Source organism: Burkholderia sp. AU16482, assembly GCF_002223285.1.
GTDB classification, from domain to species: Bacteria; Pseudomonadota; Gammaproteobacteria; order Burkholderiales; family Burkholderiaceae; genus Burkholderia; species Burkholderia semiarida.
In genome coordinates this window covers 1-57,349 of the sequence record NZ_NKEY01000007.1, presented here as the reverse complement: position 1 = coordinate 57,349, position 57,349 = coordinate 1, and the positions used below count along the sequence as shown (strand labels likewise).

General features: G+C 67.5%; 49 protein-coding genes (1 of these 49 cut by a window edge). 33 read left to right on the top strand and 16 right to left on the bottom strand.

Annotated features, from left to right (window positions below):
• Positions 1-249 carry the 5' end (the start) of a putative multidrug efflux transcriptional regulator CeoR gene (gene ceoR / locus CFB35_RS27160; protein ID WP_059582046.1) on the bottom strand. Its footprint begins 756 nt before the window's first position, so 249 of the gene's 1,005 nt are visible here — the first part of the coding sequence; its start codon is at positions 247-249; its stop codon lies beyond the left edge, outside the window.
• 173 nt (positions 250-422) lie between these two features.
• Between ceoR and CFB35_RS27155 the strand changes: the two genes are divergently transcribed.
• The 5 genes from CFB35_RS27155 (at position 423) to CFB35_RS27135 (ending at position 8,851) form a co-directional block, all read left to right on the top strand.
• Positions 423-1,283, top strand: coding sequence for an alpha/beta hydrolase (locus CFB35_RS27155; protein WP_059582049.1), 861 nt, complete (start codon positions 423-425; stop codon positions 1,281-1,283).
• A gap of 31 nt (positions 1,284-1,314) precedes the next feature.
• On the top strand, positions 1,315-2,532 hold the full coding sequence (gene ceoA / locus CFB35_RS27150) for a multidrug efflux RND transporter periplasmic adaptor subunit CeoA (RefSeq protein ID WP_059582051.1): 1,218 nt from the start codon (positions 1,315-1,317) through the stop codon (positions 2,530-2,532).
• Positions 2,533-2,577: 45 nt separating this feature from the next.
• On the top strand, positions 2,578-5,763 hold the full coding sequence (gene ceoB / locus CFB35_RS27145) for a multidrug efflux RND transporter permease subunit CeoB (protein WP_059582054.1): 3,186 nt from the start codon (positions 2,578-2,580) through the stop codon (positions 5,761-5,763).
• A 10-nt stretch (positions 5,764-5,773) separates the two neighbouring features.
• Entirely contained in the window at positions 5,774-7,309 is a 1,536-nt protein-coding gene (opcM, locus tag CFB35_RS27140; protein ID WP_059582216.1) for a multidrug efflux transporter outer membrane subunit OpcM, read from the top strand.
• Positions 7,310-7,876: 567 nt separating this feature from the next.
• Positions 7,877-8,851 carry a LysR family transcriptional regulator gene (locus tag CFB35_RS27135; RefSeq protein WP_059582060.1) on the top strand — a complete coding sequence of 325 codons (975 nt, stop codon included), beginning with the start codon at positions 7,877-7,879 and terminating at the stop codon, positions 8,849-8,851.
• Positions 8,852-9,076: 225 nt separating this feature from the next.
• On the opposite strand, the gene CFB35_RS27130 is transcribed toward CFB35_RS27135, so the two are convergent.
• On the bottom strand, positions 9,077-9,967 hold the full coding sequence (locus CFB35_RS27130; protein WP_059582061.1) for a LysR family transcriptional regulator: 891 nt from the start codon (positions 9,965-9,967) through the stop codon (positions 9,077-9,079).
• 101 nt (positions 9,968-10,068) lie between these two features.
• Here CFB35_RS27130 and CFB35_RS27125 point away from each other — a divergent pair, with 101 nt between their 5' ends.
• Positions 10,069-10,509: a PACE efflux transporter gene (locus CFB35_RS27125; RefSeq protein WP_059582064.1), complete on the top strand. Its 441-nt coding sequence runs from the start codon at positions 10,069-10,071 to the stop codon at positions 10,507-10,509.
• A 100-nt stretch (positions 10,510-10,609) separates the two neighbouring features.
• On the opposite strand, the gene CFB35_RS27120 is transcribed toward CFB35_RS27125, so the two are convergent.
• The 5 genes from CFB35_RS27120 to CFB35_RS27100 form a co-directional block, all read right to left on the bottom strand.
• On the bottom strand, positions 10,610-11,461 hold the full coding sequence (locus CFB35_RS27120) for an alpha/beta fold hydrolase (protein ID WP_059582067.1): 852 nt from the start codon (positions 11,459-11,461) through the stop codon (positions 10,610-10,612).
• Between the two features lie 465 nt (positions 11,462-11,926).
• A complete protein-coding gene (locus tag CFB35_RS27115; protein ID WP_089465819.1) occupies positions 11,927-12,256 on the bottom strand; it encodes a DUF3579 domain-containing protein in 330 nt (109 codons plus the stop codon).
• Between the two features lie 25 nt (positions 12,257-12,281).
• Positions 12,282-13,643, bottom strand: a complete 1,362-nt coding sequence (locus CFB35_RS27110) for a sigma-54 dependent transcriptional regulator (protein WP_059641602.1) — start codon at positions 13,641-13,643, stop codon at positions 12,282-12,284.
• Complete coding sequence (locus CFB35_RS27105) at positions 13,633-15,528, bottom strand: ATP-binding protein (protein ID WP_089465818.1); 1,896 nt, start codon at positions 15,526-15,528, stop codon at positions 13,633-13,635. The genes CFB35_RS27110 and CFB35_RS27105 overlap by 11 nt, the downstream gene beginning before the upstream one ends.
• A 160-nt stretch (positions 15,529-15,688) precedes the next feature.
• Positions 15,689-17,053: a 2-hydroxycarboxylate transporter family protein gene (locus tag CFB35_RS27100; RefSeq protein WP_059641609.1), complete on the bottom strand. Its 1,365-nt coding sequence runs from the start codon at positions 17,051-17,053 to the stop codon at positions 15,689-15,691.
• Positions 17,054-17,487: 434 nt separating this feature from the next.
• Between CFB35_RS27100 and CFB35_RS27095 the strand changes: the two genes are divergently transcribed.
• From CFB35_RS27095 to CFB35_RS27070, 6 genes are read left to right on the top strand one after another with little or no spacing between them, the layout of a single operon-like run.
• A complete protein-coding gene (locus CFB35_RS27095) occupies positions 17,488-18,327 on the top strand; it encodes a MetQ/NlpA family ABC transporter substrate-binding protein (RefSeq protein ID WP_059641611.1) in 840 nt (279 codons plus the stop codon).
• 10 nt (positions 18,328-18,337) lie between these two features.
• Positions 18,338-19,750, top strand: a complete 1,413-nt coding sequence (locus CFB35_RS27090) for an LLM class flavin-dependent oxidoreductase (RefSeq protein WP_089465817.1) — start codon at positions 18,338-18,340, stop codon at positions 19,748-19,750.
• Positions 19,751-19,768: 18 nt separating this feature from the next.
• Entirely contained in the window at positions 19,769-20,953 is a 1,185-nt protein-coding gene (locus tag CFB35_RS27085) for a methionine ABC transporter ATP-binding protein (RefSeq protein WP_059582087.1), read from the top strand.
• On the top strand, positions 20,946-21,602 hold the full coding sequence (locus CFB35_RS27080) for a methionine ABC transporter permease (RefSeq protein WP_027781522.1): 657 nt from the start codon (positions 20,946-20,948) through the stop codon (positions 21,600-21,602). Before CFB35_RS27085 ends, CFB35_RS27080 begins: the two co-directional genes overlap by 8 nt.
• A 51-nt stretch (positions 21,603-21,653) precedes the next feature.
• Entirely contained in the window at positions 21,654-22,493 is an 840-nt protein-coding gene (locus CFB35_RS27075) for a hypothetical protein (RefSeq protein WP_059582089.1), read from the top strand.
• Complete coding sequence (locus CFB35_RS27070) at positions 22,490-23,701, top strand: acyl-CoA dehydrogenase family protein (RefSeq protein WP_059582091.1); 1,212 nt, start codon at positions 22,490-22,492, stop codon at positions 23,699-23,701. Before CFB35_RS27075 ends, CFB35_RS27070 begins: the two co-directional genes overlap by 4 nt.
• 87 nt (positions 23,702-23,788) lie before the next feature.
• Here CFB35_RS27070 and CFB35_RS27065 read toward each other — a convergent pair whose 3' ends face one another.
• Both CFB35_RS27065 and CFB35_RS27060 read right to left on the bottom strand, forming a co-directional pair.
• Positions 23,789-25,516 (bottom strand): YadA family autotransporter adhesin, encoded by a 1,728-nt coding sequence (locus CFB35_RS27065; RefSeq protein ID WP_060011283.1) that lies wholly within the window; start codon positions 25,514-25,516, stop codon positions 23,789-23,791.
• 531 nt (positions 25,517-26,047) lie between these two features.
• On the bottom strand, positions 26,048-26,896 hold the full coding sequence (locus CFB35_RS27060) for a helix-turn-helix domain-containing protein (RefSeq protein ID WP_059582096.1): 849 nt from the start codon (positions 26,894-26,896) through the stop codon (positions 26,048-26,050).
• Between the two features lie 264 nt (positions 26,897-27,160).
• Here CFB35_RS27060 and CFB35_RS27055 point away from each other — a divergent pair, with 264 nt between their 5' ends.
• Both CFB35_RS27055 and CFB35_RS27050 read left to right on the top strand, forming a co-directional pair.
• Positions 27,161-28,114, top strand: coding sequence for a DUF2167 domain-containing protein (locus CFB35_RS27055; protein WP_059582099.1), 954 nt, complete (start codon positions 27,161-27,163; stop codon positions 28,112-28,114).
• The gene (locus CFB35_RS27050) at positions 28,111-28,836 is read left to right on the top strand and encodes a site-2 protease family protein (RefSeq protein WP_059582102.1); all 726 of its coding nucleotides are present in this window, start codon (positions 28,111-28,113) and stop codon (positions 28,834-28,836) included. The genes CFB35_RS27055 and CFB35_RS27050 overlap by 4 nt, the downstream gene beginning before the upstream one ends.
• Positions 28,837-28,899: 63 nt before the next feature.
• On the opposite strand, the gene CFB35_RS27045 is transcribed toward CFB35_RS27050, so the two are convergent.
• A complete protein-coding gene (locus tag CFB35_RS27045; protein ID WP_059582106.1) occupies positions 28,900-30,291 on the bottom strand; it encodes an MFS transporter in 1,392 nt (463 codons plus the stop codon).
• Positions 30,292-30,539: 248 nt separating this feature from the next.
• On the opposite strand from CFB35_RS27045, the gene CFB35_RS27040 reads away from it, so the two are divergent.
• On the top strand, positions 30,540-32,117 hold the full coding sequence (locus tag CFB35_RS27040; protein WP_059582107.1) for an aldehyde dehydrogenase (NADP(+)): 1,578 nt from the start codon (positions 30,540-30,542) through the stop codon (positions 32,115-32,117).
• Between the two features lie 191 nt (positions 32,118-32,308).
• On the top strand, positions 32,309-32,863 hold the full coding sequence (locus CFB35_RS27035) for a hypothetical protein (protein ID WP_089465816.1): 555 nt from the start codon (positions 32,309-32,311) through the stop codon (positions 32,861-32,863).
• Between the two features lie 114 nt (positions 32,864-32,977).
• Here the strand turns inward: CFB35_RS27035 and kdgD are convergent, their stop codons facing one another.
• Positions 32,978-33,892 (bottom strand): 5-dehydro-4-deoxyglucarate dehydratase, encoded by a 915-nt coding sequence (gene kdgD, locus CFB35_RS27030; RefSeq protein WP_059582111.1) that lies wholly within the window; start codon positions 33,890-33,892, stop codon positions 32,978-32,980.
• A gap of 228 nt (positions 33,893-34,120) precedes the next feature.
• Here kdgD and garD point away from each other — a divergent pair, with 228 nt between their 5' ends.
• The 4 genes from garD (at position 34,121) to CFB35_RS27010 (ending at position 37,408) form a co-directional block, all read left to right on the top strand.
• A complete protein-coding gene (gene garD / locus CFB35_RS27025; RefSeq protein WP_089465815.1) occupies positions 34,121-35,674 on the top strand; it encodes a galactarate dehydratase in 1,554 nt (517 codons plus the stop codon).
• Between the two features lie 181 nt (positions 35,675-35,855).
• The gene (locus CFB35_RS27020) at positions 35,856-36,248 is read left to right on the top strand and encodes a nuclear transport factor 2 family protein (protein WP_059582116.1); all 393 of its coding nucleotides are present in this window, start codon (positions 35,856-35,858) and stop codon (positions 36,246-36,248) included.
• A 78-nt stretch (positions 36,249-36,326) separates the two neighbouring features.
• A complete protein-coding gene (locus CFB35_RS27015; RefSeq protein ID WP_059582119.1) occupies positions 36,327-36,782 on the top strand; it encodes an RbsD/FucU family protein in 456 nt (151 codons plus the stop codon).
• Positions 36,783-36,970: 188 nt separating this feature from the next.
• Positions 36,971-37,408, top strand: a complete 438-nt coding sequence (locus tag CFB35_RS27010) for a DoxX family protein (RefSeq protein WP_059582218.1) — start codon at positions 36,971-36,973, stop codon at positions 37,406-37,408.
• Positions 37,409-37,521: 113 nt separating this feature from the next.
• Here the strand turns inward: CFB35_RS27010 and CFB35_RS27005 are convergent, their stop codons facing one another.
• Positions 37,522-38,832, bottom strand: coding sequence for an MFS transporter (locus CFB35_RS27005; protein ID WP_059582122.1), 1,311 nt, complete (start codon positions 38,830-38,832; stop codon positions 37,522-37,524).
• Positions 38,833-39,149: 317 nt separating this feature from the next.
• Entirely contained in the window at positions 39,150-40,328 is a 1,179-nt protein-coding gene (locus tag CFB35_RS27000; RefSeq protein ID WP_059582124.1) for a branched-chain amino acid ABC transporter substrate-binding protein, read from the bottom strand.
• A gap of 576 nt (positions 40,329-40,904) precedes the next feature.
• Between CFB35_RS27000 and CFB35_RS26990 the strand changes: the two genes are divergently transcribed.
• Positions 40,905-41,699 carry an AraC family transcriptional regulator gene (locus tag CFB35_RS26990; RefSeq protein WP_059582127.1) on the top strand — a complete coding sequence of 265 codons (795 nt, stop codon included), beginning with the start codon at positions 40,905-40,907 and terminating at the stop codon, positions 41,697-41,699.
• A gap of 84 nt (positions 41,700-41,783) precedes the next feature.
• Here CFB35_RS26990 and CFB35_RS26985 read toward each other — a convergent pair whose 3' ends face one another.
• Positions 41,784-42,047, bottom strand: a complete 264-nt coding sequence (locus CFB35_RS26985; RefSeq protein ID WP_006489463.1) for a hypothetical protein — start codon at positions 42,045-42,047, stop codon at positions 41,784-41,786.
• Between the two features lie 280 nt (positions 42,048-42,327).
• Between CFB35_RS26985 and CFB35_RS26980 the strand changes: the two genes are divergently transcribed.
• Both CFB35_RS26980 and CFB35_RS26975 read left to right on the top strand, forming a co-directional pair.
• Positions 42,328-42,510, top strand: a complete 183-nt coding sequence (locus CFB35_RS26980; RefSeq protein WP_081059224.1) for a type II toxin-antitoxin system HicA family toxin — start codon at positions 42,328-42,330, stop codon at positions 42,508-42,510.
• A gap of 159 nt (positions 42,511-42,669) precedes the next feature.
• Positions 42,670-43,086, top strand: a complete 417-nt coding sequence (locus CFB35_RS26975; protein ID WP_081066415.1) for a type II toxin-antitoxin system HicB family antitoxin — start codon at positions 42,670-42,672, stop codon at positions 43,084-43,086.
• A gap of 190 nt (positions 43,087-43,276) precedes the next feature.
• Here CFB35_RS26975 and CFB35_RS26970 read toward each other — a convergent pair whose 3' ends face one another.
• Positions 43,277-45,169, bottom strand: a complete 1,893-nt coding sequence (locus tag CFB35_RS26970) for a bifunctional sugar phosphate isomerase/epimerase/4-hydroxyphenylpyruvate dioxygenase family protein (protein WP_059582128.1) — start codon at positions 45,167-45,169, stop codon at positions 43,277-43,279.
• Between the two features lie 257 nt (positions 45,170-45,426).
• Here CFB35_RS26970 and aroQ point away from each other — a divergent pair, with 257 nt between their 5' ends.
• Genes aroQ through CFB35_RS26955 form a run of 3 tightly spaced genes read left to right on the top strand, consistent with a single transcriptional unit; the run spans position 45,427 to position 48,128 of the window.
• Positions 45,427-45,882, top strand: a complete 456-nt coding sequence (gene aroQ / locus CFB35_RS26965; protein WP_059898124.1) for a type II 3-dehydroquinate dehydratase — start codon at positions 45,427-45,429, stop codon at positions 45,880-45,882.
• Positions 45,879-46,748: a shikimate dehydrogenase gene (locus CFB35_RS26960; RefSeq protein WP_059582134.1), complete on the top strand. Its 870-nt coding sequence runs from the start codon at positions 45,879-45,881 to the stop codon at positions 46,746-46,748. Before aroQ ends, CFB35_RS26960 begins: the two co-directional genes overlap by 4 nt.
• Positions 46,749-46,784: 36 nt before the next feature.
• Positions 46,785-48,128 (top strand): MFS transporter, encoded by a 1,344-nt coding sequence (locus tag CFB35_RS26955; RefSeq protein WP_059582138.1) that lies wholly within the window; start codon positions 46,785-46,787, stop codon positions 48,126-48,128.
• A gap of 102 nt (positions 48,129-48,230) precedes the next feature.
• Here CFB35_RS26955 and CFB35_RS26950 read toward each other — a convergent pair whose 3' ends face one another.
• Positions 48,231-49,340: a 2-aminoethylphosphonate--pyruvate transaminase gene (locus CFB35_RS26950; RefSeq protein ID WP_059582140.1), complete on the bottom strand. Its 1,110-nt coding sequence runs from the start codon at positions 49,338-49,340 to the stop codon at positions 48,231-48,233.
• Between the two features lie 261 nt (positions 49,341-49,601).
• Between CFB35_RS26950 and phnS the strand changes: the two genes are divergently transcribed.
• Genes phnS through CFB35_RS26915 form a run of 7 tightly spaced genes read left to right on the top strand, consistent with a single transcriptional unit; the run spans position 49,602 to position 56,896 of the window.
• The gene (phnS, locus tag CFB35_RS26945) at positions 49,602-50,693 is read left to right on the top strand and encodes a 2-aminoethylphosphonate ABC transporter substrate-binding protein (protein WP_059582143.1); all 1,092 of its coding nucleotides are present in this window, start codon (positions 49,602-49,604) and stop codon (positions 50,691-50,693) included.
• 34 nt (positions 50,694-50,727) lie between these two features.
• Complete coding sequence (gene phnT / locus CFB35_RS26940; RefSeq protein WP_059582145.1) at positions 50,728-51,831, top strand: 2-aminoethylphosphonate ABC transport system ATP-binding subunit PhnT; 1,104 nt, start codon at positions 50,728-50,730, stop codon at positions 51,829-51,831.
• The gene (gene phnU, locus CFB35_RS26935; RefSeq protein ID WP_059582148.1) at positions 51,809-52,729 is read left to right on the top strand and encodes a 2-aminoethylphosphonate ABC transporter permease subunit; all 921 of its coding nucleotides are present in this window, start codon (positions 51,809-51,811) and stop codon (positions 52,727-52,729) included. Before phnT ends, phnU begins: the two co-directional genes overlap by 23 nt.
• Positions 52,719-53,579: a 2-aminoethylphosphonate ABC transport system, membrane component PhnV gene (phnV, locus tag CFB35_RS26930; RefSeq protein ID WP_059582149.1), complete on the top strand. Its 861-nt coding sequence runs from the start codon at positions 52,719-52,721 to the stop codon at positions 53,577-53,579. Before phnU ends, phnV begins: the two co-directional genes overlap by 11 nt.
• Positions 53,576-54,886, top strand: coding sequence for a phosphonoacetate hydrolase (gene phnA / locus CFB35_RS26925; RefSeq protein ID WP_059582152.1), 1,311 nt, complete (start codon positions 53,576-53,578; stop codon positions 54,884-54,886). The genes phnV and phnA overlap by 4 nt, the downstream gene beginning before the upstream one ends.
• Positions 54,883-56,337, top strand: coding sequence for a phosphonoacetaldehyde dehydrogenase (gene phnY, locus CFB35_RS26920; RefSeq protein ID WP_059582153.1), 1,455 nt, complete (start codon positions 54,883-54,885; stop codon positions 56,335-56,337). Before phnA ends, phnY begins: the two co-directional genes overlap by 4 nt.
• 4 nt (positions 56,338-56,341) lie before the next feature.
• Entirely contained in the window at positions 56,342-56,896 is a 555-nt protein-coding gene (locus CFB35_RS26915; protein ID WP_059582157.1) for a phosphonate degradation HD-domain oxygenase, read from the top strand.
• The last annotated feature ends 453 nt before the right edge of the window (positions 56,897-57,349 follow it).

The following is a 57,349-nucleotide window of genomic DNA, read 5'->3' as shown; positions in this document are numbered from 1 at the left end:
GAAGCTCGCTTCGGTTTCCTCGACGTCCGCGAGGATCCGCACGCACCGTTCGTAGTACGCGGCGCCGTCCGGCGTGAGCGACAGCCGGCGCGTGGTCCGGTGCATCAGCCGCACGCCGAGGAAGGCTTCGAGATTCTGGATGATCGTCGTGACGGACGCTCGCGGCAGGCCGAGCGTTTCTGCTGCCTTGGTGAAGCTGCTTGTATCGACGACGCGAGTAAACACCTGCATGGCCTGAAGCCGGTCCATCACAACCTCCGCAATCTAATGAGCCCGCGAACAACAAGGCTGCGCTACCTCATGGGTAAACGCAGCCTCGGATTGTTCGGGGGCGTTGAATTGTGTTGCCGGATTATAGGCATTTATCCCAATGTCTGCCGGACTCAGAATTCGTTCCATCTCGAAATGGATGCCGCATCGTCATGGACGCTTCTGAATTCAGCAAATTCCTGAAAGCCGCGCTGCCCGCGCAAGCCACAGCGGGCGGGGCGCTGACGGTTGCCGAAGTCGAAATTCCCGGCTACGCACAGGACATCGTGCTGCGCCTCTACCGCCGTCCGGACAAGACCGGGTTGCCAGTAGTGCTTTATTTCCACGGCGGCGGCTTCGTTCGCGGTTCGCTCGAAGACGCGGATTTCGCCGCGCGTTTTTTAGCAGAACGCTTACCAGCTCTCGTAGTGTCGGTCGACTATTCGCTCGCGCCGGCCTTTCCTTTTCCGGCCGCGCCGGAGGATGCGTATCGCGCCGCCGTGTGGGCCGCGACGCGCGCCCGCGCGTTCGGCGGCAACCCGAAGAAGATCGGGGTCGCGGGGCACGATGCGGGCGGCCAGCTCGCGAACTGCCTCGCCTTCATCGCCCGCGACCGCGGCGAGGTGTCGATCGCCGCGCAGGCGCTGTTCGGGCCGATGCTCGACCCGAGCATGACGCGCATCGGCGACGCCGAGCGCCTCGCGTCCGACATCACCGCGCGCGAATGCGCGGCCTGCTATCGCGCATACCTGCCGCAGGCGGCGCAGCGCATGCACCCGTACGCGGCGCCGATCGAATCGGTGCGCCTCGCGGGGCTGCCGCCGACGCTCGTCGTCACCGCGCAGAACGACGTGCTGCACGTCGAGGCGGAGAAATATGCGGGCTGCCTGATTTCGTCGGGCGTGCTCACGCAGGTGATCCGCTATCCGGACATCACGCACGCCGCGCTCGCCACGCACGAAGCCGCGTTCGAGGAAGCCGTGCGCTTCTTCCAGTGCCGTTTCCAGGCGCGCCAGCCGAACCGTTCCGAATAACCAGACCAATCCACGCTTACCGGAGATCCACATGGCCATCCTACGCACCACCCGTTCCCGAATCGCGACCGCGGCGATCGTCACGCTCGCCGTCGTCGGCCTCGGCACGTTCGGCGCGATGCGCGTGAACGCGAACGCGCCCGAGAAAGCGGCGGCGCCGCTGCCCGAAGTCGACGTCGCGACCGTCGTGCCGCAGACCGTCACCGACTGGCAAAGCTATTCGGGCCGCCTCGAGGCGGTCGAGAAAGTCGACGTGCGCCCGCAGGTGTCGGGCACGATCGTCGCGGTGAATTTCAAGGACGGCGCGCTCGTGAAAAAGGGCGACGTGCTGTTCGTGATCGACCCGCGCCCGTACCAGGCGGAAGTCGATCGCGCCGCCGCGCAGCTCGCGGCCGCGCAGGCGCGCAACGGCTACGCGCAGACCGACTGGCAGCGCGCGCAGCGGCTGATCGGCGACAACGCGATCGCGAAGCGCGACTACGACGAGAAGCAGAACGCGGCGCGCGAAGCGAGCGCGAACCTGAAGGCCGCCGAAGCCGCGCTGGAAACGGCGCGCATCAACCTCGGCTACACGCGCATCACGGCGCCGGTATCGGGCCGCGTGTCGCGTGCGGAAATCACGCTCGGCAACGTCGTGTCGGCCGGTGCGTCGGCCGCGCCGCTGACGACGCTGGTGTCGGTGTCGCCGATCTACGCGTCGTTCGACGCGGACGAGCAGACCTACCTGCAATACATCAACGGCGCGCGCAACGGCCGCAAGGTGCCGGTCGAGCTCGGCCTCGCGAACGAAACCGGCTACTCGCGCAGCGGCGAGATCGACTCGGTCGACAACCGGCTCGACACGTCGTCGGGCACGATCCGCGTGCGTGCACGCTTCGACAACGCGGACGGCACGCTCGTCCCGGGCCTCTACGCGCGCGTGAAGGTCGGCGGCAGCGCGCCGCACGAGGCGCTGCTCGTCGACGATGCCGCGATCAACACCGATCAGGACAAGAAGTTCGTCTTCGTCGTCGATCAGCAAGGCCGCGTGTCGTACCGCGAAGTGCAACCGGGAATGCAGCACGGCAACCGGCGCGTGATCGTGAGCGGGCTCGCGGCCGGCGATCGCGTGATCGTGAACGGCACGCAGCGCGTGCGCCCCGGCGAGCAGGTGAAGCCGCACATGGTCCCGATGACGGGCGGCGACGAGCCGTCCGCGCCGCTCGCGGGTACCGCGAAGCCGGCCGCACCGGCGAAGGCGGATTCGTAAGCGGCACGCCGCTTCGCATCCGCGTTCAACCAGACAGAGCAACCCATGAACATTTCCAAATTCTTTATCGACCGGCCGATCTTCGCAGGAGTCCTATCGGTGATCATCCTGCTCGGCGGGGTGATCGCGATGTTCCTGCTGCCGATTTCGGAATATCCGGAGGTCGTGCCGCCTTCCGTGATCGTGAAGGCGCAGTACCCGGGCGCGAACCCGAAGGTGATCGCCGAGACGGTCGCGTCGCCGCTTGAAGAGCAGATCAACGGCGTCGAGGACATGCTCTACATGCAGTCGCAGGCGAACAGCGACGGCAACATGACGATCACCGTCACGTTCAAGCTCGGCACCGATCCGGACAAGGCCACGCAGCTCGTGCAGAACCGCGTGAACCAGGCGCTGCCGCGCTTGCCGGAAGACGTGCAGCGGCTCGGCATCACCACGGTGAAGAGCTCGCCGACGCTGACGATGGTGGTCCACCTGATCTCGCCGGACAACCGCTACGACATGACCTACCTGCGCAACTACGCGCTGATCAACGTGAAGGATCGCCTGTCGCGGATCCAGGGCGTCGGTCAGGTGCAGCTGTGGGGTTCGGGCGACTACGCGATGCGCGTGTGGCTCGATCCGCAGAAGGTCGCGCAGCGCGGGCTGTCGGCCGAGGACGTCGTGCAGGCGATCCGCGAGCAGAACGTGCAGGTCGCGGCCGGCGTGATCGGCGCGTCGCCGTCGCTGCCCGGCACGCCGTTGCAACTGTCGGTGAACGCGCGCGGCCGTCTGCAGACGGAAGACGAGTTCGGCGACATCGTCGTGAAGACGACGCCGGACGGCGGCGTCACGCACCTGCGCGACATCGCGCGAATCCAGCTCGACGCGTCCGAATACGGGCTGCGCTCGCTGCTCGACAACAAGCCGGCCGTCGCGATGGCGATCAACCAGTCGCCGGGCGCGAACTCGCTGCAGATCTCGGACGAGGTGCGCAAGACGATGGCCGAGCTGAAGCAGGACATGCCGGCCGGCGTCGACTACAAGATCGTCTATGACCCGACGCAGTTCGTGCGTTCGTCGATCAAGGCCGTCGTGCACACGCTGCTCGAAGCGATCGCGCTGGTCGTGATCGTCGTGATCGTGTTCCTGCAGACCTGGCGCGCGTCGCTGATTCCGCTGATCGCGGTGCCGGTGTCGATCATCGGCACGTTCTCGCTGCTGCTGGCGTTCGGGTATTCGATCAACGCGTTGTCGCTGTTCGGGATGGTGCTCGCGATCGGGATCGTGGTCGACGATGCGATCGTCGTCGTCGAGAACGTCGAGCGCAACATCGAGGGCGGGATGAACGCGCGGCAGGCGACCTACAAGGCGATGCAGGAAGTGAGCGGGCCGATCATCGCGATCGCGCTGACGCTCGTCGCCGTGTTCGTGCCGCTCGCGTTCATGTCGGGCCTGACCGGCCAGTTCTACAAGCAGTTCGCGATGACCATCGCGATCTCGACGGTGATCTCGGCGTTCAACTCGCTGACGCTGTCGCCGGCGCTGTCCGCGATCCTGCTGAAGGGGCACGGCGACAAGGAAGACTGGCTCACGCGCGTGATGAACCGCGTGCTCGGCGGCTTCTTCCGCCGCTTCAACAAGGTGTTCCATCGCGGCGCGGAGAACTACGGCCGCGGCGTGCGCGGCGTGCTGTCGCGCAAGACGCTGATGCTCGGCGTGTACCTCGTGCTGGTGGGCGCGACCGTGCTCGTGTCGAAGGTCGTGCCGGGCGGCTTCGTGCCCGCGCAGGACAAGGAATACCTGATCGCGTTCGCGCAGTTGCCGAACGGTGCATCGCTCGACCGCACCGAGAAGGTGATCCGCGACATGGGTTCGATCGCGCTGAAGCAGCCGGGCGTCGAGAGCGCGGTCGCGTTCCCGGGGCTGTCGGTGAACGGCTTCACGAACAGCTCGAGTGCGGGCATCGTGTTCGTCACGCTCAAGCCGTTCTCGGAGCGGCACGGCAAGGCGTTGTCGGCCGGCGCGATCGCGGGTGCGCTGAACCAGCAGTACAGCGCGATGAAGGACTCGTTCGTCGCGGTGTTCCCGCCGCCGCCGGTGCTCGGCCTCGGCACGCTCGGCGGGTTCAAGATGCAGATCGAGGATCGCGGCGCGGTGGGCTACGCGAAGCTGTCGGATGCGACCAACGACTTCATCAAGCGCGCGCAGCAGGCGCCTGAACTCGGCCCGCTGTTCACGAGCTACCAGATCAACGTGCCGCAGCTCAACGTCGATCTCGACCGCGTGAAGGCGAAGCAGCTCGGCGTGCCGGTGACCGACGTGTTCAACACGATGCAGGTGTATCTCGGTTCGCTGTACGTGAACGACTTCAACCGCTTCGGGCGCGTGTACCAGGTGCGCGTGCAGGCCGATGCGCCGTTCCGCCAGCGCGCGGACGACATCCTGCAGTTGAAGACGCGCAACGACAAGGGCGAAATGGTGCCGCTGTCGTCGCTCGTGACGGTGACGCCGACCTTCGGCCCGGAAATGGTCGTGCGTTACAACGGCTACACGGCGGCCGACATCAACGGCGGCCCGGCGCCGGGCTTCTCGTCGGGCCAGGCGCAGGCCGCGGTCGAGCGCATCGCGCACGAGACGCTGCCGCGCGGCGTGCGCTTCGAGTGGACCGACCTCACGTATCAGCAGATCCTTGCGGGCGATTCGGCGATGTATGTGTTCCCGATCAGCGTGCTGCTCGTGTTCCTCGTGCTCGCCGCGCTGTATGAAAGCCTGACGCTGCCGCTCGCGGTGATCCTGATCGTGCCGATGAGCATTCTGTCGGCGCTGACGGGCGTGTGGCTCACGCAGGGCGACAACAACATCTTCACGCAGATCGGCCTGATGGTGCTGGTGGGGCTGTCGGCGAAGAACGCGATCCTGATCGTCGAATTCGCGCGCGAGCTCGAACACGACGGCAGGACGCCGCTCGAGGCCGCGATCGAGGCGAGCCGGCTGCGGCTGCGCCCGATCCTGATGACGTCGATCGCCTTCATCATGGGTGTGGTGCCGCTCGTCACGTCGACCGGCGCCGGTTCGGAAATGCGCCATGCGATGGGTGTCGCGGTGTTCTTCGGGATGCTCGGCGTGACGCTGTTCGGGCTGATGCTGACGCCGGTGTTCTACGTCGTGCTGCGTACGCTCGCGGGCGGCAAGATCCACGTCGCCGGCAAGGATTCGGCGGGGTACGGCGTGCCGGCGCCCGATGCTTGAGGACCAGAAAATGAATAACTTGCACAACACGAACGGCCTGATGCGCTTCGCGAAGGTGGCGGCCGCGAGCACCCTGCTCGCGACGCTGCTCGCCGCGTGCGCGGTGGGCCCCGACTACAAGCGTCCGGACGCGGCGGCGCCCGCCGCGTTCAAGGAAGCGCCGACCCTCGCCGCCGGCGAGCAGGCCGGCACGTGGAAGACGGCCGAACCGTCGGATGGCGAACATCGCGGCGAATGGTGGAAGGTGTTCGGCGACCCGGTGCTCGATTCGCTCGAGGCGCAGGCGCTCGCCGCGAACCAGAACCTGAAGGCCGCGGCGGCGCGAGTCGAGGAAGCGCGTGCGGCGACGCGTTCGGCGCGCTCGCAATGGTTCCCGCAGGTCGGCGCCGGGTTCGGGCCGACGCGTGAGGGGCTGTCGTCGGCGTCGCAGTTCCAGCCGCAAGGTACGGGCCCGACCAACGCGACGCTGTGGCGCGCGCAGGGCACGGTGTCGTACGAAGCCGATCTGTTCGGCCGCGTCGGCCGCAACGTCGAGGCGTCGCGTGCCGACCAGGCGCAGAGCGAGGCGCTGTTCCGCTCGGTGCAGCTCGCGCTGCAGGCCGACGTCGCGCAGAACTACTTCGAACTGCGCCAGCTCGATTCGGATCAGGACCTGTACCGCCGCACGGTCGAGCTGCGCGAGCAGGCGCTGAAGCTGGTGCAGCGCCGCTTCAACGAAGGCGACATCAGCGAACTCGACGTGTCGCGCGCGAAGAACGAGCTGGCCAGCGCGCAGGCCGATGCGGTCGGCGTCGCGCGCCGGCGCGCGGCGTCCGAGCATGCGTTGGCCATTCTGCTCGGCAAGGCGCCGGCGGATTTCGCGTTCAAGGAAACGCCGATCGTGCCGGTCGCGGTGAAGATTCCGCCGGGCCTGCCGTCCGCGCTGCTCGAACGCCGCCCGGACGTGGCGGCGGCCGAGCGCGCGATGGCGGCCGCGAATGCGCGGATCGGGCTGGCGAAGTCGGCGTACTTCCCGAAGCTCGACATCACCGGGTCGTTCGGGTATGAAGCATCGACGCTCGGCAACCTGTTCCTGTGGTCGAGCCGCACGTTCCTGCTCGGGCCGTTCGCCGGCACCGCGCTGACGCTGCCGCTGTTCGACGGCGGGCGCCGTGCGGCCGGCGTGCAGCAGGCGCGCGCGCAGTACGACGAACAGGTCGCGAACTACCGGCAGCAGGTGCTCGTCGCGTTCCGCGAGGTCGAGGACAATCTCGCCGATCTGCGCCTGCTCGACGACCAGATTCGCGCGCAGAATGCGGCCGTCAATGCTTCGCGCCGTGCGGCGACGCTGTCGCGGACGCAGTATCAGGAAGGGGAGGTCGCGTATCTCGACGTGATCGACAGCGAGCGGTCGGTGTTGCAGTCTCAGTTGCAGGCGAACCAGTTGACGGGGGCGCAGGCGGTGTCGACCGTCAATCTCATTCGTGCGCTCGGCGGCGGGTGGGGCGCGGCACCGACGGCGATCGGCGATGCGGGGGCCGGCAAGGCGGAAGTGGCTGGGCGCTGACGCTGCGGCCCTTGACGGGCGGGCTGCTCAAGCAAGTGGCTGATCGACGAACCCCGGTCCGTGGCAACGCGGACCGGGTTTTTTATGGGTCATCCAAATTTCCGCGGAGGAACGTCGGCGATCGGCCAGGAAGGGACACTCGCCGCGGCAAGCTGAATGGCCGTTGTCGTCGCCATGCCGAACGCCGCATCCAGCAAACGCGTATGCCACGTCTGTTGACCTTCGCGCCGGCTGACGCTCGAAGATGGGGGCACGATGCGTCTCCTTTCGTTCGCGCGAAACTAAATTGACGCGAGCAAAATCATGCGCTAACTGTGCGTCACGCCACGAGCAGACAAACAGCAGCGTGTCCCTTAGACTCTTGCCGCAATGACCATTGCGTGGCCGGAGGCTTCGTCAACGAGAGCATGCGGGAGATGTATCCGGTTCAGGGACGACATCGCCTTTGTCCATCTGATCAGCATCCGAGCGAGGCCCGAAAGGTTGGGCAACCGCATGGATGCGTTGCTGCGGCAAAGCCGCTCGGCCGTCGCGGTGAATCCTGTGAACAATAGAAGTATCTGCTGTATGACGACCAAGCTGTCATTCGAAATTCTCGAAGTGTTGGATGCAATTGACCGGACCGGTACATTCGCCGAGGCGGCCGAGTTGTTGCATAGAGTTCCGTCGACGCTCACTTACCTTGTGCAAAAGCTGGAAAGTGACCTGGAGGTCGAGCTGTTCGATCGCGGCGGCAGACGGGCGAGACTCACGGAAGCGGGTCGTGCTGTTGTGGAAGATGGGCGTCGTCTTTTGGACGCCGCTCGACACCTGGAGGCCAAAGCAAAAGGCATTCGAGACAGTTGGGAATCGGAGCTTCGACTATGCGTCGATGCAATCTTGCCAATCCAGTCCTTATGGCCGTATGTCCATGCCTTCTACGGCCTGGAGATGAATACCCAGCTAAGTCTTTCCACCGAGGTGCTTGGGGGCGTGTGGGATGCCCTGGTTACGCGGCGTGCCGATCTCGCGATAGGGGCGTTCGGCGAGCCGCCGCATGCGGCCAACATCGCGGCCCGGCCAATCGGAACCCTCCGGCACGTTTTTGTCGTGGCACCGGACCATCCACTCGCCCGCATGCCCGAGCCGTTGGAGAGCGAAACGATCGCAAGATATCGAGGTGTTGTCATCAGTGACACTTCTCGCGAACTGCAACCGCAATCCGTGGCCACCCGTGACGGACAGCCGCTGATCATCGTGCCGACGCTCGCAGCCAAACTGCAAGCACTGTGCGAAGGTATCGCTGTCGGGATGCTGCCCGATTTCGTGGCGAAAGAACCGATACACGAAGGCAGGCTGGTCGCGCGTCGCATTGTGGGTGTGCGCGAGTTCACGAATGGCTACCTCGCTTGGCGCGAGGACAAGGTAGGGAACGCTTTGAACTGGTGGATTGCGCAACTAGACAGCCCCGATCTGCTTGAACGGCTCCTGACGCCGCGTCAAGAGAGTAAAGGGCAGCCCCGGGCGCCCGCTTGCGCAGTCCGTTACCCAAGCGCGGAGTAACGGCCCGTCAGTGCTACTGTCTGAGGACCTTCGCCGGTGCATGCAGTTGGACATTCGAAGGTCAGCCTGGCATTGAACCTTGCCGTCGAGTTGCCGGGGCATCCGATGGCTGCAGCGGGTCGGAAGGCGACGTCCACGGAAATTTCCGAAGAACCTTTTTACCGCACCGCGTGCCGCAACTAACGGTCAATCTCACTCGGCACCTTCCGACGGGTGCGGCGGCGCTCACATCTCCGCGCGTTCGGCCCGCAGTGCCCGCACCAGCGCGCTTGCCGCCTTGCCGAGCCCCATATGTTTCGGTCGCCGCAAATACACAGGCAACGGCAGCCCGTTGCGAATGTTCGCGAACACGAGCGACGCGAGTTCGCCGTCGGCCACATACCGGCCGATGACCGACTCCGGCAAATTCGCCCAGCCATGGCCGGCCTTCACGAGCGCGATCGCGGTCGCCATGTCGGTCACCTTCCACGTGCGGTTGCCGATCAGCGGCCGCACGTCGGTGAGCGGCCGCTCCGGATCGGCGATCACGATCTGCCGGAACCCGGACAATCGCTCGATCGCCTCCGGATGCGCGGCTTCGGCAATCGCCGGATGGCCGGGCGCGGCGACCGCGATCAGCGTCTCGGTCCACAGCGCGTGAATCTGTTCCTGCGGATGCAGATCGAGTCCGCCGTACGCGACGCAAAGATCGACGGCGCCACGATGCAGCGCGTCGACGATCGCGTCCTGCGGCGCCGTGACGACGCTGACCGCGAGCGCCGGATATTTCACCGCGACGGCCGTCAGCGCGCGCGCAATCGGCGCGCCGTCGATTTCGGCGGCGAGCCCGAGCCGCAGCGAATCCTCGACGCCTTCCGACAAGTGCTGCGCATGCGCACGCAGCGCATGCAGCCGTTCGGCGATCGCGCGCGCGTCGGGCAGCAGCGCGGCCATCGCGGCGGTCGGCGTCGGCTCGCGCGAGCCGCGGTCGAACAGCACGAGATCGAGCTCGGCCTCGAGGTTCGCGATCGCCATGCTGACCGCCGACGGCGTGCGGCCGAGCGCACGCGCGGCCGCCGAGAACGAGCCTTTGTCGATGACGGTCAGCAGCATGTCGATGTGATCGCTGGTCAGCATGGTCTGCCCGCTCCTGTCAGAAAAATTGAAACGACCTGACTTTTGCGGACGAAGTGCCCGCTGTAGTCTCGCCACCTGGTTCGAAACGAAGGTGGTCGGTCATGCAAGGATGGAAGAGACGCATAGTCTACGTCGTGATGTTCGAGGTGCTCGGCATCCTCGTCGCGTCGTCGGTGCTCGGTATGCTGAGCGGCGCGAGCGCGGCGACGAGCGGCGTGCTCGGCGTGATGATCTCGACGACGGGCGTCACCGTCAATTTTCTGTACAACCTCGGCTTCGAGGCATGGGAGCGGCGGCGTGCGGAAACGACGCGCACCGTCGGGCGGCGTGTCGTGCATGCGATCGGGTTCCAGGTCGCGCTCGTGACGTTCCTGATTCCGCTGATCGCGTGGTGGCTCGACGTGTCGTTATGGCAGGCGTTCCTGTATGACGCGGTGCTGATCGTGTTCTTCCCGATCTTCACGTTCGCGTACAACTGGGCGTTTGACAGCGTGTTCGGTTTGCCGGACGCGGTGACGCGCAAGGCGGCGCCGGCGGCGTAATGTAGACGGATGCAGAGGGATGCGAAACGATGCGGACACCCGCGCCGTTTCGCTGCTGCAAGAGAGAGGAAGACGGGCGGCGCGCATGCCGCCCGCGCCATTACGCGGCGACGAACTCGTGCACGTAACGGTTGAACACCGCAGGGCTCGCGGCGTTCATCCCGTGCGATGCGCCGGCGACGGTCTGCCGTTGCGCATGGCCGATCCACTGCGACAGCGTGTCGACGTTGTGGCGGAACATCTTCGGGCTGCGCTGGCCGTCGATCAGCAGCGTGCGGCATGCGATGTCGCCGGCCGTGTGCTGCGAATACGCGGGCAGCGGGTCGCGCAACTGCTTCGGCAGCGTGCTTGCGTTGTCGATCGCCATCGTGCGAAAGCGCGACGTGCTCTTCTTCCATGCGCCGGGCAGGCTTACCGAATCGACGAACATCTCGAGGCCGGCTTCGACTTCGCCCTGCTCGATCAGGTTCACGGCCTTCGTGCGCAGCGCGATCGCGGCGGCCGGCAGCGCGGCTTCGCGCACGCCCGGCTGCTGGAGCGGGCCGCCCGGATCGGCGAGCGTCAGTGATTCGACGAGGTGCGGATGCTGGCGCGCGACGTTGAACGCGACGCTGCCGCCGCGCGAATGGCCGACCAGATGCACGGGGCCGAGATCGAGCGCGTCGATGAATTCGGCGAGCTCGTCGACGTGGTTCTGCCAGCTGAACTCGTCCTGGATGCCCGCTTCGACGGCCGGCCAGTAGTGGCTCAGGCTCGGCGCGATGCAGCGGTAGTGGGCCGATAGCGCCGCGAGTTGCGGATCCCAGTAGCGGTAGTCGCACAGCGAGCCATGCACGAACACCATCGGCGCACCGCCGCCCCGCTCGACATACGGCAGGCTGATGCCTGACGAAAGCGTCGCAAATTGCAGGTCGGGGTTCGCGAGCACGGACGGCTCGATTCGCATGTTCATGGCTGAAAGACTCAAAGGTGCGTCAACACGACGCAACTATGCATCACGGCGACCTGCAAGGAAAACGCATAATTTTCATCGTGACGATCAATTTTATTGATGGCTCGGCGGGAAACCCTTGTCGGGCAGGTCCTGCGATCACGGCTGCGGCCGACCTTTAATCAGTCCCTATATGCATACGGTTCGAGTGGGCGTCTATCGACGGCGAACCGCATGACGTCACGGCGCCTTGAAGCGGCATGGGATTTGGGGCGCATGGGGCATGCGTAAGGGAGCCCTAACGTGGCCGAGTGATTTCACATGGCCACGTTAGGATGTATCGAACCCGCGCATCCGTGACTTGGCGGTTCGGACGCTGCAAATTTATGACGAAAGAATTGCGCTCAAGCATGCATCAGTTGTGCCAAAACGCGTTCGAAGCACTTTTCGACGCAGAGGAGTAGGCCACCAAACGCGACCCGCGCGTCACCGCACCGCCAGCGCCGGCGCGGTTTGAAGCTCGACCGGCAAATCATTGTCGGCCGCGAACTGCATCGCGAACGCGAACGCATCGGCGCACACGGCGCGCAATTCGTCGGACACGAACAGGCATTTGACGCCGCCGTCGACGACGGGCATCGCGAGCCGCGACAGCGCGCACGGATAGCCGGGCCGCCGTTCGCCGACGAACAGCGTGATGACACCCGCCAGGCGCTCGGGCCAGTCGCTTGGGCGGAAGGTTTTCCGCGCGCGCGTGACGCCGCGGATCAAGTGGCCATTGACGCGGCCGTGTTCGGTGATGTCGATGCGATCCATGCCGGAGTACGTGTCCTCGTGCGCGTCATTCGCCGCCGTCGGCCGCCGCGTCGCCGCGCGCGGGAATCCGCAGGTGGCGCAGCTTGTGATAGAGCGTCTTCTTCGGCATGCCGAGCGCCTCGCTCGCGTCCGCGACGTTGCCGTGGTGACGCCGCAGCATGTCCTCGATCAGCATCCGCTCGAAATACGCGAGCTGTTCCGCGAGCGTGCTGCCCACGGCCGGCGCCTCGCCGGACGACAGCAGGCTGTCGCCGGTCAGCCCGAGCACGAAGCGGTCGGCCACGTTCTGCAGCTCGCGCACGTTGCCGGGCCACGCGTGCGTCATCAGTTCGGACACCTGCGCGGCGGTAACCACCGGCGCCGGCTGGCCGAAGCGCCGCGCGGCCGCGAGCACGAAATGCTCGAACAGCAGCGGCACGTCCTCGCGCCGCTCGCGCAGCGGCGGCAGCTCGATCTGCGCGACGTTGAGGCGATACAGCAGATCCGCGCGAAAACGCCCGTCGGCCGCGAGTTCGGCGAGATCGGCCTTCGACGCGGCCACCACGCGGCAGTCGACCGGAATCAGGTCGTTCGCGCCGAGCCGCTCGACCACGCGCTCCTGCAGCACGCGCAGCATCTTGATCTGCAGTGCGATCGGCATCGTCTCGATCTCGTCGAGGAACAGCGTGCCGCCATCCGCCCATTCGATCTTGCCGATGCGTTTCTTGATCGCGCCGGTGAACGCGCCGGCCTCATGCCCGAACAGCTCGCTCTCGAACACCTGCTCGGGCAGGCCGCCGCAGTTCAGCGCGACGAAATGGGCGTCGCGCCGGCTGCCGAAGTCGTGCAGGCTGCGCGCGATCAACTCCTTGCCGGTGCCCGTCTCACCGGTGATCAGCACCGACACGGACGTATCGGCGAGGCGCAGGATCTTCTTGCGCACGTCGGCCATCGCGGGCGACTTGCCGAGCACGAACGCCTCGATGCCCTGCCAGTTGTTCAGTGCCGCGCGCAGCCCCTGCACCTCGAGCGTCAGGCGGCGCTTCTCGACCGCGCGCGCGACGCGCCCGGCGATCACGTCCGACGAAAACGGCTTCTCGATGAAGTCGTACGCGCCGACCTGCATCGCGCCGACGGCCGTCGAGATGTCCGCGTGGCCGCTGATCAGCACGACCGGAATCTGCGCATCGATGGCCATCACGCGATCGAGCAACTGCAGCCCGTCGATGCCCGGCATCCGCACGTCCGACACGATCACCACCGGCGCACCGGGCGCGACGTGCGCGAGCGCGTCGGCGGCCGACGCGAACGCGTCGACCGGGAACCCTGCGAGCGCGACAGCCTGCTCGACGCCGATCCGGACGTTTTCATCGTCCTCGACGACCAGCACCCGAATCTCATCTTCCATGCTCTGTCCTCTGTTGCGGCGTCGCCGCCGCGAATTCGATGGTGAACTGCGCGCCGCCTTCGTCGCGGTTCGTCGCGGCGATCCGCGCGCCGAATGCCTCGACGATGCGCGACGTGATCGCGAGGCCGAGCCCGAGGCCCTGGCCGCGCGGCTTGGTCGTGACGAACGGCTCGAACAGGTGCGGCAGCACGTCGGGCGCGATGCCGGCGCCGCTGTCGGCCACCGTGAAACGCACGCGGCCGGCGCCATCCGCATCGTCCACTTCGGCCGCCTCGATGACGATGCGGCGCACCGGTGCGTCGTGCACCGCGTCGAGCGCGTTGCCAAGCAGGTTCACGATCACCTGCTGCAACTGGCTCGATTCGGCCGAGACGGTCGTGCCGGGCGCGATGTTGACGTCGAGCCGCACGCCTTCGTCGCGAATGCGCGCGTCGTAGATGAGCCGCGCATGCGCGACGGCCTCGTTCAGCGACACCGCGACGCGCTCGACGTCGGGCTTGCGCGCGAAGGTCTTCAGCTCGCCGGTAAGCACGGCCATGCCGTCGACCAGCTTGCCGACCCGTTCGAGATTCGCGAGCGCCGGCGCCGGCTGGCCGCGTTCGAAGAACGTGCGCGCGTTGTCGCACAGCGTGCGGATCGCGACGAGCGGCTGGTTCAGCTCGTGCGTGAGGCCGGCGGCCATCTGCCCGAGCACCGCGAGCTTGCCCGCGTGCACGACTTCCTGCTGCGACGCACGCAACCGCTGTTCGGTGCGCTCGCGCTCGTCGATCTCGCGCTGCATCCGCTCGTTCGCGGCCGTCAGCGCGGCCGTGCGCTGCGCGACGGTCAGCTCGAGCCGGTCGTTCGCGCGGCGCAGCGCGTCCTGCGCGCTCAGCCGCGCGAGGATCGCCCGGCGCCGCTGGATCGCATAGCCGACCAGCAGCGCGACGATCAGGAACGCGCCGGTGACGAACACGAACGCCGTTTGCTGCTGGCGCCGCGCGCCCGCGATGTCGAGCAGCACCATCAGCGAATCGCCGGCCTGCGGCGCGGGGCGCGACATCACGAGATAGCGCGTGGTGCGGCCGGCGTGGCGCGGATCGGGGAAGGTGCCGAACCACGCGGCCGAGCCGCGCTCGCCGATGCGGCGATAGGGCAGTGCGTCGACGGTGCGGCCTGCATACTGGCGCGACGCCTGGATGTCGCGCTGCTGCTGCGCGGTGATCGGGCGCAGCGCGGTGAATTTCCACGCGGGCTCGGTCGAGATCACGACCACGCCGTTGCTGTCGACGACCAGCGCGGCGACGCCCGGCGCACGCCACGCCGATTCGAGCGGGTCGACGCTGATCTTCACGGCGGCGACGCCGATCGGCGCACCGTCGCTGCGCACCGCGCTCGCGAAGTAGACGCCCGGCACGCCGGTGTTGGTGCCGATGCCGAAGAAGCGGCCGCTGCCGCGCGCGAGCGCGTCCTTGAAATACGGCCGGTACGACACGTTGGTGCCGACGAAGCTGATCGTCTCGTTCCAGTTGCTCGCGGCGATCACGTCGCCTTGCAGATCGATCACGTCGACCGCGCCGCTGCCCGCGTCGCGGTTCACGGCTTCGAGGTAGGTGTTCACCGCATGCACGAGTTCGGGCGCATCGTTCGGCGCGGCTTTCAGCATCGCCCGCACGCCATCCTGCCGCGCGACCAGGCCGGGCAGGATCTCGAAGCGGCCGAGCTCGCTTTTCAGGCTCGACGCATACAGGTCGAGCCGGTGCGCGCCGGCCTCCTCGAGCGCGTCGATCGCGCGTTCCCACGCGAAATCGACGGCCGCGCCGGCCACGCCGACGTACAGCACCGCGGCCGAAGCCCAGCCCCACCACGGGATTCCCTTGAAGCTCTTCTGCACGTTCGTCCTCATCGAAGCCCGTTACCGGCCGTCCGCCACCGGCCGTCCGCAACCGGCCGTCCGCTAGCGGCCCTCCGCAACCGGCCCTCCCCGAACGACACGCGCCGCGCGCCGGCAGGGCCGGCGGCGGCGCGTGCGAGGCAGCCGGCGCGACGGTGCGCGCGGCCGCGCGTTATCCGAAGTGCGCGACCAGGATCAGCGTGACCGTGACGACGATCGCGCCGCCGATGCGGGTGGCGATCTGCGCGAACGGCATCAGCTGCATCCGGTTCGCGGCGGTCAGGATCGCGACGTCGCCGGTGCCGCCTTGCCCGCTGTGGCAGGCGTTCACGATTGCGGTGTCGATAGGGTACATCTTCAGCAGGCGGCCGACCACGAAACCGGTGCCCATCAGCGTCGCGACGGTCGACACGATCGTGACCACGTTGACGATCGTGAACGCGGCGGTCAGCTTGTCCCACGGCGTCATCGCGACGCCGATCGCGAACAGCAGCGGATACGTGACGGCGGTCGAGAAGAACTTGTAGACGACGAACGCGCCTTCCTGCAGCGGCGGCGACACCGCGCGCGCGAGCTTCACCAGCACCGCGAGGAACAGCATCGCGACCGGCGCGGGCAGGCCGAACAGCTTGTGCGCCATCAGGCCGACGAGATACAGCGTGATCGCGGTGATGCCGGCGCCCGCGATGTGCGTGACGTCGACGTGGCCGCGGATCTCCTCGTTCTCCGGCGTCATGTCGCCGCTTTCGCCGACCTGCAGGCGGCCGTTGCCGGTGAGATGCGGCAGGCGCTTGCCGAGCATGTCGAGCGCGCCCGACAGGATGATCGCGGTCAGGCTGCCGAGCATCACCGACGGGAGCACCATCGCGAACATCTCGCCCTGCGGCAGGTGCATCAGTTCCGAATAGCCGATCGACAGCGGAATCGCGCCTTCGCCGACGCCGCCCGCCATGATCGGCACGACGATGTACAGCAGCGTGTGGCGCGCGCCGAGGCCGAGCGCGGTGCCGACGGCCGTGCCGACGATCGCCGCGGCGACCGACCCGACGGCGAGCGGAACGAAGATCTTCACGAAGCCCTGGATCAGCACGCGGCGATCCATGCTCAGGATGCTGCCGACGATGATCGACGCGATGAACAGGTACAGGAAGTTGGTCGACTTGGTGAATTCGACCGTGAGGTTCAGCACCGGCTTCGGCAGCACGTGGTAGTACGTGAGCGCCGACGGCACGAAGGTCGCGAAGATCGCGGCCGCGCCGATGTTGCGCAGCAGCGGCAGGCGCTTGCCGAGTTCGGCGCAGGTGAAGCCGAAGAACGCGAGCACCGCGATCGCCATCGAGATCTCGCCGGGCACCTTGCCCGTCACCGCGAAGCCGACGATCAGCCCGAACAGGATCACGTAGATCGGCAGCGGAATGATGCCGATGCGGATTTCCATCAGCTTCCACCAGCCTTCCGGCCAGAAGCGTTCACGCGTGGCGGGACCGGCGGCGGCAATCGGTTCCGGATGGGACGGGGTGTGGATAGAGGTCTGCAAGACGTGTCTCCTGATGTTTGGAATGCCTGCATCGCTTCGCGGCATCGTGTGCCGTCTATTACGCAACCCCCGTGCCAGTATTTCGGCTTGCCGGAATATTTTTAATGCCTTGATTCATAAGGGATTTGTTTCGTCTGCGGAAAGGGTTTTCCAGGCAGGCTGGCCGAGAATTCGGAATCGGCGCGGCGCTCAGGCCGAGATTTCGGCCTGGCGGCGGCCCGGGCGGCCGGCCACGCCAGCCGCCCGGGCCGCCGCCCGCCATATCGCCGCGCGCGATTTTCTTCGCACAATCGCTTCGTAGACCGCCTACCCGCCGCTCTCTATCATCGGCTGATCTTTTTCCGATGCGACGACGACTGTCCGGAGAACGCCCGCGCGTTCGCCGCGGCGTCGCTCATCCGTCGATACCGTCTTTGGACAGGAGAGTGGTTCCCATGCTGCATCCCGTATTTTCCGCCCGCTTTTCCGCCGGCCGTGTGGCCAGCCTGGCCCGCCTGCTGACGGCCGCGCTGCTCGGCGTCGTGCTGCTGAACGGCGCCCGTGCTGATACCGCGCCGCTGAAGGTGGGCATCTCGACCAGCCCGCAGATCGAGGCGCTGAAGATCGCCGCGAAGGAGGCGAAGGAGCAGGGCCTCGACGTGAAGATCGTCGAATTCACCGACTGGAATACGCCGAACGCGGCGCTCGCGAACAAGGACATCGACGTCAACTACTTCCAGCACATCCCGTTTCTCGAGAACGCGAAGAAGCAGGGCGGCTACAACTTCATCTCGATCGCGCCCGGTACGATCATGAAGATCGGCCTCTATTCGAAGAAGGTGAAAAGCTTCGCCGAACTGAAGGACGGCGCGCGCGTCGCGATCGCGAACGATCCGGTCAACGGCGGGCGCGGGCTGTTGCTGCTGCAGCGCGCGGGGCTGATCACGCTGAAGCCGGGCGCCGACTACCGCGCGACGACGCACGACATCGTCGCCAACCCGAAGCACCTGAAGATCATCGCGCTCGAAGCGTCGCAGCTCGCGCGTTCGCTCGACGACGTCGATCTCGCGCAGGGCTACCCGAGCTTCATCAAGCTCGCCGGCACGACCGACCCGAACAGCGCGCTGCTGTTCGACGGCACCGAGAACAAGAACTTCGCGATCCAGTGGGTCGTGCGGCCCGAGAGCGCGAACGACGCGCGCATCCGCAAGTTCATCTCGATCTACCAGCATTCGCCGGCCGTGCGCCGTGCGCTCGACAACGCGTTCGGCTCGCTGTACGCGATCGCATGGTGACGGAGGCGGCATGACGACGGCGAACCGCAAGAAGATCCTGCTCAACGCGTTCAACATGAACTGCGTCGGGCACATCAACCACGGGCTGTGGACGCATCCGCGCGACCGCTCCGCGCACTACACCGATCTCGACTACTGGGCCGATCTCGCGAGGACGCTGGAGCGCGGCAAGTTCGACGGAATCTTTCTCGCGGACATCGTCGGCGTGTACGACGTGTTCGGCGGCGGGCCGGACGCCGCGCTGCGCGAGTCGGTGCAGGTGCCCGTCAACGATCCGCTGCTGCTCGTGCCGGCGATGGCGCAGGTCACGCGGCATCTCGGCTTCGGCGTGACCGCGAACCTGACCTATGAGCCGCCGTACCTGTTCGCGCGCCGCATGTCGACACTCGATCATCTGACGAAAGGGCGCGTGGGCTGGAACATCGTCACCGGCTACCTCGACAGCGCCGCGCGCGGGATGGGCCTCGCGCAGCAGATCGGCCACGACGACCGCTACGAGCGCGCCGACGACTACATGGACGTCGTCTACAAGCTGTGGGAACAGAGCTGGGACGACGACGCGGTGATCCGCGACGCGCAGGCGCGCGTGTTCGCGCAGCCGGGCAAGGTGCGGCGCGTGACGCACGACGGGCCGTTCTATTCGATCGATGCGATTCATCTGAGCGAACCGTCGCTGCAGCGCACGCCGGTGCTGTACCAGGCCGGCTCGTCCGCGCGCGGCGTCGAGTTCGCGGGCCGTCACGCGGAATGCGTGTTCGTGAACGGGCAGAGCAAGGCCGCGGCGCGCGCGGCGGCGCTCGACATTCGCGCGGCCGCCGCACGGCAGGGGCGCGACCCGGCGTCGATCAGGATCTTTGCCGGCGTGAGCGTCGTGACGGCCGAGACCGAATTGCTCGCTCGCGAAAAGTTCGACGAATACCGGCGCTACGCGAGCCCGGAAGCCGGCCTCGCGCATTTCGCGAGCTCGACCGGCATCGACTTCGCGAAGTACGGCCTCGACGAGCCGATCTCGTACGTGAAGACCGATTCGATCCAGTCGGCCGTCGACGCGATCTCGCGCAAGAGCACGACCGGCACGTGGACCGTGCGGCGGATGCTCGAACAGATGTCGCTCGGCGGCCGCTACGCGCCGATCGTCGGTTCGCCGTCGCAGGTCGCGGACGAGCTGCAGTCGTGGATCGACGAGACCGGCATCGACGGCTTCAACCTGACGCGCACCGTGATGCCCGAGTCGTTCGAGGATTTCGTCGACTGGGTCGTGCCCGAGCTGCAGAACCGCGGCGTCTACAAGGAAGACTACGATCCCGCGCCGACGCTGCGCGAGAAGCTGTTCGGCGCCGGCCCGCGCCTGCCCGCCTGGCACACCGGCGCGCGGCATCGGCCGGCGGCCGTGGCCGAACCCGCGCATCCCGCGCATGCCTGAACGTGACGGAGCGAAGCGATGACGCAATTGTTCGATACGCTGGGTTTCATCGAGGCGTCGGCCGTGCGGGCCGGGGCGGGCGCCGGTGCGGCAGCGCATGACGAAGCCGTGACGCCGGCCGACGGCGCGGCCGTGTCGCTGGAGCAGGTCGGCAAGGTATTCGCGACGCCGCGCGGCCAGGCGGCCGCGCTGCGCGACGTGACGCTCGACGTACGGCGCGGCGAGGTGTTCGGGATCATCGGCCGCAGCGGCGCCGGCAAGTCGACGCTGCTGCGGCTCCTGAACGGCCTCGAACGGCCGAGCTCGGGCCGCGTGCGCGTGCAGGGCGTCGACGTCGGCGCGCTCGACGAGGACGGCCTCGTCGCGTTGCGGCGCCGCACCGGCATGGTGTTCCAGCATTTCAACCTGCTGTCCGCGAAGACGGTATTCGAGAACGTCGCGCTGCCGCTGAAGATCGCCGGCGTGCCGAAGGCCGAGCGCGTGCGCAAGGTCGACGCGCTGCTCGATCTCGTCGGGCTCGCCGCGAAGCGCGACGCGTATCCGGCGAGCCTGTCGGGCGGGCAGAAGCAGCGCGTCGGCATCGCGCGGGCGCTCGTGCACGATCCCGAGGTGCTGCTGTGCGACGAAGCGACGTCGGCGCTCGATCCGGAAACCACGCAATCGATCCTCGCGCTGCTCGCCGACATCAACCGCCGCCTCGGTCTGACGATCGTGCTGATCACGCACGAGATGGAAGTGATCCGCGCGGTGTGCGACACGGTCGCGGTGATCGAACAGGGCGAAGTCGTCGAAACGGGCCCAGTGTGGCGCGTGTTCGGCGATCCGCGCCACGGCGCGACGCGCGCGCTGCTGAGCACGCTGCAGCATGACCTGCCGGCCGAACTGGCCGCGCGCGTGCGGCCGCTGCCCGAACAATCCGCGCTGCCCGACGGCGCCCGGATCGTGCTGGACGTCCGCTATACGGGCGAGAGCGGCGGCGAGCCGGACGTCGGCGCGCTCGCGGCGGCGCTCGGCGGCTCCGTGCGGTTCCTGCACGGCGGCATCGAAAGCATCCAGGGGCACGCGCAGGGGCGGCTCGTGATCGCCGCGACGCCGCGTGCGGATGACGCCGGCGCGTCGGCGGCGCACGGCGCGGCGGTCGCCGCGCTGCTCGAGCGCGCGCGCCGTCATGCGAATCATGCGGAGGTGCTCGGCTATGTTTGAGCTCTGGTGGCCCGAACTGCTCGACGCGATTCGCGACACGCTGTCGATGGTCGCCGCGTCGGCCGCGATCGCTGCGCTGATCGGCATCCCGCTCGCGGTGATCCTCGTGACCACCGCGCCCGGCGGCATCTACGCGCGGCGCGGCGTGAACGCGGTGCTCGGCGCGCTCGTCAACGTGTTCCGCTCGACGCCGTTCATCATCCTGCTGGTCGCGCTGCTGCCGTTCACGCGCGTGCTGATCGGCACGACGATCGGCGTGTGGGCGGCCGTCGTGCCGCTGTCGATCGCCGCGATCCCGTTCTTCGCGCGAATCGCCGAAGTGAGCCTGCGCGAAGTCGATCGCGGGCTGATCGAGGCCGCGCTCGCGATGGGTGCGAAGCGCCGCCACATCGTTTGGCACGTGCTGCTGCCGGAGGCGCTGCCCGGCATGCTCGGCGGCTTCACGATCACCGTCGTCGCGCTGATCGGCTCGACCGCGATGGCGGGCGCCGTCGGCGCGGGCGGCCTCGGCGATCTCGCGATCCGCTATGGCTATCAACGTTTCGACACCACCGTCATGGCGACCGTGATCGTGATCCTGATCGCGCTCGTCTCGGCCGTGCAAATCACGGGCGACCGCCTGGTCCGACGCGTGACCCGGCGTACCTGAGCGACGCCACGAGCGTCCGCTCGTTTCATTCCTGATCCTGAGAGAAAAAACATGACCTTGCCCATCGGCGCGCCGCGCGAATGGAACGGACAATTCGAGGAAGCACTGTTTCTGGAGGTGGCGCGACGCCATCGTCCGGACTTCCCCGACAAACTCGCGACGCCGCCGCGCGAGCCGCGCGACGACGAACGGGCCGCCGTCGCCGAGTACTACACGAAGATGGCGTCGCACGATCTCTTCATCGTGCAGGTCGTCGCGAAGGCGATCGACACGCTGTTCTGCGACGATCCGCATTTCCAGCTGATTTTGTCGCGCCAGCTCGGCGACGACGGCGCGCACGCGGTGATCGGCCGCGAGCGCGTAACCGAACTCACCGGGCGCGATCCGCTGCCGGAAGTCGACCGGCTCGTCGCCGCGCACTGGGCGCGCATCGGCGACATCGCGGTGCGCGACGTCGCGGGCTTTCTCGCGTTCGAATGGCATTACGAGCTGCACATCCTCGCGAAGCTGTGGATCCAGCGCAAGACGGGGCGTATCGGCGACAGCGCGATGCGCGAGCACGGCGAGAACCGGATCCGGCCGGACGAGGAATGGCATCGCGTGCGGATCGTCCAGTGGTGGTTCGACACGCTGCACGCGCTTGCGCCCGCCGAGCGCGACGCGCTGATCGATCGCGTGATCGCGGCCGACGAGGAAACCCAGGCGCGGCTCGACGGCTATCTGCATGACGAGTACGCGCATACCGCACTGGTATTCGGCGCGGATATCGCCGAATATCGTGCCATCTACGACGACTGGCGGCGCGAGATCCTGTCGCGGCTGACCGGCCGCCGGCTCGGCGCGCTCGTACCGCTGTCGGGCGAAACCGTTGAACAGGAAGCTGTCGCATGAACGATCCACGCGGCCCGGCGACGCTGGCGCCGGATACCGATACACCGGCCGTCGACCGCGCTGCGCTGGCCCGCGCGATCGACGCGCTGCGCGTGAGCGCCGCCGAGCGCGACCGCGCGGGCGGTCATGCCGCGCGGGAGAAGCAGTGGCTCGCCGACGCGGGCCTGCTGACGCTCGCGGTGCCGCGCGCGTTCGGCGGACAGGAAGCGGCGTGGCCGGCGATCTACGACGTGATCCGGCAGGTCGCGCGGGTCGACAGCGCGCTCGCGCATCTCGTCGGCTTTCAGTGCCTGCAGGTGGTGAGCGTCGACGTATGGGGCAACGCCGCGCAGCGCGAGCGCTACCTGCGCGGCACGGTGGACGGGCGCTGGTGGTGGGGCAACGCGGTCAATCCGCTCGACACGCGGCTCGTGGCCACGGCGACGCCCGACGGCGGCTACCGGCTCGACGGCGTGAAGGGCTTCTGTTCCGGCACGCGCGGCTCGCATCGGATGACGGTGTCCGCGCACGATCCGGCCATCGGCCGCACCGTGTTCGGCGTGGTGCCGACCGATCGGGCCGGAATCACGGTCAACGACGACTGGGATCCGGTCGGCCAGCGCCAGACCGACAGCGGCAGCGTGCGCTTCGACGGCGTGACGCTCGCGGCGGACGAAGTGCTGCATCGCTCGGAAGCGCCGCCGACGCCGCGCGCGACGCTGCGCACGCTGGTGTCGCAGCTCGTGCTGACGAACCTGTTCGTCGGCCTGGCGGAAGGCGCGCTGGCCGAGGCGCGCGACTACGTGCGGCAGCATGGCCGCCCGTGGGTTCATTCGGACGTCGAGCGGGCCGAAGACGATCCGTACACGCTGCAACGCTTCGGCGACATGCGTGTGCGTGCGATCGCCGCGGCGGCGCTGGCCGATCGCGCGGCCGTCGCGTTGCAGCACGCGTGGGCGCGGCAGGATGAGCTGACAACCGACGAACGCGCCGAAGTCGCGCTCGCGGTATCCGAAGCGAAGATCGTCGCGCAGCGCGCGGCGCTCGACAACGGCGAGGCGCTGTTCGACGCGTGCGGCGCGCGCGCGACGGCCGCGTCGCTGGGCCTCGACCGCTTCTGGCGGAACGCGCGCACGCATACGCTGCACGATCCGCTCGACTACCGGCTGCGCGATGTGGGCCGGTTCGCGCTGACCGCGGAATTGCCGCAGGCGTCGCTCTATACGTGATGGCGGCCCGCCCTCTGCGCCGTGGCGCCGATGGCGGGCCGTCCGGCGTCAGGAGCAGCGCCCTGACGCGTCGTTGTCGCAAGCCGATTACCAGCGGTAGCCGACGCCCGCCCCCGCGCCGAACGAGCCGTGCCCCGACACCGCCGTCGTGACCGAGCCCTTGACGAGCCATTTCGCCGTCGCGACGGACAAGCCGACCGCCATCGCGCTTTGACCGCCGTACGTGCCGCCGCCGAGCGCGACGACCTTCTCGCCCGGCAGCACGGCTTGCGGCAGGTTCGCCATGGCGATCGCGCTCGCCGTGCCCGCATTCGCGTCCTTGCGGTACTTCGACATTTCCTCGCGCACGGAGTTGATCGCACCGTTCAACTGGCGCACGTTCACGCCGTCCGTCGGTGCGGTGCCGTCCGCCACGTTGGTCAACTGGCGCTCGGCCCCGGGCGAGCCGATCGACACCGTGTTGTCCCGATCGGCAACCGAATTCGCGCCCAGCGCCACCGCGTTGTTCGCGGTGGCCCGGCTGTTCGTGCCGATCGCGGTCGAATCCGTGCCGGACACGTTCGAGCCCGTGCCGATCGCCGTTCCGTTCGCTGCCGTGACTTTCGAATTCGTGCCAATGGCCGTTCCGTTCGTTGCGGTGACCGTGGCGTTGACGCCGACAGCCGTACCGTTGTCGCCCGAGACGTTCGAGCCGTTGCCGACCGCGGTGCCGTTCGTCGCGGTGACTGACGTATTCGTGCCGATCGCGGTGTCGGTCGAGTTCGTCACCGTGCCGCCCGGGACGCTCGACGAGATCTTGCCGACGGTCGTCGTGAGATTGGCCAGGTCCGCCGTCAGCGTCGACACCTGATTGGCGATCGAGAAGAGCTGCGAGCCGTTCACCGCATCGGTGCTGGTCGCGCTGATGGCGCCAGCCGCGACGTTGACGATCTGACGCTCGGCACCCGCGCTGCCGACGCTGACCACACCGACCGGCGTGCCCGCGAAGCCGCTGTAGGTCACGCCGTTGAGCGCCACGCTATTGACGGTCGTATAGGCGCGCGTGGTCGCGTTCGCGCCCAGCGCGACGGAGTTCGCGTCGGCGGCGTTCGCCCCTTCGCCGATGGCGACCGCGTTCACGGCGGAGGCCGTCGCACGGGCAATGGCGACGCTGCCGGTCGCGGATGCCGAGCTGTCGACACCGAGCGCGACCGCATCGGCCGCGCCGGCATTGGCCTGGAAGCCGAGAGCCGTACCGCCTGCGGCAATGCTGCCCTTGCCCACGGCCGTCGAGAACGTCGCGGTGGCACTCGCGTCTTGCCCGACGGCTATCGACTGATCGACTGCGAATGCGCCCTGGCCGAAGGCGGATGCCGTGCCGCCGTTCGCGATCGCGCCGTTACCGACCGCCGTTGCCTGGCCGCCAACTGCGCTCGAAGCCGTTCCGATCGCCGTCGCCTGGTCGCCGGTCGCCACGGCGTTTCCGCCGACGGCCGTCGCGAACGTACCGGTCGCGGCCGCCATGCGGCCGATCGCGACGGTCTCGCTATAGGCGCCGGTCGACGAGCCCGAATTCGCGACGGCCGCCGTGCCGATCGCGATGTTGTCGCAGCCGGTTGCCGCGGCCGGATACGTGCTGCTGCCCGAAATGGCGATGTTGCCGACGCAGCCCGCGGACGTTTCGGTCGACGTGCCGTTCTGCACATAGTCGGCTCGCGCGGGCGCGGAAGCGGCGAATGCGGCCACGGCTGCGCTGACCGTGACGGCCAGCGCGACCTTCGATGTGCGCGGTGCGCGTTGTACGGAATTTCCCAACCCTTGATGATGCGTGTTCATTCGTTTTCCTGAGCTCGATGTAAAAATCGTGTTGTGGCTTGCATGGCCCCCGCCCGCCATCCCGGTTGCATCGATTCGTTCGTGTCTCTTTCGTAACGGATATCGATTTTTCGATCTGTAAAAATGAAAGGTCTACTAACGAAATTTAACCTTCGTCGGTCTCGACGCGACGGGAGCCGGGCGCGGATTACGGCGACTTGCTTGTTTCCGTCACGGCTGTGTCAAAACTTCGCGAATCCGAAGTCCGGATCGCGACGACGCATTTTGATGGATTCGAGTCGTGCGCATGTTTGCCGCGGCGGCTGAACGCTATGCTTCGGCAGACATTCGTCGAGTGGGGGCGTGATGAGGCAGTGAGCGATCACCGGCGCCGGGCAGCCGGGCTGCCGACGATCACGCGCGCGCTGGCGAGGAACAGGAGGCGGCGACGCTGCCTGATGCATGTGCTCGCGCCGGCGGCGGCACCGGCCTGCGCTTGCCGGTGGTCCACATGAAGACGGGATCCGTGCGACGCGCTGCGTTGTCGGCGCGTCACTGCGCCGGCAACGCGTCCGCCAGCGCCCGCATCGCGTCCACCGTTTCCGGGTTCGCCGGAAAGAACGCCTCGATCGCGAGTTCCGACAGCGTCACGTCGACCGGCGTGCCGAATACCGTCGTCGTGCTGAAGAAGGTCAGCTCGCCGTTCGCCGTGCGTAGCCGCAGCGGCACGGCGATATCCGCGAAATCGGTGCGTGCGTGCGAATCGTCGGGCTGGCCGGCCGGCGCCGGATACGCGGCGAGCTCGTCGCGCAGCGCATGCAGCGTGCGGTCGCCGCTTGCGTCGATCTGCCGCTGCAGCCGATGCAGGATATGCGCGCGCCATTCGTGCCAGTTGACGATCCGCGAGGCGAGACCGTCGGGATGCAGGCTCAGCCGCAACACATTCACGGGCGGCTGCAGCAGCGCCGGATCGGCCTGCGCGACCAGCGCGCCGAGCATCCGGTTCGCGGCGAGCAGCGTCCAGTGGCGATCCACCGCAAGCGCGGGGTAGGGCTCGTGGCCGCGCAGCACGGCTTCGACCGCATGGCGCGCGGCATCGAGCTGCGGATCGGAGAACGGCCGCTCGCGAAACAGCGGTGCATAGCCGGCCGCGACGAGCAGCGCATTGCGTTCGCGCAGCGGCACGTCGAGGCGCTCCGCGAGGTGCAGCACCATCTCGCGGCTCGGCTGCGCGCGGCCCGATTCGACGAAGCTCAGGTGTCGAGCGGATACGTCCGCCTCCAGCGCGAGCGCCATCTGGCTCAAGCGCCTGCGTTGACGCCACGTGCGCAGCAGCGGGCCGATGCCGGATACGCGGCCGGCGGACGGGGGAAGCGAATGGAGGGCGGCGGTCGAGTTCATGGTGGAGATGATAGGCAATCCTGCGCGCGTCGGGCATTACCCGGCAGGTAAGCATTTCAGGCCGGCGTGCTTCGCCGCTTGAGTCGATTCCGCCGGCTGTCACCGTGGCCTCCCTCCCGCCCCGCATTTCGCTCCCTGGCGCGCCGCGCCGCTGCGTTACCATAGCCCCCGTGCCACCTGAGAGGCGGCGCCGGACCCGCGGCCACGATGCCAGGGCCGGACGCCGCGCACATCGACAACAAGGCATTCCAGGGGAATCCAACAATGAAAAAACTTGCCGTCCGGCTCGCCTGCGTGGCGACGCTCGCCCTCGCCGCGACCAGCGGCCACGCGCAGACCGAAGCCGCGCAGGTCGAAATGAGGGCCGCCGCCGCGGCCGCCAACGAAGCGGTCGTGAAGGGGCCGACCGACATCGACGTGAAACACGAAGCCGTGCTGAAGCTGAAGGCCGGCGAGTCGTTCGTGCCGGCCGCCGAAGCCGGCCGCTACCTGCGCTCGATGGGCAACGCGATCGACGAATCGAAGCTGGTCGGCCTCGTGCTGCCCGACGATCCGGACGCCGACTGGATCTCGGTCGTGTCGTTCGAGCCGAGCGGCTACATCCGCGACGACGACGCGAAGGACTGGAAGCCCGACGAGCTGCTGAAAAGCCTGCAGGCCGGCACCGAGGAAAACAACCCGGCGCGCAAGGCGCGCGGCCTGCCCGAAACCGAGGTGGTCGGCTGGGCGAAGGCGCCCGCGTACGACGCGGCCACGCACCGGCTCGTGTGGTCCGCGATCATCCGCGACAAGGGCGCGGCGCCGAATGCGGGGACCGACGGCGTGAACTACCGGACGCTCGTGCTCGGCCGCGACGGCTACCTGTCGCTGACGATGGCGTCGACGCTCGCCGACCTGCCGAAGTACAAGGCATCGGCCGACGCGCTGCTGTCGAACATCCGCTTCAACGACGGCAAGCGTTACGCCGACTTCAACCAGTCGACCGACCACGTCGCCGAGTACGGGCTCGCGGCGCTGATCGTCGGCGTCGGCGCGAAGAAGCTCGGGCTGCTCGCGCTGATCGGCGCGTTCGCGGTGAAGTTCTTCAAGGTCGGCGCGGTCGCGCTGCTGGCCGGCGGCGCGGCGCTCAAGCGTTTCTTCGGGCGCAAGCCGAAGGCGGCCGCGATGCCGGCCGTCGCCGACGCATCCGACGCGGCCGCCACGGAGCGCAAGGAATGACGAAGCTGCTGCTGCTGATCTTCGGCGGCCTGAAGCTCGGCAAGGTGCTCGTATCGGCCGGCACGATGCTCGCGTCGGTCGCGGTCTATGCGCTGTTCTACGGCTGGCGCTTCGCGGCCGGTTTCGTCGCGTTGCTGCTGGTGCACGAAGCCGGCCACTACGTCGCCGCGCAGCGGCGCGGGCTCGACGTCGGGCTGCCGACCTTCATCCCGTTCGTCGGCGCGTGGATCGAGTTGAAGGCGATGCCGCACGACGCGGAAACGGAAGCGTACGTCGGCCTTGCCGGGCCGTTCGTCGGCACGCTCGGCGCGCTGGCGTGCTACGCGGCCGCGCGCCACACCGACAGCAACCTGCTGCTCGCGCTGTCGTACACGGGTTTCTTCCTCAATCTGTTCAACATGATTCCGCTGTCGCCGTTCGACGGCGGGCGGATCACCGCGGTGCTGTCGCCGCGCATCTGGTTCGCGGGCGTACCGGTACTGATCGCGCTGTTCGCGTATCGGCCGAGCCCGCTGCTGATCGTGATGGCGATCCTCGCGCTGCCTCAGCTGAGGCGCGCGTGGCGCTACGATCCCGACGCGCCGGAGAACCGCGTGTACTACGCGACGTCGATCGAGACGAAGACGACCTACGCGCTCTGCTACGTCGGCCTGGTCGCGTTCCTCGCGCTGATGACGTCCGGCGTGCACGACATGCTGCGCGCCGTGCACGCGTCGACCTGACGTCGATCCGATGCAAAAACGGCGGCCGCTGTTACGCGGCCGCCTCTTTCCCGAGGTCGAGCCTCACGCGTCGCGATGACGCAGTTCGACGCGCTTGATGTCCTTCACGATCACGAGATAGCTGAACACGGTGACGAGCGCGTTCAGCCCGACGAACACGAGTGCGCCGTTGAACGAGCCGCTCGCGCCGACGAGATAGCCGATCGCGATCGGCGCGACGATGCCCGCCGTGTTGCCGAACATGTTGAAGAGGCTGCCCGACAGGCCGATCGCTTCCTTCGGCGCGGTATCCGCGACGACGGCCCAGCCGAGCGAGCCGATCCCCTTGCCGAAGAACGACACGGCCATCAGCGTGATCACCAGCGCTTCGCTGTCGACGTAGTTGCAGCCGATGATCGCCATCGACAGCGCCATCCCGCCGACGATCGGGATCTTGCGCGCGAGCGTCAGCGAGACGCCGCGGCGGATCAGCGCATCCGACAGCATCCCGCCGAGCACGCCGCCGAGGAACCCGCAGATCGCCGGCAGCGACGTCATGAAGCCGGCCTTCAGCAGCGACATCCCGCGCGCCTGCACGAGGTAGATCGGGAACCACGTGAGGAAGAAGTACGTGAGCACGTTCACGCAGTACTGGCCGAGGTACACGCCGATCAGCATCCGGTTCGACAGCAACTGGCGCACGTAGTACCAGCCCGCCACGCGGCTGCCTTCGGAAGCGCCGCCGCCGCCGCGCGCGCCGGCGGGCTGGCCGCTCGACCGCACGAGCCCGCCGCCCTGCTCGATATGGTCGAGTTCCGCGCGGTTCACGGCCGGATGGTCGGCCGGGTCCTTCACGACGCGCAGCCACAGGAACGCGAGCGCGATGCCGGCTACGCCGAGCCACAGGTACACCTGGTGCCAGCCGTACGCATGCGTGAGCCAGGCCATCAGCGGCGAGAACACCACGGCCGCGAAGTACTGCGCGGCGTTGAAGATCGCCGACGCGGTGCCGCGCTCGGCGGTCGGGAACCAGCTCGCGACGACCTTCGCGTTCGCCGGAAACGCGGGGGCCTCCGCGATGCCGACCGCGAAGCGCATCGCGAACAGCGCGGCGACCGCGAACGCGGCGCTGCCGCCGAGGCCGATCGTGCTCTGCAGCAGCGTGAACGCCGACCACAGGAAGATGCTCGCCGCATACACGCGCCGCGCGCCGAAGCGGTCGAGCAGCCAGCCGCTCGGCAGTTGCGCGAGCACGTACGCCCAACTGAACGCCGAAAAGATGTAGCCCATCGTCACCGGGTCGATGCCGAACGCCTTGCGGATCGGCGTGCCGGTGATCGACAGCGTCGCGCGGTCCGCATAGTTGAGCGTCGTGACGACGAACAGCATCGCCAGGATCCAGTAGCGCACGGCGGTCCGGCGCGCGGTGCGCGCGAGATCGAGCGGAAGATCGCGAGGGGAGGTCTGATTGTTCACTTTAAATGTACGTCGTCGTATGACATGGCCGAAAGTTTATTGACGATGGCCGAATTCAGAAACCTCGGGTTTTCCCTCTGAAGGCCTCGTCACAATGTGGGAAAGTCGTGATTCGCTGGCCGGACAAGGCCGGCGGAGTGTATCGTCGGCGCCTTCGCAGGCGGCGCGAATGATGGCATGATGTCGGCAGACATCGTATCTGTTGCGCTACAATGCGCTATCCATTCCCGAACCACGGAGCACACCCCATGCAACTGACAGGAGAGATGCTGATCGGCGCCGAAGCGGTGGCCGGCTCGGCCGGCACCTTGCACGCGTTCGATCCGACGAAGGGCGCGCCGATCGAGGCCCCGGCGTTCGGCGTCGCGACGCAGGCCGACGTCGACCGCGCGTGCGAGCTCGCACGCGACGCGTTCGGTGCGTACCGCACGCAGCCGCTCGCGGCCCGCGCGGCGTTTCTCGAAGCGATCGCCGATGAAATCGTCGCGCTCGGCGACGCGCTGATCGAGCGCGCGCACGCCGAAACGGGGCTGCCCGTCGCGCGGCTGCAGGGCGAGCGCGGCCGCACCGTCGGCCAGCTTCGGCTGTTCGCACGCGTCGTGCGCGACGGGCGCTTCCTTGCCGCGTCGATCGACCCCGCGCAGCCCGCGCGCACGCCGCTGCCGCGCTCCGACCTGCGCCTGCAGAAGGTCGCGCTGGGGCCCGTCGCCGTGTTCGGCGCGAGCAACTTCCCGCTCGCGTTCTCGGTGGCCGGTGGCGATACTGCGTCGGCGCTCGCGGCCGGCTGCCCGGTGATCGTGAAAGCCCATGAAGCGCATCTCGGCACGTCCGAGCTGGTCGGCCGCGCGATCCGCGCCGCCGTCGAGAAAACCGGCATGCCGGCCGGCGTGTTCTCGCTGCTGATCGGCCCCGGCCGCGTGACCGGCGCGGCGCTGGTCAGCCATCCGGCGATCCAGGCCGTCGGTTTCACCGGTTCGCGGCAGGGCGGGATGGCGCTCGTGCAGCTTGCGAACGCGCGTCCGCAGCCGATTCCGGTCTATGCGGAAATGAGCAGCATCAACCCCGTCGTGCTGTTCCCGGCCGCGCTGGCCGCGCGCGGCGACGCGATCGCGACGGGCTTCGTCGATTCGCTGACGCTCGGCGTCGGCCAGTTCTGCACCAATCCGGGCCTCGTGCTCGCGATCGATGGCCCCGATCTCGACCGCTTCGAGACGGCCGCCGCGCAGGCGCTCGCGAAGAAGCCGGCCGGCGTGATGCTCACGCCGGGCATCGCCGATGCGTACCGCAACGGGCGCGGCAAGCTGGCCGAACTGCCGGGCGTGCGCGAAATCGGCGCGGGCGAGGCCGCGCAGAGTCACTGCCAGGCCGGCGGCGCGCTGTACGAAGTCGGCGCGCAGGCGTTCCTGGCCGAGCCGGCGTTCGGCCACGAAGTGTTCGGGCCGGCGTCGCTGATCGTGCGCTGCCGCGATCTCGACGAAGTCGCGCGCGTGCTCGACGCGCTCGAAGGCCAGTTGACGGCCACGCTGCAAGTCGACGCCGACGACAAGCCGCTCGCGCGCCGGCTGCTGCCGATCCTCGAACGCAAGGCCGGGCGCCTGCTGGTCAACGGCTACCCGACCGGCGTCGAGGTGTGCGACGCGATGGTGCACGGCGGGCCGTTCCCCGCGACGTCGAACCCGGCCGTCACGTCGGTCGGCGCGACCGCGATCGAGCGTTTCCTGCGGCCCGTGTGCTATCAGGATTTCCCGGACGACCTGCTGCCCGAAGCGCTGCAGGAAGGCAATCCGCTCGCGATTCCGCGGCTGCGGGACGGCAAGGCCGAGTGACGTGGCGGCGGTCCGGCGGGAACGCCGGGCTGCTTGCCGGATGGACGAAAGCGGAGGCGGCCGGTGGCCGTCTCCGCTTTTTTTCGGGGTGGCTTTCCTGTCGCCGGCAATTCTCCTACAGTAGCGAAGCCCCGGGCCGTCCGGCCCGCGGGCGAGCCTGAGAGATCACAAGACCAACGAGGAACCATCCGATGAATATCAGCAAGCGTGGCGACCACCTGTTCGCGGCCGGGTTGTGGAAAGCGATCGGCGACGTCGCGAAATCGGTCCGTACCCAGATCGGCGAATACAGCGAAGGGCGCGTGCTGGCCGACGCGCTGTTCGCGCTGCAGCGCGAACTGGGCGGCAGCGAATTCGACGTGACGATCAACCAGGGGCGGCCCGTCGCGGGCTCCGATCCGCATTCGTTGATCTTCGGCAGGGCCGTCGAGCGTTTCAGGTACGACATGGAGGCGGTGGTGTTCGCGCTGAAGCACCGCCGCAGCATCGACGGGCCGAACGGCGCGCAGCGCGCCGACGCGCTCACGCAGGCCAACACGCATCTCGCGACCGCGAAGCAGTACGCGATGTTCACGGTCGGGCGATTCTTCGATGCGGTCGTCGACCGCGACGTGCTGGAACAGATCGTGGGCGCCGAGTCGCCGGGGCGCGGCCGGCCGGTTGCCGCGCGCAAGGGGATCGACGAGACGCAGCGCACGCTCGCCGGCGTGCGCCAGCGGATCATCGGCGCGATCGCGCAGATGTAATGGAATGGCCGCGCCGGCTCGTCGAGCCGCGCGGCCATCGCGTGATACGGATACGGATCAGCGCGGGAGCCGGCGCCGTGCCGATGAAGGGCCCGCGCCGCCGGCGAACCCTGCTTACTGCGGGCCCATCTTCTTGATCAGCACGTCGAGCTCGGCCGCCTCTTCGTCGGTCAGGTCGACGAGCGGTGCGCGCACCGGGCCCGCGTCGTGGCCGACGAGCTTCGCGCCGGCCTTCACGATGCTGACCGCGTAGCCTGCGCGGCGATTGCGGATCTTCAGGTACGGCAGGAAGAACTCGTCGATCAGGCGGCCGACCGTTTCGTGGTCGTCCTTCGCGATCGCTTCGTAGAAAGCCATCGCCGTCTTCGGGATGAAGTTGAACACCGCCGACGAGTACACCGGCACGCCGAGCGCCTTGTACGCGGCCGCATAGACTTCGGCCGTCGGCAGGCCGCCGAGGTACGCGAAACGATCGCCGAGGCGGCGGCGGATGGTGACCATGCTCTCGATTTCGCCGACGCCGTCCTTGAAGCCGATCAGGTTCGGGCAACGGTCGGCGAGGCGCTCGAGCATGTCCGCATTCAGCTTCGAATTCGCGCGGTTGTACACCACCACGCCGATCTTCAGCGCGCGGCAGACCTGCTCGACGTGCTCGGCGATCCCTTCCTGGCTGGCTTCGGTCAGGTAGTGCGGCATCAGCAGCACGCCGCTCGCGCCGAGGCGCTCGGCTTCCTGCGCATATTCGATCGCGACGCGCGTCGCGCCGCCCGCACCGGCGAGGATCGGCACCTTGCCCTTGCAGGTTTCCGTCGCGACGCGGATCACGTCCGAGTACTCGCGCTGCGTGAGCGAGAAGAATTCGCCGGTGCCGCCGGCCGCGAACAGCGCGCTCGCGCCATACGGCGCCAGCCATTCCAGGCGCTCGGCATAGGTGGACGGACGGAAGCTGCCGTCGGCGTCGAAATCCGTCAGCGGAAACGACAGCAGGCCGTGGGAGATGATCTGTTTGAGTTCTTGCGGTGAAGTCATGGTTGGGTCGTCCGTCTAGCGCGAGTGCTGGTTCGTCGGGAACGGCATACGAGCCGAAGTGGCGATGTCGTTGTATGTCATCGTACAACGCAAGAAAGCGCGGCGCAAGCGGTTTGCTGACTGGCAAAGAGTAGGGTCTTTCCGGATAAGGGTTTACGCAGCATCGTGGAATGCGGTTGAATGTCATATGATGACTAACGATATCGTAGACTGCTTCCAGGAATTCCGATGACTGCTTCCCCTCTCTACATCCGCGTGCATGCGGACGACAACGTCGCGATCGTCGTCAACGACGGCGGTTTGCCCGAAGGCGCGACGTTCGCCGACGGGCTGACGCTGCGCGAAGGCGTGCCGCAGGGGCACAAGGTCGCGCTCGTCGACCTCGCGGCCGGCGACCCGGTCATTCGCTACAACGTGGTGATCGGCTATGCGCTGGCCGACCTGCGGCGCGGCAGCTGGGTCAACGAGCGCACGATGCGCATGCCCGAGCCGCCGGGGCTCGACGACCTGCCGCTCGCCACGCGCGCCGCGCCGCCGCTCGAGCCGCTCGACGGCTATACGTTCGAGGGTTTCCGCAATGCCGACGGCTCGGTCGGCACGCGCAACATCCTCGCGATCACGACGACCGTGCAGTGCGTGTCGGGCGTCGTCGAGCACGCGGTGAAGCGGATCAAGGACGAACTGCTGCCGCGCTACCCGAACGTCGACGACGTGGTCGGGCTCGAGCATACGTACGGCTGCGGCGTCGCGATCGATGCGCCCGACGCCGACATCCCGATCCGTACGCTGCGCAACATCAGCCTGAACCCGAACTTCGGCGGCGAGGTGATGACGGTGAGCCTCGGCTGCGAGAAGCTGCAGCCCGAGCGCCTGCTGCCGCCGGGCGCGATTCCGGTGGCCGCCGACGGCGCGAGCGACAACGGCGGCGTCGTCTGCCTGCAGGACGCCGCGCACGTCGGCTTCAACTCGATGATCGACTCGATCATGAAGATGGCCGAATCGCATCTCGAGCGGCTCAACCGCCGCCGCCGCGAGACCTGCCCCGCGTCGGATCTCGTCGTCGGCGTGCAGTGCGGCGGCAGCGACGCGTTCTCGGGGCTCACCGCGAACCCGGCCGTCGGCTTCGCGGCCGACCTGCTCGTGCGCGCGGGCGCGACGATCATGTTCTCTGAAGTGACCGAAGTGCGCGACGGCGTCGCGCAGCTCACGTCGCGCGCGGCGAACGAGACGGTCGCCCGCGAGATCATTCGCGAGATGGACTGGTACGACCGCTATCTGGCGCGCGGCCGTGTCGACCGCAGCGCGAACACGACGCCGGGCAACAAGAAGGGCGGCCTGTCGAACATCGTCGAGAAGGCGATGGGATCGATCGTGAAGTCGGGCAGCGCGCCGATCGCCGGCGTCGTGCGCCCCGGCGATCGTGCACGGCAGAAGGGGCTGCTGTATGCGGCGACGCCCGCGAGCGACTTCATCTGCGGCACGCTGCAGCTCGCGGCGGGGATGAACCTGCACATCTTCACGACCGGCCGCGGCACGCCGTACGGCCTCGCGCAGGTGCCGGTGATCAAGGTGGCAACGCGCAGCGATCTCGCGCGCCGCTGGCACGACCTGATGGATCTCGATGCGGGGCGGATCGCGACCGGCACGGCGACGATCGAGGACATGGGCTGGGAACTGTTCCGGCTGATGCTCGACGTCGCGAGCGGCAAGCGCCGCACGTGGGCCGAGCAATGGAAGCTCGCGAATGCGCTGACGCTGTTCAATCCGGCGCCGGTGACCTGACGCGCGCGGCGGCGACGGTACGCGATGCGGGCGCCTTCGTGCGCCCGTTTTCTTTCGGGATGGCGCACGCGCGATTTCCTTACCTCTTGCGTAATCGACCGCCCGCGCGAGACCGGCGACGATGGCGGCACGCGGACACGAAACGTTCGCGATATCGTCCACCGACACAAGGAGCCTCGCCATGAACACCGCTCAATCCGCATCGTCCGTGCACGCCGACCTGATCGACCGCTACTTCGCCGCGTGGAACGAACCCGACGGCGCACGCCGTCGTGCGCTGATCGACGCGACGTATGCGAGCGACGCGGCCTATCGCGATCCGCTGATGGCGGGCGACGGCCACGCGGGCATCGACACGATGATCGCCGCCGTGCAGCAACGCTTCCCCGCGTACCGCTTCCGCCGCACGACCGACGTCGACGCGTTCGGCCAGCACCTGCGGTTCTCGTGGGCGCTCGTGTCGCCCGACGGCGCGGCGATCGTGAAGGGTTCGGACTTCGGCACCGTCGACGCATCGGGCCGCCTCGCTTCGGTCACGGGTTTCATCGACGAAATGCCGGCCGCGGCGGCGTGACGCGAACGGCACATGCGCAGCGGCCGCCGGGATCGGGTAACGTTATGCGATTCGTTCCTGATCCCGGAGACAACCGACATGCTGAAGAATCTCGACCCGCTGCTGCACGCCGACATCCTGCACACGCTGCGCGCGATGGGCCACGGTGACGAAATCGCGATCTGCGATGCGAATTTTCCGGCGGAATCCGTCGCGGAGCACACGGTGGTCGGCCGCGCGCTGCGCATCGACGGCGCCGATTCGGCGCGCGTCGTGCGCGCCGTGCTGTCGGTGCTGCCGCTCGATACGTTCGTCGACACGCCCGCATGGCGGATGGAAGTCGTCGGCGACGCGGCCGCGGTGCCGCCCGTGCAGCGCGAAGTGCAGGCCGAGATCGACCGCGCGGAAGGGCGCGCGGTGCCGCTTGCCGGCGTCGAACGTTTCGCGTTCTACGAGCGCGCGCAGCAGGCGTACGCGGTGATCGTCACCGGCGAAACGCGCGGCTACGGCTGCTTCATCTTCAAGAAAGGCGTGTTGTTGAGCGACGCGGGCTAAACGCGTTTTTCAGCGCGCCGGGCTGCCGGCGCGGTCGCCGCGTTGTAAAGATTTGCTACAAGGTCTTGGACACCGCGAAAAGACCCTCTATGCTGGCCCATTTGCCGCGCGCCCTGCCGGGCCGCGCGGCGCCGAACCGCACGGGCGCGCCCGGGGCGGGCGGCCGAATTGCATACGAGGAGAAAGGCATGACGCGTACCGTCGATTCCGGCGTCATTTTTTTCGCGCGCCTGGCGCTGGCGGCGTTGTTCTTGTGGGGCGGCATCATGAAGCTGCTTGGCTACAGCGACTTCGTCGCGTATCTGCACGGGATGAACGTGCCTTATCAACAGGTCGTCGCGCCGATCGTCGTCGCGATCGAGGGGCTGGGCGGCCTGCTGCTGATCGTCGGCTACAAGGTACGGCCGCTCGCGTTGCTGATGGCGGTCTACACGATCGCGACCGCGATGGTCGGGCACAATTTCTGGGATGCGACGAGCGCCGCCGTCCAGCACGACATGGTGATTCACTTCTGGAAGAACGTCGCGATCGCGGGCGGTTTCCTGCTGCTGTTCGTCACCGGCGCTGGCGGCGCGAGCATCGACGCGCTGCGTCGGCCGAGTTCGTCGTACGGCGTGCTGCGTTGAACTGAGCAGGCCTGCGCCGTCGCCGCTGCGCCGACGCAAATCAAAAGGGCCGAATCCCGCACGCCGCGGGATTCGGCCCTTCGTTCATCCGGCCGGCGCGTGCGCGCCGACGTTCAGCGTGCGTCCTTCACGTCCTTCGCATCCTTCGAGAATTGCACCGCGATCGCGCCGAGCACGCAGATCGCCGCGACGTACACGACCGGTGCGAGCGGATTCGACTTCATCATCAGCGACACGATCACCGGCGTGAGGCCGCCGAAGATCGCATACGCGACGTTGTACGAGAACGAGATGCCCGAGAAGCGCACGACGGCCGGGAAGCTCTTGACCATCACGAACGGCACCGCGCCGATCGTGCCGACCATGAAGCCCGCGATCCCGTAGTAGAGCGGCAGCGTCGACGCATCGGCCGCGACCTGCGCGAACAGCAGGTAATAGCACGCGGCCAGCCCGATGCCGCCGATCGCGAGCACGCGCTTCGCGCCGATCCAGCCCGCGAGCGAGCCGGCGGTGATGCAGCCGGCCGTCAGGCACAGCGTCGCGACGCTGTTCGCGAACAGCGTCGTCGCGGGCGACAGGTGGAACTGCTTTTGCAGCAGCGCGGGCGTCATCAGGATCACGACGACGATCGCGGCCGACAGCATCCACGTGAGCAGCATCGACACGATCACCGCGCGGCCGTGGTCGCGCAGCACCGCCTTCAGCGGAATCTCGGCCGCGAGCGCCTTCTTCGCCTTCATCTCGGCGAACACCGGCGTTTCGTGCAGCCAGCGGCGCAGGTACACGGAGAACAGCCCGAACACGCCGCCGAGCAGGAACGGGATCCGCCACGCGAACGCGCCGACTTCCGCCGCGGAGTAGCGGCTGTTGATGCCGGCCGCGACGAGCGAGCCGAGCAGGATGCCGGCCGTGAGGCCCGCGGTCAGCGTGCCGCATGCATAGCCGATATGGCGCGACGGCACGTGCTCGGACACGAACACCCACGCGCCCGGCACTTCGCCGCCCACCGCCGCGCCTTGCAGCACGCGGAACAGCAGCAGCAACACCGGCGCGAGGATGCCGATCGTGTCGTAGGTCGGCAGCAGGCCCATCAGCAGCGTCGGCACCGACATCATCAGCACGCTCAGCGTAAACATCCGCTTGCGGCCGAACAGGTCGCCGAAGTGCGCCATGATCACGCCGCCGAGCGGGCGCGCGAGATAGCCGGCCGCGAAGATGCCGAACGTCTGCAACTGGCGCAGCCAGTCGGGAATGTCGTGCGGGAAGAAGAGTTGTCCTATCGCCGGCGCGAAGAACACGAAGATGATGAAGTCGTAGAACTCGAGGGCGCCGCCGAGTGCGGCAAGGCCAAGGGTCTTGTAGTCGCTGCGCGTGAGCGCGCGTTCGGCGGCGCGAGGCACGCCGCTCAATTCGGAAGCTTGCATGGTCAGGACGATCGGTTTTCGAATGTAGTTGTCGGTGCTGCGTCTCCAGGGCCCGCTTTTCGGCATGGACTGGCAAGGCGCGGCTTGCGTCGTCGAGGCGTGCCGCGTGCCGGGTGAGGCGCGAAACACGTGCCGCCGCACCAGGATGGGGCGCGGCGCGGACGAAGCGTCAAAGCGGGTGGGGGGATTCTACAGGAGCGCGAAATGCCTGCGCGCGGGCGCGCGCCGGGAACGGCTTCGGACCATGCCGCCGAAGCGCGCGCGGCGCGGGCGGCCGGTGAGCCGCTGGCGCGCCGCGCGGGGCAGGGCCTCGCTGGTCAGTTGCCGGCGATCGTATCGACCGGCTTGAACGCGCCGCGCTCGACCTTGTAGATCGTCACCGGCGCATCCTTCAGGTCGCCCTTCGCGTCGTACGCGATGCTGGGTGCCGACACGCCCTTGATCGACACCTTGCCGAGATACGGCGTGTACACCTTCGGATCGGTCGAATTCGCGTCCCTCATCGCGGTGAGCAGCGCGATCGTGCCGTCGTACGAGTACGGCGAGTACGTGATCACGTCTTCGTTGAACCGCGCCTTGTAGCGTGCCGCGTAGCCGGAGAAGCCCGGCATCTTTTCCTTCGGCAGCCCGCCCATGTAGACGATCGCGCCTTCGGCCGCGTCGCCGCCGACCTTCAGGAACGTCGGCGAACGCGACATCTCGCCTGTCACGAACGCCGACTTCATCCCGAGCTGGCGCATCTTGCGGATCATCGGCGACGATTGCGCGTCGCCGCCGCCGTAGAACACCGCGTCCGGATTCACGCCCTTCAGGTTGGTCAGGATCGCCGAGAAATCGAGCGCCTTGTCGTTCGTGAAGTCGCGCTTGACGATCGTGCCGCCCGCCGCTTCCACGGCCTTCGCGAATTCGTCGGCGATGCCCTGGCCGTAGGCCGTGCGGTCGTCGATGATCGCGATGCGCTTGAAGCGCAGCGTCTTCACCGCGTACGTGCCGACGATGCGGCCGGCCTGCGCGTCGCTCGTCAGCAGCCGGTAGGTCGTCTTGTAGCCGCGCGCCGTGTATTGCGGCGACGTCGCCATCGAGATCTGCGGCAGCCCCGCGCGATCGTACAGGTCGGACGCGGGAATGCTCGTGCCGGAGTTGAAGTGGCCGATGATCCCGCGGACGTTGCCGTCGATCAGCCGCTGCGCGACGGTCGTGCCGGTGCGCGGGTCGGCCTGATCATCCTGCGAGTCGAGCTGGAACGTGACGGGCTTGCCGCCGATCGTCGGATGCGTCGCGTTGAAATCGGCGATCGCGAGTTGCACGCCCTTCTGCATGTCCGTGCCGTAATTCGACTGCGGGCCGGTCAGCGGCGCGGCGAAACCGATCTTGACGACGTCGGCGGCGACGGCGTGCGCGCCCGACAGTGCGCAGGCAGCGGCCAGCGCGACGTGCGATACCTTCAGCTTCACTTTCACTTCCCCTTGATGGCGTGGTTGGGCCGCCGCCGGCATGCGGGCCGGCGCCGGTAAACCGGGCGAGACGGTTCGGTCCGCAAGCCGATGCGCAGGCCATGCAGGCGTGCCGCCTGCTGCGCAGGCTGTGCCGGAATCGGCGTGCGCGACCGTGGATGCGGCGAGCGTGCATGCCGATTGCGGCAGCGGCGGGAGGTCGTCTCGTGACCGTGAAGCGAAGTCTAGGTAACGAAAATACGGGCGTCTTGCGCGTTCGATGCGTGGCCGGCGACGATATCGGCATATCGTCGATTACCCTGATATATGCCGAAATCGTCATGGCGAATGCGCAAACCCGCCAAGACGCGGGTCGCCGGCATTTTTAGGATGACGGATCCGGTGCGTGGCGCCGGCGTGTCGATGCGCTGCGCCGGCTGCGGCGAAGGCGGAACGGTCGCCGGCCCGCACGCCGGGCGCATTGGTTGCGTGCGCAACCAGCATTGCCCCTCCGATGGAGCCTGTCGGGGCGCGCGATGCCGCCGGCCACCGTCTTGCCCGCCCCGCGTTCGATGCAACGCGATCGAAGGGGCGCTCCTATAATCGACGCCATCTGCCACTCGCTTCGCGGTTGCCGGGATGACGACCTTGCCTGCCGTACCGCCCATGAGCCTGTCCGACACGTTGCGCGACCCGCCCGACAACGCCGATTTCGGCGCGATGCTCGCGCATTTCCGTCTGCTCGAACCGGTGTTCGATGCGCTGCCGGACGTCGCGTTCTTCGTGAAGGATGCGAGCGGCCGCTACGCGCTCGTCAACCGCACGCTGGCGATGCGCTGCGGCTACAAGGACAAGCGCGACCTGCTCGGCAAGACGGCCGACGAGGTGTTTCCGCGCCGCTTCGGCCGCAGCTATTTCGAGCAGGACATGGCGACGATCAACGCCGGCCAGCAGTTGATGGATCAGCTCGAGCTGCACCTGTATCCGGGCCGTCAGCCGGGCTGGTGCCTGACCTGCAAGGAGCCGCTGCGCGATGCCGCGGGCCGGGTGGTCGGCCTCGCGGGCATCTCGCGCGACCTGAAGGCGCACGAGGGATCGCACCCGGCGTACAGCCGGCTCGCCGACGTGGTCCAGCACATCCAGGATCATTACGTGCAGCCGCTGAACCTGAAGCAGCTCGCGCAGATGGCCGGGATGTCGGTCGCGCAGCTCGAACGCTACTTCCACAAGGTGTTCCATCTGACGCCGCGCCAGGTGCTGCTGAAGACGCGGCTCGACGCGGCCACCGCGCTGCTCGTCACGCACGACAAGGTGACCGACGTCGCCGCGCTATGCGGCTACACGGATCACAGCGCGTTCACGCGCCAGTTCAAGGCGACGGTCGGCGTGACGCCGACGGAATACCGGTTGATGCTGCAGGAGCGGGCGGGGTGACGCCAGTCGCCGGCGTGGCCGGCGCGTCGCGGGGATCGGGTGAGGCGGTAAGGCGGGGAAGCGGGAGAGGCTGAAGCCGGCGGCTCAGCGGTAGCCGAGCCCTTTCAGGACGGCCGTGCCGTCTTCGGTCAAGCGGAAGCTCGGGGCCGTATCGGGGTCGAGCTTGACCATTTCGACGAGGCCGGCTTCCTGCAGCGCGGGCAATTCGGGTTTGGCGTTCGCGCCGATCGGTGCGTGCAGCAGCACGAGCAGCGTCGCGATTTCATGATGACTGAGCAGGCGGCGCAGCATCGTCTTCTTTGCAGGGGGCGCGGCCGGGCGGCCCGCGGGTGCTTCTACGGCGCTCATCGCTTTCCTCCTTTTCGAGATAACCATCGGGTACTGGCTGCGGATGGTGCCGTCGAAGACTTAAGCGATTCTTAAAATCGGGGCAGGCAGCGCGATGCTGCACTGCGGTACGGGTTACGGGATGTAACTCAGGGTCATCCTCAGAGGCCGCCTCCCGGCGTTTCCGCGCCTTGAACACCCCGCCCACGCGACGGCCTGTCGCTATACACACAACTACACAAAAATACTTGTGCCCTCCTTGTCCGTGTGTATAATTACACACAAGCACAGCGGAGGAGCCATGAGTTCAACAGAGCTTATCCGGATGCTGGAAGAGGACGGCTGGTTTTTGGTAAGAACGAAAGGCAGCCACCACCACTTCAAACACCCCACGAAGCCGGGGCTTGCGACGGTTCCACACCCGAACAAGGACCTGCCAATGGGGACAACAAAGAGCATCCTGAAAACCGCTGGTCTGAAGTGACCGGCGGTTTTTTACCGACCCAACAGGATGCAGGGGAAGGAAGCAGTACTTTTAAAATTGATGCAACCAAGGTCGCTTCACATAAGACGAATGTCAATAAGCGGTACATAAGAGAAGCTAGTGCTACCACGGAAGCAGGACAACAAAGGAATGGCAAACATGGAATTTCCCATCGCAATCCATAAGGACGATGGGACCGTCTACGGAGTGATTGTTCCGGATATACCGGGCGTTCATTCCTGGGGCGAGACCATCGATGATGCAATCAGGAACACAAAAGAAGCAATCGTCTCTCATGTCGAGACCTTAATCGAGCTGGGCGAGGACGTCGCCTTTAATTGCTCGACCATCGAAAATTTGGCAAGCAACCCGGACTACGCAGGGGCTGTGTGGGGTTTCGTGAGCGTTGACTTATCTCAGCTTGACTCGAAGCCTGAGCGTATTAACGTAAGTTTGCCAAGATTTGTACTTCATAAGATTGACGCGTATGTGGCATCCCGTCACGAAACCAGGAGTGGTTTCCTGGCGCGTGCGGCGTTGGAGGCCTTACATGAAGAGCATGCAAAACCTGCATGAAGATGCGCCGTTAATCTTACAAGCCCGCAGAGATGCGGGCTTTTTTATGAGTGTCCCCGGGCCGATCGCGGTGAGCCGCGCGGGCTGATCCGCGCCCGTCTCGTTCGCCACGATGGTGCGCGCGGGACGTGCCTCCTTGCTTCAACCGCGGACCACCTCCACTGTCGATGCCCACGATACCCGATTCGCCCTATTTCCTGCGCTGCGCCTGCGCGGCGAGCCGCACGGCCGCATTCGCCGCGCCATAGCCGTCGTACCCGCCGCGCCGCTCGACGATCTCGAGCGAGAAGCGGTTGTCGACCAGTTCCGTATACGCGTGCAGGAATTCGCCGCCGTCCTCGTCGCGGTCGTAGAGCAGGTGGTGCGCGCTCAGCGTGTCGATCAGTTCGTCCGGCAGCGCGTAGCGCGCGGCGAGATCGTCGTAGTAATTGGCCGGAATGCGCAGGAACGGGACGCCGTCGGCCGCGAACGCGGCGACCGTCTTCACGATGTCATCGGTGCGGAACGCGACGTGGTTCAGCCCCGTGCCGTGGTAGCGGTCGAGCGATTCGGCGACGGCCGTATGACGGTCGACCGATGCGTTCAGCGCGATCCGCACCGAGCCGTCGGCGCTGCGCACCGCGCGGCTGCGCATCAGTCCGTACGGATCGGGCACGAGCCAACTGCGCTCGGCCTCGAAGCCGAACGCGGTCTTGAAGAACAGGATCCAGGTGTCGAGCGCGTCGGCCGGCAGCGCGAGGCACACGTGATCGATGCCCGTCAGCGGGCCGACTTCGGTCGGGCCGTCGATGTCGGTCAGCACGAAGTCCGATTCATACAGCGTCGGCGCATCCGGTGCTTCGTCGACGAAATATTCGAGGCTGCCGTCCGGCGCCTTCACGCTCGGCAGCACGCGCTCGTTCGGCCCGACGCGGCCGGAGAACGGTGCATAGCCGAAGCCGGCCGCACGTTCGAACGCCACTTTCGCGTCGTCGACGCGAAACGCCGACGCGCACAGCGACAGCCCGTGCTGCTGGAAGAACGCATCGGCGAACGAGTCGCGCTCGGCATTGAGCACGATCGATGCGGCGCCGTGCTGGAACAGCGTCACGTCCTTCGAGCGATGCCTGCCGGCGAGCCGGAAGCGCATCCGGCCGAGCCATTCGCCGACGGTCGCCGCCGCCTGCGCGTCGACCGCGAATTCGATGAACTGGAACCCGACGTGCGCGGGCGGCGCGGGCGGCGCGAACAGCGGCTGGCTGGCGGCCGGCGCGCGGCCCTCCTGGGCGAGCCGCGCGCGCGTCAGGTCTTCCAGATAGAGCAGCGAGCGATGGCCGTCGGCGGCCGTGAGCGCGGTCGGCGCCGCGCGGAAGCCGTCGTTGAAGATCTCCAGCGACAGCGGCCCTGTATAGCCCGACTCGATCACGCGCGCGGTGAAGCGCGCCAGGTCGAAGTCGCCCTGGCCCGGGAACGAGCGGTAGTGGCGGCTCCATTCGATCACGTCCATCACGAGCTTCGGCGCGTCGGCGATCTGCACGAAGGCGATCCGGTCGCCGGGGATGTCGGCGATCGCGTCCGGCGAATCGTCGAGCGACAGCGTGTGGAAGCTGTCGAGCGCCAGGCCGAGATGCGGGCTGTTCACCGCATTCACGAGCTTCCACGCGTGGCCGTACCGCTTCACGACGCGGCCCCACGCGAGCGCTTCGTACGCGGCCACCACACCGGCCTGCCGCGCGGCTTCGGCGAGCACGCCGAGCTGGTCGACGAGCAACGCGTCGTCGGCGATCGTGTCGGCCGCCACGCTGCTGCAGACGAGGATGCGGTCGGTGCCGAGCGCATGCATCACGTCGAACTTGCGCTTGATGCGGTCGAGATTGCGCGCGAGCTGGGCCGCGCTCACGCCCTCGAAGTCGCGAAACGGCTGGAACAGCACGATGTCGAGGCCCAGATCGGCGGCCATGCGCCGGACGTCGGCCGGCGATCCGTCGAAGTAGACGAGGTCGTTTTCGAAGATTTCGACGCCGTCGAAGCCCGCGGCCTGGATGGCGGCGAGTTTCTCGGCGAGCGTGCCGGACAGTGACACGGTGGCGATCGAGCGCTGCATGGGCGATTCCTGCTGATGAGCGGGGTATGGCGCTGCTCGAACCGACCCTGAATGAACCAGTCGTTGAGTTCGGCGCGCGCGCCATATCCCGAATTTACTAGGCTAGTGATGTGTATTGTACAAACTAACTAGATGGTACAAATTAGCGAAAACCCGAAAAGACAGCCCGCTCGCCCGGGCGCACACTAGCGCCAAATTCCGATGTCTTCGGGGCGGCGCCGATCGTGGTCCGCCCCTGTTTCAGGAGCAGAAACACGATGAGCAAGCACAAGGTGCTGGTGCTGAACGGCCCGAACCTGAATCTGCTGGGCACGCGCGAGCCGCATATCTACGGCGCGGAAACGCTCGCGGATCTCGAGCAGCGCTGCCGCACGGCGGCGGATGGGCTCGGGCTCGACATCGACTTTCGCCAGTCGAATGCCGAGCACCAGCTGATCGACTGGCTGCATGCCGCGCGTCACGACACGCACGGCATCGTGATCAACCCGGCCGCCTATACGCATACGTCGGTGGCGCTGGCCGACGCGCTTTCCGCGATCGCGAAGCCGGTGATCGAAGTGCATATCTCGAACGTCCATCGCCGCGAGGCGTTCCGCCACCATTCGTACGTGTCGGCGCTCGCCGAAGCCGTGATCTGCGGCTGCGGCACCGAGGGCTACGTGTTCGCGCTGCAACGCCTGGCGACCCTGTTCGCGAAGGGAGCCGCACGATGAGCCGCCCGTCGTTTCTGATCGGCCTGATCGGCCAGGGCATCGGCGGTTCGCTGTCGCCCGCGATGCACGAGGAAGAAGGCTTCCGCCAGGGTTTCGGCTACGTGTATCGGCGCCTCGATCTCGACGTGCTCGGCGTGAGCGTCGACGCGCTGCCGCAGCTGCTCGATGCCGCGCAGCGGATGGGCTACAACGGGCTGAACATCACGCACCCGTGCAAGCAGCGCGTGATCGAGCACCTCGACGCGCTGTCGGACGACGCGCGCGCGCTCGGCGCGGTGAACACCGTGCTGTTCAAGGACGGCAAGCGGATCGGCCACAACACCGACTGGTCGGGCTTCGCGAAATCGTTCGGCCGAGGGCTGCCCGGCGCGTCGCTCGAACGCGTCGTCCAGCTCGGCGCGGGCGGCGCGGGCGCGGCCGTCGCGCACGCGGCGCTGCAGATGGGCGCGGCCGAACTCACGATCTTCGACGTCGACGGCACGCGCGCCACCGCGCTCGCGGCCGAGCTGCAGCAGCGCTTCCCCGCCGCGCAGGTCGTGTCGGGCGGCGCGCCCTCTGGCGGCGCGCTCGCGGCCGCGATGCGCGCCGCGACCGGCCTGATCCACTGCACGCCGACCGGCATGGCCAAGCATCCGGGCCTGCCGCTGCCGGCCGACCTGCTGCACGCGGGCATGTGGGTGGCCGACATCGTGTATTTCCCGCTCGAAACCGAGCTGATCCACGCCGCGCGCGCGGCCGGCTGCGCGACGCTGCCGGGTGGCGGGATGGCCGTGTACCAGGCCGTCGACGCGTTCGAGTTATTCACCGGGCGCACGCCCGACGCCGAGCGGATGTTCGGTCACTTTCAGTCGCTCGTCGCGCGCTGACCCCTCACAGACACACAAAGAGACCAGGAGACGACCATGCAGCACACTACCCACACGAGCGCCGCGTCGGCGCAGGCGGCCGGCACGGTCCGGCGCACGTCGGCACGCTACAAGATCCTCGCGCTGCTCGCGATCGGCACGATGATCAACTATCTCGACCGCACCGTGCTGGGCGTGGCTGCGCCGCAGCTCACCAAGGAGCTCGGCATCAATGCGGCCGTGATGGGCATCATGTTCTCCGCGTTTTCGTGGACGTACGTGGCGATGCAGGTGCCCGGCGGCCTGTTCCTCGACCGTTTCGGCAGCAAGATCACCTATTACTGGTCGATGACGCTGTGGTCGCTGTGCACGTTCCTGCAAGGCTTCGTGCCGGGCGTCGCGACGTTGCTCGCGTGCCGCCTCGGTCTCGGCGTGACGGAAGCGCCGTGCTTCCCGACCAACAGCCGCGTCGTCGCGACGTGGTTCCCGCAGAACGAACGCGCGATGGCGACCGGCACCTATACCGTCGGCGAATACATCGGCCTCGCGTTCTTCAGCCCGGTGCTGTTCGCGCTGATGGGCGCGTTCGGCTGGCGCTCGCTGTTCTGGGTCGTGGGTGCGGTCGGCATTGCGTTCGGCTTCGTCTGGTGGAAGTTCTACCACGAGCCGCGCAACCATCCGGGCGCGAACGCGGCGGAACTGGCCTATATCGAGGCGGGCGGCGGTCTCGTTCACGGCGCGCGCAAGAACGGCGACAAGGGTGACAAGCCGGCGCAGGCCAAGTTCAGCTGGTCGATGGTCGGCCAACTGGTGAAGAAGCGCCAGCTCGCCGGCATCTGCCTCGGCCAGTTCGCCGGCAATTCGACGCTCGTGTTCTTCCTGACCTGGTTTCCGACCTATCTGGCCACCGAGCGCCACATGGGCTGGCTGAAGATCGGCTTCTTCGCGGTGATGCCGTTCATCGCCGCGTCGGTCGGCGTGATGTTCGGCGGCATCTTCTCCGACTGGCTGCTGCGCCGCGGCAAGTCCGCGAACCTCGCACGCAAGCTGCCGATCATCGCGGGGCTGCTGCTCGCATCGACGATCATTCTCGCGAACTACGTGCAGAGCAACGAAGCCGTGATCGCGATCATGTCGGTCGCGTTCTTCGCGCAAGGGATGGCCGCGCTCGGCTGGACGCTCGTGTCGGACATCGCGCCGGACGGCCTGCTCGGCGTGACGGGCGGCATCTTCAACTTCGCGGCGAACCTTGCCGGCATCATCACGCCGCTCGTCGTCGGCTTCATCGTCGCGTCGACCGGCTCGTTCGTCGGCGCGCTCGTGTTCATCGGCGTGATCGCGCTGATCGGTGCGCTGTCGTACATCTTCGTCGTCGGCGACATCAAGCGGATCGAGTTGTAAGTACAGACTCTCCGCACACTCGGTGCGTTCGCCCGGCGGCCATTCGGCCGCCGGGCTTTTTTGTGTGCGCGCGCCGGCGCGCGGGGCGGCATGCACCCCACTTCATGCGTGCTGCATCGCGATGCCGAGCGATTCGACCGCAGCGGCGATGGCGGCGACCGCGCGCCGGATATCGTCCGCGTCGATCGCGCCGATGCAGCCCACGCGGAACGTCTCGAGCCGCGTGAGCTTGCCCGGATACAGGATGAAGCCCGCGTCGCGCACCGCGTCGTAGAAGCGGCGGAAATCGTAGGCCGGATGGTCGGGCGCGTGAAACGTGACGATTACCGGCGCCTGCACGCTCACGTCGAGGAACGGCACGAAGCCGAGCGCGCGCATCGATTCGATCAGCGTCCGGCAGTTCGCCGCATAGCGTGCGCCGCGCGCCGGCCGGCCGCCTTCGGCGTGGTACTGGTCGAGCGCGGCACGCAGCGCGGCAACCACGTGCGTCGGCGGCGTGAAGCGCCATTGCCCCGTCTTGCGCAGATACGCGTACTGATCATGGAGATCGAGCGCGAGCGACGGCGAGTTGCCTTCGCTCGCGTCGAGCGCGTCGCGCCGCACGATCGCGAATCCCATTCCCGGCACGCCTTCGAGGCATTTGCCGCTGGCCGAGATCAGCGCGTCGATGCCGCTGCCAGCCAGCGCGATCGGCAGCGCGCCGAACGAACTCATCGCATCGACGATCAGCCGCTTGCCGTGCCGCCGGCACGCGGCCGCGATCGCATCGAGCGGATTCAGGATACCGGCGCTCGTTTCCAGGTGCACGAGCGCGACGTGCGTGATGCGCGGCTCGCGCGCGAACGCGGCCTCGACGGCCGCCGCGTCGACGGCCGCGTCTTCGCCGAACGGCAACGCGATCGCGTCGATGCCCAGCCTGCCGAGAATCTTCAGAATGCGCGCGCAATACGCGCCGTTGTCGGGCACCAGCACGACACCGTCGCGCGGCACGAGCGTGCCGAGCGCGGCTTCGACCGAGAACGTGCCGCTCCCCTGCATCGGCACGCACACGTATGCGTCGCCACCGCCGGCGATGGCGACGAGATCGGCGCAGACGCTGGCCGTCAGCTGGTTGAAGGCGGCGTCCCACGACCCCCAGTCATGTTGCATTGCGTGGCGTGTTGTGGCGGACGTAGTGAGCGGGCCGGGCGTCAGCAAGATCGGGTCGGGCATGGTTTTTACCTCCAGCAAAGGGGGAACGAAACACCGGACGGCGTTTCTGAATGACTTGCATGATAGTGGCAAAATGTGTCATTTTTTGGAAATTGTGGCATTCGTCACGGCTTTGTCATTGAACGCTGTGATCCTTCGGTTGCCGCGCGACACGCAGCCTGAGCGCGGTAGCGCGGCGGGCCGCGAGGCGGCCTGCCCGGAGATAACAGGAGAGCCGGATCGTGCCCCGGCCGTTTGGTGTTCCGCCTACGGAGAAGTGAGATGACACTGCAGAAACCCTCGCGCGCCGCCGCCGGCGCGTTCCGCAAGCTCGCGCTGGCCGCCTGCGCCGCCGGTCTGCTGCAAGGCGCCGCGCTGCCGGCGCATGCGGCAAACGCGGTCGTGCTGTACACGGCGGACGGTCTCGAGAATCTCTATCGCGATGTGCTGCCGGCTTTCGAGAAGAAGGAAGGCGTGAAGGTCAACATCGTGACGGCGGGCAGCGGCGAGGTGGTGAACCGCGCGAACATCGAGAAGAACGCCCCGAAGGCCGACGTGATCGTCACGTTGCCGCCGTTCATCCAGCAGGCCGGCCAGATGGGCCTGCTGCAGCCGTACCAGAGCGTGAACTACAAGAACGTGCCGGCCATCGCGAAGGCCGAGGACGGCACGTGGGCGACGTTCGTGAACAACTACTTCTCGTTCGCGATCAATCCGGACGTCGTGAAAAACCAGCCGAAGACGTTCGCCGACCTGCTCGCGCCGGCCTACGCCGGCAAGGTCGCGTACTCGAACCCGGCCACGGCCGGCGACGGGATGGCCGTGCTGATCCTGACGACGTCGCTGATGGGCGAGGACAAGGCATTCGACTACCTCGCTAAGCTGTCGCAGAGCGTGAAGTTCCACACGAAGGGCACCGGATACCTGAACGTGCTGCTGTCGCGTAACGAGATCAGCGTCGCGAACGGCGATCTGCAGATGGACCTCGACGACGCCGAACACGGCGCGCTGTCCGTCAAGCCGATCTTCCTGGCCGCGAAGGCCGGCGACCAGCCGACCACGTTCCAGCTCCCGTACGGCATCGGCCTGATCAAGAGCGGCCCGAACCAGGATGCCGGCAGGAAGCTGATCGACTATCTGATGTCGACGGAAGTGCAGTCGAAGGTGCCGGACATGTACGGCATCCCGGGCCGCACCGACGTGCCGCTGGCCGGCAAGAACGGCGAAGCGGTCAAGAAGGCGATCGCGGGCGTGAAGCTGATTCCGGTCGACTGGACCCAGGTGATGGCGAAGAAGCAGGAATGGATCGAGCGCTGGAAGAAGGACGTGATCGGCAGCTCGGGCAAGCCGCTCGACGTCGTCAAGCCGAAGTGACCGGCGCACGCCGCCTGTATCAGCGAGCAAGAGGATGAACCCGGTGGACACCACCCTGACCCATCCCGGCGCATTCGGCGCCGCCGAACCGCACGCGACGCTGCGGTCCGGCGCGCCGGGCGGCGTGCGGATCGAGCATCTGAGCGTGCGCTACGGCGCACGCACGGTGCTGGACGATCTGTCGCTGTCGATCGGCGCCGGCGAATTTCTGACCGTGCTCGGCAAGAGCGGCTGCGGCAAGACCACGCTGCTGCGCTTCATCGCCGGGTTCGTGAAGGCCGACGGCCTGACCGGCACGCTGAGCGTGGCTGGACGCGACCTGACCTATGCGCCGCCGCACAAGCGCAATCTCGGTCTGCTGTTCCAGAATTACGCGCTGTTCCCGCACCTGTCGGTGTTCGAGAACGTCGCATTCGGGCTGCGCGCCCGCGGCATGGCGTCGTCGGAAGTCACGCGCCGCGTCGCCGATGCGCTGAAGCTGGTGCAGCTCGGCGATGCGGGCCACCACCTGCCCGCGCAACTGTCGGGCGGGATGCAGCAGCGCGTCGCGCTGGCGCGCGCGCTCGTGATCGAGCCCGACGTGCTGCTGCTCGACGAGCCGCTGTCGGCGCTCGACGCCAACCTGCGCGCGTCGGTGCGCAGCGAGCTGAAGGCGCTGCACGAGCGCTTGCCGAACCTGACCGTCGTGTGCGTCACGCACGACCGCGACGACGCGCTCGTGCTGTCCGACCGTGCGCTGCTGATGCGCGACGGCCGCATCGCGCAGCTCGGCACGCCGCAGCAGTTGTACGACGCACCGCGCGACGGCTACGTCGCGCGCTATCTCGGCCCGGCGAACCTGTTGCCGCCGCACGTGATCTTCCCGCTCGGCGATCCGCGCCACGAGGTGCGCGACAAGGTCGCGTGCGTGCGCCCCGAGCGCCTGACCGTGATACCGCCCGCCGCCGGTGGCCTGCATGGCACGGTGTCGTCGGTCGAATGGCAGGGCGCGGACCTGTCGATCGCGGTCGTGATCGACGCGGCGCCCGACGAGCCCGTGCGCGTGACGATGCAACGCGGCCGCGGTGCGGCCCCCGAGCGCGGTGCGCGCGTTTCCCTGCATTGCGAGGCAGACGATGTCGTCCTTATCGAGCCCTGAAGCCGGCCTGCCGCCGCACGTGCTCGCGTCGGCCGCCGCACACGCCGCCGCCGCGCGGCGCCGCAGGCGCATCGGCGACCTGCACCTGGCTGTGCTGGCGATCGTCGTGCTGGGCCCGCTCGTCGTCTATCCGCTGGTGCGGCTCGTGCTGCTGAGCGTGTCGGGCGACCACGGGCTGAGTCTTGCCGCGTACCGGACCTTCTTCGGCAATCCCGACACGCGCAACGTGCTGCTGACGACGCTGGGCGTGCTGTTTGCAAGCGCCGGCACCGCGTCGGTGCTTGGCGTGCTGCTGGCCGCGCTGCTGTTCTTCAGGCCGTTCCCGGGCGCGTCGCTCGTCACGCGCTTCCTTGAGCTGTACGTCGCGTTTCCGTCGTTTCTCGTCGCGTTCACGCTGATCTTCCTGTACGGCTCGCAAGGCTCGATCGGCATCGCGCTGCAGCACCTGTTCCATCTCGAGAATCCGCCGCTGGACTTCCTGTTCGGCATAGGCGGCGTGATCCTCGCGCAGACCGTGTTCTACACGCCGTTCGTCGTGCGGCCGACGCTCGCGTCGTTCGCGACGCTCGACCTGCGGCTGATCGAAGCCGCGCGCAGCCTCGGCGCGCCCGGCTGGATGCTCGCGCGCCGCGTCGTGCTGCCGATCGCGTGGCCGGGCATCGCCGCCGGCACCGTGCTGTGCTTCCTGCTGACGCTGAACGAGTTCGGCATCCTGCTCGTGCTCGGCAGCGCGCGGCTCGTCACGCTGCCGGTCGCGATCTACAGCAGCGCGACCGTCGATCTCGACCTGCCGACCGCGTCGGCCGGCGCGGTCGTGATGTTGTCGCTGTCGCTGGCGCTGTATGCGGTTTATCGCCGGGTGAACCGGCGTGCGACGGGAGGGAACGATGTCCGCTGAATTTCGTATCGGGCAGGCCGTGCCGCGTCACCGGATCGGCTGGACCGACGCGCTGCTCGAGCATGCGTCGCGCGCCGCGCTCGCGCTGGCCGCGTTCGCGTGCTTCTGGCTGTTCGTGCTGCCGGTGATCGTCGTCGCGCTGTCGAGCGTGTCGACGCAGTGGTCGGGCACGATCCTGCCGGCCGGCTACAGCCTGCGCTGGTTCGAGCGGCTCGGGTCGCAGGAATACGACGCGCTGCTGACGAGCCTCGAAATCGGCTTCGGCGTCTCGGCGCTTGGCACGGTCCTCGGGTTGTGGCTGGCGCTCGCGCTCGAAGGGCGCGACCGGCGCGGCCTCGGCGCGGTCGTCGACGCACTCGTGATGGTGCCGAACGGCGTGCCGAGCGTCGTGCTCGGGCTCGCGGTGCTGATCGCGTATCACCAGAAGCCGCTCGACCTGTCGAGTTCGGCGGCGATCGTCGTGCTGGTGCAGCTCGCGCTGATTCTGCCGTTCTGCTATCGCTGCGCGGCCGCCGCGCTGCGTCCGGAGCTGACCGTGCTGCGCGAAGCCGCGGCGAGCCTCGGTGCGCCGCCCGCGATGGTGCTGCGCCGCGTGCTGCTGCCGCAACTCGTGCCGGCGCTGCGCGCGAGCCTCGCGCTCGGCTTTGCGCTGTCGCTCGGCGAGCTCGGCGCGACGCTGACCGTGTATCCGCCCGGCTTCGCGACCGTGCCGATCGTCGTGATCGGCCAGGTGGAGCGCGGCTATTACCTGCCTGCGTCCGCGCTGTCGCTGCTGATGCTCGGCGCGTCGCTCGCGGCGCTGCTGCTGATCGCCGCGCGCGTGCCGCGCGGCAAGCGGGCGGCATCGTGAACGCCGCTTTCGCGTTGCGGCGCCCCGGCGAGCAACGGGCCGCCGGCAACGGATCGGCGAATCTCGCGGGACGCTCGATCGACGTCAACGGCCGACGCTACCGGCTGCCGGTCGAGCCGACCGTCGTCGTCTGTGTCGACGGCTGCGAATACGACTATCTCGAACGCGCGGTGGAAGCGGGCGTCGCGCCGTTCATCGCCCGGATGATCGCGGAAGGCACCGCGTGGCGCGCCGATTGCGTCGTGCCGACCTTCACCAACCCGAACAACCTGTCGATCGTCTGCGGCGTGCCGCCGTCGGTCCACGGCATCTGCGGCAACTATTTCTGGGATCCTGCCGCCGACGGCGGGCGCGGCGCCGAAGTCATGATGAACGACCCGGCCTACCTGCGCGCCGGCACGCTGCTCGCGGCGGCGTCCGACGCCGGCGCGCGGGTGGCCGTCGTGACCGCGAAGGACAAGCTGCGCCGGCTGCTCGGCTGGCAACTGAACGGCGTCTGCTTTTCGGCCGAGAAGGCCGCGCAGGCCAATCTCGCGGAAAACGGGATCGTCGACGTGCTCGACTGGGTCGGCCTGCCGTCGCCGGATGTATACAGCGCGGCGTTGTCCGAATTCGTGTTCGCGGCCGGCGTGCGGCTCGCGCAGACGCGCCAGGTCGACCTGATGTACCTGTCCACCACCGACTACGTGCAGCACAAATGCGAGCCGGGCAGTGCCGGGGCGAACGCGTTCTACGCGATGATGGACGGCTATCTCGCGCAGCTCGACGCGCTCGGCTGGGCGATCGGGCTCACGGCCGACCACGGGATGAACGCGAAGCACGATCCGGCGACGGGGCGGCCGAACGTGATCTATCTGCAGGACGCTTTCGACGGCTGGTACGGCACGCAGGCTGCGCGCGTGATCCTGCCGATTACCGATCCGTACGTCGTCCATCACGGCGCGCTCGGTTCGTTTGCGACGATCTACCTGGCGCCGGGCGTCGACCGGGCCGAGGCGATGTGGCGTGTCGGCGGCCTCGACGGCGTCGAGCTCGTGCTCGACAACGCGGAAGCCGCGGCACGTTTCGAACTGCCGGCCGACCGGATCGGCGATCTCGTCGTGATCGGCCGTCGCGACATGACGCTCGGCACGCGCGAGCGCGAACACGATCTGTCGGGCCTCACGGTGCCGTTGCGTTCGCATGGCGGCGTGTCCGAGCAGGAGGTGCCGCTGCTGTTCAATCGCCGCATCGAGCGGGACGACCCTGCCCGCCGCCCGCGCAACTTCGACGTGTTCGATTTCGTGTTGAACCGGATCGCGACATGATGGCTCATCCCCGGCAAGACCACCCTGCGTTCCGCGCCGAGGCGCTGCGGTGGTGCGGCACGCGCGCGCCGCGCGCCCGTGTGTTCGACGTCACCGATCCGTACACCGGCACGCGTGTCGGTACGGCGCCGCTGGCGAGCGTCGACGACGTGCGCGCCGCGTTCGATTACGCGATGGCGTACCGGCCGGCGCTGACGCGTTACGAACGTTCGCAGATCCTCGAGCGCGCGGCCGCGCTGCTGCGCGAACGTGCGGACGAAGCGTCCGACCTGATCACGCTCGAGTCGGGATTGTCGAAACAGGATTCTCGCTACGAGATCGGCCGTGTCGCCGACGTGCTGAAGTTCGCCGCGGTCGAGGCGCTGCGCGACGACGCGCAGAGTTTTTCGTGCGACCTGACGCCCCACGGCAAGGCGCGGCGCGTGTTCTCGCAGCGCCAGCCGCTCGACGGCGTGATCGTCGCGATCACGCCGTTCAATCATCCGATGAACCAGGTCGCGCACAAGATCGCGCCGGCGATCGCGACCAACAACCGCGTGATCGTGAAGCCGTCGGAGAAGGTGCCGCTGTCGGCGTTCTATCTGGCCGATCTGCTGTACGAAGCCGGGCTGCCGGAGCCGATGCTGCAGGTGCTGACCGGCAACCCGGCCGAAATCGCGGACGAGCTCGTCACGCATCCGCGTGCGTCGCTGATCACGTTCACGGGCGGCGTCGCGATCGGCAAGGCGATTGCCGCGCGGGCCGGCTACCGGCGCATCGTGCTGGAGCTGGGCGGCAACGATCCGCTGATCGTCCTCGCCGATGCCGATCTCGACCGCGCGGCGTCGCTTGCGGTGTGCGGGTCGTACCGGAATTCGGGCCAGCGATGTACGGCCGTCAAGCGGATACTGGTGCAGCGCTCGATCGCGCCAGCGTTCACCGAATTGCTCGTCGAGAAGACACGTGCATGGAAACACGGCGATCCGTTCGATCCCGCGAACGAAATGGGCACCGTGATCGACGAAGCGGCGGCGCGGCTGTTCGAGGCGCGCGTCAACGAGGCGGTGGCGCAGGGTGCGCGCCTGCTGACGGGCAACGTGCGGCGCGGCGCGCTGTACGCGCCGACCGTGCTCGACAACGTCGATCCGTCGATGACGATCGTGCGCGAGGAGACGTTCGGGCCCGTGTCGCCCGTCATCGCGTTCGACACGATCGACGACGCGATCCGGATCAGCAACGGCACGGCGTTCGGGCTGTCGTCGGGCGTCTGTACGGACAGCACGGCGGCCGTCGTGCGGTTAGTGAACGAGCTGAAAGTCGGCACGGTGAACGTGTGGGAAGTGCCGGGATACCGGATCGAACTGTCGCCGTTTGGCGGGATCAAGGATTCGGGGCTCGGGTACAAGGAGGGCGTCCAGGAGGCGATGAAGAGCTTCACGAACCTGAAGACGTTCTCGCTGCCTTGGGAGTAAACGAATGGCGCTGACGATGGACGAGATTCACGCGCTGTATCGCGAGCATGGCCATGTGGCCTATAGCGGCGAACCGGTCACGCAGCTCGAACATGCATTGCAGAGCGGATTGCTCGCGGAGGAGTCCGGGGCCGACGAAGCGCTGGTCGCGGCGGCGTTCCTGCACGATCTCGGCCATCTGCTGAATCGCCAGGGCGAGACGCCGAGCGCGCGCGGGATAGACGATCTGCACCAGTATTACGTGCTGCCGTTCCTGCGGCCGCTGTTTTCCGACGCGGTGCTGGAACCGATCCGGCTGCACGTCGACGCGAAGCGCTGCCTGTGCCGCACGGACGCCGGCTACTTCGAGAGCCTGTCGCCGGACTCGGTGCGCAGCCTGGCGTTGCAGGGCGGCATTTTCAGCGACGACGAGGCGGCGGCGTTTCTGCAGCGCCCGTACGCGGAGGACGCGCTGCGCCTGCGCCGCTGGGACGATACGGCGAAGAAGCAAGGCAAGATGACGCCGGATCTCGATCACTATATGGAGATCGTCGCACGCCAGATGCGCGCGGCCTTCTGACGGGGCCGGTTGCCTCCATATTTAAGGGGCCGCACGCGGCAGCGTGCGGCCCCTTAAATTTTTTGCGAAATCCCTTGCGCGAATGCCGCGAGCTGCTTAGAATCACGCCTCTTTCGCGCTAACGGAAACGCGGCGCGGGAGGAAGGGAAGCGGTGCTGTTGGGGTTCGGTGGTAACGAGCCGCGGCGGCGCAGGAAGTTGAGCCCCGCAGTCGCAGCGAAGTCGTTCAGAAAGTTGTTGACGAGCTGCGAAACACGGTTCATAATCTCGCTTCTCTGCTGCTGAAAACGCAGCGCTGCTGGGAAACACGAAGTTTCTCGCAGGCGTGCTCTTTAAAAATTAACAGCCGATAAGTGTGGGCGCTTGATGAAAGCGAGCTGATCCTCGGATCAGATAGCGAAAGTATCAAGAGTCTCACACTAAAGTAAGTCAGGTTTATGAAGTGATTCATATT

Coding starts and splice junctions, on each gene's coding strand:
- CFB35_RS27155 (WP_059582049.1), top strand. CDS start 423: ATGGACGCTTCTGAATTCAGCAAATTCCTGAAAGCCGCGCTGCCCGCG.
- ceoA (WP_059582051.1), top strand. CDS start 1,315: ATGGCCATCCTACGCACCACCCGTTCCCGAATCGCGACCGCGGCGATC.
- ceoB (WP_059582054.1), top strand. CDS start 2,578: ATGAACATTTCCAAATTCTTTATCGACCGGCCGATCTTCGCAGGAGTC.
- opcM (WP_059582216.1), top strand. CDS start 5,774: ATGAATAACTTGCACAACACGAACGGCCTGATGCGCTTCGCGAAGGTG.
- CFB35_RS27135 (WP_059582060.1), top strand. CDS start 7,877: ATGACGACCAAGCTGTCATTCGAAATTCTCGAAGTGTTGGATGCAATT.
- CFB35_RS27130 (WP_059582061.1), bottom strand. CDS start 9,967: ATGCTGACCAGCGATCACATCGACATGCTGCTGACCGTCATCGACAAA.
- CFB35_RS27125 (WP_059582064.1), top strand. CDS start 10,069: ATGCAAGGATGGAAGAGACGCATAGTCTACGTCGTGATGTTCGAGGTG.
- CFB35_RS27120 (WP_059582067.1), bottom strand. CDS start 11,461: ATGAACATGCGAATCGAGCCGTCCGTGCTCGCGAACCCCGACCTGCAA.
- CFB35_RS27115 (WP_089465819.1), bottom strand. CDS start 12,256: ATGGATCGCATCGACATCACCGAACACGGCCGCGTCAATGGCCACTTG.
- CFB35_RS27110 (WP_059641602.1), bottom strand. CDS start 13,643: ATGGAAGATGAGATTCGGGTGCTGGTCGTCGAGGACGATGAAAACGTC.
- CFB35_RS27105 (WP_089465818.1), bottom strand. CDS start 15,528: ATGAGGACGAACGTGCAGAAGAGCTTCAAGGGAATCCCGTGGTGGGGC.
- CFB35_RS27095 (WP_059641611.1), top strand. CDS start 17,488: ATGCTGCATCCCGTATTTTCCGCCCGCTTTTCCGCCGGCCGTGTGGCC.
- CFB35_RS27090 (WP_089465817.1), top strand. CDS start 18,338: ATGACGACGGCGAACCGCAAGAAGATCCTGCTCAACGCGTTCAACATG.
- CFB35_RS27085 (WP_059582087.1), top strand. CDS start 19,769: ATGACGCAATTGTTCGATACGCTGGGTTTCATCGAGGCGTCGGCCGTG.
- CFB35_RS27080 (WP_027781522.1), top strand. CDS start 20,946: ATGTTTGAGCTCTGGTGGCCCGAACTGCTCGACGCGATTCGCGACACG.
- CFB35_RS27075 (WP_059582089.1), top strand. CDS start 21,654: ATGACCTTGCCCATCGGCGCGCCGCGCGAATGGAACGGACAATTCGAG.
- CFB35_RS27070 (WP_059582091.1), top strand. CDS start 22,490: ATGAACGATCCACGCGGCCCGGCGACGCTGGCGCCGGATACCGATACA.
- CFB35_RS27065 (WP_060011283.1), bottom strand. CDS start 25,516: ATGAACACGCATCATCAAGGGTTGGGAAATTCCGTACAACGCGCACCG.
- CFB35_RS27060 (WP_059582096.1), bottom strand. CDS start 26,896: ATGAACTCGACCGCCGCCCTCCATTCGCTTCCCCCGTCCGCCGGCCGC.
- CFB35_RS27055 (WP_059582099.1), top strand. CDS start 27,161: ATGAAAAAACTTGCCGTCCGGCTCGCCTGCGTGGCGACGCTCGCCCTC.
- CFB35_RS27050 (WP_059582102.1), top strand. CDS start 28,111: ATGACGAAGCTGCTGCTGCTGATCTTCGGCGGCCTGAAGCTCGGCAAG.
- CFB35_RS27040 (WP_059582107.1), top strand. CDS start 30,540: ATGCAACTGACAGGAGAGATGCTGATCGGCGCCGAAGCGGTGGCCGGC.
- CFB35_RS27035 (WP_089465816.1), top strand. CDS start 32,309: ATGAATATCAGCAAGCGTGGCGACCACCTGTTCGCGGCCGGGTTGTGG.
- kdgD (WP_059582111.1), bottom strand. CDS start 33,892: ATGACTTCACCGCAAGAACTCAAACAGATCATCTCCCACGGCCTGCTG.
- garD (WP_089465815.1), top strand. CDS start 34,121: ATGACTGCTTCCCCTCTCTACATCCGCGTGCATGCGGACGACAACGTC.
- CFB35_RS27020 (WP_059582116.1), top strand. CDS start 35,856: ATGAACACCGCTCAATCCGCATCGTCCGTGCACGCCGACCTGATCGAC.
- CFB35_RS27015 (WP_059582119.1), top strand. CDS start 36,327: ATGCTGAAGAATCTCGACCCGCTGCTGCACGCCGACATCCTGCACACG.
- CFB35_RS27010 (WP_059582218.1), top strand. CDS start 36,971: ATGACGCGTACCGTCGATTCCGGCGTCATTTTTTTCGCGCGCCTGGCG.
- CFB35_RS27005 (WP_059582122.1), bottom strand. CDS start 38,832: ATGCAAGCTTCCGAATTGAGCGGCGTGCCTCGCGCCGCCGAACGCGCG.
- CFB35_RS27000 (WP_059582124.1), bottom strand. CDS start 40,328: ATGCCGGCGGCGGCCCAACCACGCCATCAAGGGGAAGTGAAAGTGAAG.
- CFB35_RS26990 (WP_059582127.1), top strand. CDS start 40,905: ATGACGACCTTGCCTGCCGTACCGCCCATGAGCCTGTCCGACACGTTG.
- CFB35_RS26985 (WP_006489463.1), bottom strand. CDS start 42,047: ATGAGCGCCGTAGAAGCACCCGCGGGCCGCCCGGCCGCGCCCCCTGCA.
- CFB35_RS26980 (WP_081059224.1), top strand. CDS start 42,328: ATGAGTTCAACAGAGCTTATCCGGATGCTGGAAGAGGACGGCTGGTTT.
- CFB35_RS26975 (WP_081066415.1), top strand. CDS start 42,670: ATGGAATTTCCCATCGCAATCCATAAGGACGATGGGACCGTCTACGGA.
- CFB35_RS26970 (WP_059582128.1), bottom strand. CDS start 45,169: ATGCAGCGCTCGATCGCCACCGTGTCACTGTCCGGCACGCTCGCCGAG.
- aroQ (WP_059898124.1), top strand. CDS start 45,427: ATGAGCAAGCACAAGGTGCTGGTGCTGAACGGCCCGAACCTGAATCTG.
- CFB35_RS26960 (WP_059582134.1), top strand. CDS start 45,879: ATGAGCCGCCCGTCGTTTCTGATCGGCCTGATCGGCCAGGGCATCGGC.
- CFB35_RS26955 (WP_059582138.1), top strand. CDS start 46,785: ATGCAGCACACTACCCACACGAGCGCCGCGTCGGCGCAGGCGGCCGGC.
- CFB35_RS26950 (WP_059582140.1), bottom strand. CDS start 49,340: ATGCCCGACCCGATCTTGCTGACGCCCGGCCCGCTCACTACGTCCGCC.
- phnS (WP_059582143.1), top strand. CDS start 49,602: ATGACACTGCAGAAACCCTCGCGCGCCGCCGCCGGCGCGTTCCGCAAG.
- phnT (WP_059582145.1), top strand. CDS start 50,728: ATGAACCCGGTGGACACCACCCTGACCCATCCCGGCGCATTCGGCGCC.
- phnU (WP_059582148.1), top strand. CDS start 51,809: ATGTCGTCCTTATCGAGCCCTGAAGCCGGCCTGCCGCCGCACGTGCTC.
- phnV (WP_059582149.1), top strand. CDS start 52,719: ATGTCCGCTGAATTTCGTATCGGGCAGGCCGTGCCGCGTCACCGGATC.
- phnY (WP_059582153.1), top strand. CDS start 54,883: ATGATGGCTCATCCCCGGCAAGACCACCCTGCGTTCCGCGCCGAGGCG.
- CFB35_RS26915 (WP_059582157.1), top strand. CDS start 56,342: ATGGCGCTGACGATGGACGAGATTCACGCGCTGTATCGCGAGCATGGC.